The sequence below is a fragment of the Shewanella electrodiphila genome, from assembly GCF_023283985.1.
GTDB lineage: Bacteria > Pseudomonadota > Gammaproteobacteria > Enterobacterales > Shewanellaceae > Shewanella > Shewanella electrodiphila.
The window spans coordinates 57,672-115,342 of record NZ_JAKIKU010000009.1 but is presented as its reverse complement, the minus strand read 5'-3'; the positions used below and the strand labels follow the sequence as shown (position 1 = coordinate 115,342).

The following is a 57,671-nucleotide window of genomic DNA, read 5'->3' as shown; positions in this document are numbered from 1 at the left end:
CGTTCTAAAGACAATCAGTAGTTATATAAATATGAGAACTAAATTAGAGCGCTAAAAAAGAGCTTTGACACTGGCCAGCTGGCTTTGAAATAATAAGCTATGTTGATGGCTAACAACCGCACTTTCTAACTTCCCTTCTTCAATAACTCGACATGCTTCATCTGCTTCAAAATGATAGCCCAGTGATTGCCTGTTATCAGTAAAACTTTCAACCAATTCATCAAGGTGGAATAAACGACACTCTTTAGTTCTAAATGCATCAGGAATTAAAATATAACCTTCATCACCAATAAGATAGGCATTATTACTTAATCGACATTGAAAAGATGTCGCAAGACTGACCATCACATCATCACTTTTACCTATAATAATGACATCATCCTCAACACCGGTTTCACAGAAATTGGCTTTAACGAATAAGTTATCGATATCTGCTTCAAGAAAGAAATCTGCAATAGCTAACGGGTAAATACCCATATCTAATAAGCATCCTCCCGCTAAATTAGGATTGTACTCTCGGCCATCTAATTTAAAAGGCACAGGATAACCGAAATCAACTTTAATATGTTTCAACTGTCCAATGCGGCCATCATTTAACCACTCTCTAGCTTTTTGCATCGCTGGTAAAAAATAGGTCCATAATGCTTCCATAAGTAGCAAACCTTTATCTTTCGCTAACCTGACTAATATTTCACATTCTTTATGTGAAACTGTCATGGGTTTTTCGCACAGTACGTGTTTTCCTGCTGATAAGGCATCAAAGGCTTGTTGAAAATGAAAATTGTGAGGCGTGGCGACGTAAACAATATCCACCTTGGGATCATCAAATAATGTTTGGTAGCCTTGGTAGGATTTTTCAACATTATATTGTTTAGCAAATTCATCAGCGTCAGCTTGCTTTCTTGCGGCTACTGCATATAAATGGCTGTTCTTTGAAAACACTAAGTCCTGGCAAAATAAACCTGCAATCCTTCCTGCACTCACAATACCCCAATTTAGTTGAGTCATTTCTCATTCCCTTTTGTGTTTAAAGATATATTTTGCAAAAAAACTACATCGCAATTGCTGTGTTATCACCAAGGTTAATTGGCTATAGCAATAATTAACAAGCAGCAGACGTTAACATTAATTACACAAAATACCCTTGATAGATTTAAAACTCAATGCTAATGTTAGCGCTAACAAAATATAACACAATATAACAACGGATTGAATTATGTATCTTGGAATCGACTTAGGAACTTCTTGTGTAAAGGTCATTATTTTAGACAATGATGATCAGTTGTTAGCACAAGCTAGTTCAGCACTAACAATATCTCGACCACAATCACAATGGTCAGAACAAGATCCGAATCAATGGTGGCAAGCGACCTGTTTAGCAATGGCTGAGCTCAAATTAACCAAAGCTGATTTGCTCAAAAAAATTAAATCTATTGGTTTGTCAGGCCAGATGCATGGCGCCACCTTACTCGATAGTAATGACCAAATTATTCGTCCAGCGATATTGTGGAATGACGGCCGTAGCCAACTTCAATGTAAAACCTTAGAAGAAATTGAACCTGAATCACGTGATATTACTGGCAACATCGCGATGCCAGGCTTCACTGCCCCTAAATTATTATGGGTAAAGGAGAATGAACCAGAGAACTTTAATAAAGTTGCTAAGGTTCTATTACCTAAGGACTTCTTACGTTTACAAATGACCGGAGACTATGCCTCTGACATGTCTGATTCTGCCGGTACTCTCTGGCTAGACGTAAAGAACCGTTGCTGGTCTGAAGCAATGTTAACAGCAACATCAATGACGATTGACCAAATGCCGTTGTTATATGAAGGCACTGACATTACCGGAACATTAAGCGCGAACATCGCCAGTTTATGGGGGATGAACACGGTGCCTGTTGTCGCAGGTGCAGGTGACAATGCGGCTGGAGCTATAGGAATTGGTGTAATAAAACCAAATCAAGCATTTTTATCACTGGGCACCTCTGGGGTATATTTTGTGGCAAATGAGCAATATTTACCCAATCCGGATAATGCGGTACATACATTTTGCCATTGCTTGAGTAATACATGGCACCAAATGTCTGTGGTGTTAAGTGCAGCAAGTTGCTTGAACTGGGTGACTAAACTAACGGGCTACGACAACGAATCGGCTTTATTAGCTCAAATAGCTAAATGTGATTTTAGCCAACCAAACTCAGTATTGTTTTTACCCTATCTATCAGGTGAGCGTACACCTCACAATAATCCGACGGCTAAAGGGGTTTTCTTTGGTTTAGACCATAACACTGATGCCGCCACCATGGGTCGAGCGGTATTAGAAGGCGTTGCCTTTGCTTTTGCCGATGGGCAACAGGTTTTATTAGATGCTGGTGCAACTATTGAAGAAATAACGGTTATCGGTGGTGGCTCAAAAAGCCGATTATGGGGAGATATTCTTGCTAGCGTATTAAACCGTCCATTGTCCTATCGTGAAGGCGGCGAAGTTGGCCCTGCCTATGGTGCAGCTAGATTAGCAAGAATAGCCATTGAGCAAAGTCCCACAGAAAAAGTCTGTACCTCTGGCAAACTTAAACACCTTGTATTACCTAACCCTGAAATGCAGGGATATTACGCCACGCAATATCAACAATTCAAAAGTTTATATCAAGCCACTAAACACCTCTTTATCTAATTAGCACCTTATAAAAAAGATAGAAATCTAACACAAATCATATACAAACTAACCGAAAAAATATGGAGTCATCATGAGCGAACAATTTTTTAAGAACGTAGAAAAAATCAAATTCGAAGGCGAATCGAGTAAAAACCCTTTTGCATTTCGTTACTACGACGAAAACCGCGTAGTAATGGGTAAAACAATGAAAGAACATTTACGTTTTGCTGCATGTTACTGGCATAACTTCTGTTCTACAGGTTTTGATATATTTGGTGAAGGCACCTTTGATAGACCTTGGATTCAACCTGTCGGTGATCAACTTGCATTAGCAGAACAAAAAGCTAAAGTCGCTTTTGAATTTTTTGAAAAACTCGGTGTACCTTACTTTTGCTTTCATGATACGGACATAGCACCTGAAGGAGCTACGTTAAAAGAAAGCCATGCTAACGTAAATCATATTGCTGATGTACTAGAAAAAGAAATGCAACGCACTGGGGTTAAATTACTTTGGGGTACAGCCAATTTATTTTCAAATAAACGTTTTTGTGCCGGTGGTGCAACAAACCCGAACCCTGAAGTTTTTGCCTATGGCGCTGCACAAGTTAAACATGCCATGGAAGTCACTCACCGTTTAGGTGGCGAGAACTATGTTTTATGGGGCGGCCGTGAAGGTTATGACTCACTACTTAATACTAATTTAAAACAAGAAAGTGAACAGTATGCTCGCTTTTTAAAAATGGTCGTAGAACACAAACATAAAATCGGTTTTAAAGGCACATTATTAATTGAGCCAAAGCCACAGGAGCCGACTAAGCATCAATATGACTATGACACCGCAACAGTTGCAGGTTTCTTACACAAGCACGGTTTACAGAATGAAATCAAAGTCAACATTGAAGCGAATCACGCTACTTTGGCTGGTCATAGTTTTCATCATGAAGTAGCTGTAGCATGTGCTGAAGGCATTATGGGCAGTATTGATGCTAACCGTGGCGATATGCAAAATGGTTGGGATACAGACCAATACCCGAACGACGTAGCTGAGTGTACGTTAGTCATGTATGAAATTTTAAAATCAGGTGGCTTTACCACTGGCGGGTTAAATTTCGATACAAAACTTCGTCGTCAGTCATGTGAAAATGACGATTTATTTCATGGCCACATTGGCGGTATGGATACCATGGCTAAATCATTACTCAACGCAGCCCAACTTATTGAAGATGCACCGTTATCTTCATTTGTAGAGCAACGTTATGCAGGGTGGAATAAAGGCCTAGGTAAAGATATTTTTGATGGACAACATAGCTTAGAAAGCCTATCAAAAGTCGTTCATGAACAAAATATCAATCCTACATCGACTTCAGGGCGACAAGAACTACTCGAAAACGTCGTCAATCGTTATATCTAAGGACTGTTCCCCCATCTAATAAATGGGGGATTTTTTTATCATGAATATGTTGGAACAATTAAAAAAAATCACAACTGTAGTTGCTGATAGCGGTGATATTGATGCGATTAAGCTTCACAAACCTATAGATGCAACGACTAACCCTTCTCTGATCTTACAAGCATCAAAACTACCACAATACCAATACCTTGTTATTAAATCGATATCTCAAGGTAAAGACAACATCGATGATATTTGTGATCATTTAACCGTTAATTTTGGCTGTGAAATCTTAAAGTGTATTTCAGGACGTATATCCAGTGAAATTGATGCTAGGTTGTCATTTGACACGGTAGCAAGCATTGAGAAAGCAAAAAAGATAATTGCTTTATATGCCGCCAATGGCATAGATAAAAGCCGAGTACTAATTAAATTAGCCGCGACATGGCAAGGTATTAAGGCAGCTGAAGAGCTTGAAAAACAGGGTATTCATTGTAACCTCACCTTGCTTTTTTCAATGACTCAAGCCATAGCCTGTGCTGAAGCAAAAGTCACCTTAATTTCCCCCTTTGTGGGACGAATTTTAGACTGGCATGTACAACAATCGGGTAAACAATTTGAGGCTTTTGAAGATCCTGGCGTATTGTCTGTCAAAGCTATTTTTGACTATTACAAAACATATAACTATCAAACAGAAATTATGGCAGCAAGCTTCAGAAATATTGATGAAATTATAGCGTTAGCCGGTTGCGATTTACTTACTATCGCACCTAGTTTACTGACTGTATTAAACAATACTCAAGGCGAGTTAGTCCATAAATTAAATGCTAAAGAAATATGTAAAGTTAAGCCTAACACACTTAAAACGTTGAGTTTTGAACAATTCTCGTGGCAGCTAAACGAAGATGAAATGGCTTGTGATAAATTATCAGAAGGGATCCGTAATTTTGCTAAAGATCAGACTATCTTAGTTGAAATGATCCAACAGCTTGGCCAATCAAAAGGTTAACTGAGATTTAAGTTATTATTAAGGCCATCATAATTTTTATGATGGCCTTAATGTTAATTCCAAATGTTTGTTTATCGATCGATGAAGAATGTACTAATGTCTTTCGCTATAGGTAAAATAATCAAACTCAGCAGCAATATTCGCTCCCGTTAGATCTTGGCAACACATACCCACAAATGCCCCTGTAAAGTTAGCACCTTCACCCTTACCTGCTTCATCAGAAATGAGACTGTAATCTAATTCACATATCGGCAGCCACGCATTACCATCTACAGAGTAGCTAAAAGTTAACCGTCCATAATCAATATCAGCTCTTAAGCCTATGTGTTCACTTTGCTGACTGGTAATAGGTATACGTTGTTGATAAATAGGAAAGTCAACCTTTAAAGACTCATCACCTAAACAGCTCATGACATCGATATGTATCCCATTTTCATCATATGATACATATAGATAATGAAATTTATGGGCATTGTAATAGCAAATTAATCCTGCTTGTTGTTGAAAACTCGTAGGTTTGAAGCGCAATTGTGTTTGTGCAACGAATGAATGATGTTGCTGTCTTCTGGCAATTAATGCCTGTTTAAACGTACTGCCAACTGAATGTTTTCCGTATAGCGTTAGCGCACCTTTGTTATCAGTTAAACTATAAAAGCATTCAGGATTGGGGATTCTTAACCATTGATAATGATCAGGTAATACAGGGCTAGAGAAATCATCATGATGTGAATAATCTCGCAGCGGTTTACCTGTTAGTCCTATAGGATTAACTTCTCCGTAAACTTGGCCCGATGCTAAGCTAAACCAGCCATCATCTTTTAAAATTAAGGTTTGAATACCTGTTTCTCGACCAAGTGGACTGCGCTTGTCTCCGTTTTCTAATGTAATCGGCCTAGACATAAGATGTGTTAAAAACCATCGTCCATCTGGAGATTGCACTAATCCACCGTGTCCAGTTCGTTGCAAAGGCTTATCCAAATTATCTTTAGACGTTAGCACATGAACATTAGGATCAATTTCATAAGGACCGGTGATACTTTTAGAGCGTGCAAACGTGCAAGCATGTTCGTAGCTCGTCCCGCCTTCTGCAGTTAATAAGTAATAGTAATCATTAATCTTATATAAATGCGGGCCTTCGGTCAGCTGATGTTTACTGCCAGAAAATATATTGACTGCGGTGCCAATGAGTTTTTGCTGCTGTTGGCAATATTGTTGTAGCACAATACCTGCAAAAGGATGCTTACCAGGACGGTGATCCCACAACATATTCACTAGCCATTTACTGCCATTATCATCATGAAATAATGATGGATCGAAACCACTACTGTTTAAGTAAACTGGATCGCTCCATTCACCATCAATTGTGGAGCAAGTCGTAAGGTAATTGGGACAATCTTTAAAGTTACCATCAAATCGTTGGACGTTAGTATAAATGAGATAAAACAAACCATCTGCATAACTCAAACAAGGTGCCCAAATGCCACAAGAGTCGGGGCAACCTGTCATGTCCAATAATGAAGCTCTGTTTAATGGCCTGCTGATTAATGTCCAGTTTACCAAATCCACTGAGTGATAAATTTGTACCCCTGGATACCATTCAAAAGTGGATACGGCAATGTAATAGTCAATGTCCACTCTCACAATACTGGGATCTGGGTGAAAACCTGGCAAAATTGGATTTATTTGGTGACTCATAATTAACCTGCAGTGTGACTAAAATGTTATTCATTGATTGTTTTTATATCACAACACCAGTGTTAGCGCTAACAACACTTTAAATGAATTTACATTCACCATTACTAAACTGATTGCTAATTAATCATGAGAAAACAGCACAAAAGTTAAATCGTGGGAGCATTTAATCGTGTTTTTACTATTGAAAAGGACGCTATACTTTTCGAATTTCTGTATTGGTTTGCGGGGTAAATTAAAACATAGTTTTAAAATGAAGATTAATGCTTAGTATCAAGTTGAACTATTTTTAAACTAAGATTTATCAGAAAATTAATATGGTGTTAAACAGCTAAAAAATGTCACTCTGTTATGAGTGACATTAAGATTCAAAATTAGCTTATCGTTTTTTAAACCAGTAATATGTAACTGCGACTTCATGTCTAAACCTTGAATAAGGAACAAAAACACTGTTTAGACTTTCATTCAATTATTAATCTTCATCATAGCCATTAGGGTTGGCTGATTGCCAGCGCCAAGTATCGACCATCATTTGATCTAAAGAGCGATTGGCTTGCCAGTTTAAGGCATCATTAGCTTTAGTTGCATTTGCCCAAAAAGCGGGTAAATCACCTGCTCTTCGTGGACTAACTTCATAGGGTATCTTCTTATCTACTGCTTGCTCAAACGCAGTAACAATTTCAAAAACAGACACACCATTGCCTGTTCCTAAATTAAACGATTCAACTCCAGCAAAATCTTGATTGTCGTTCAACCATTTCATTGCTGCGACATGACCTTCAGCAAGATCCATCACATGTAAATAATCTCGTTCACAAGTCCCATCTTTTGTTGGGTAGTCTGAGCCGAATATGCTGAGTTTTTCGCGCTTACCCACCATCACTTGCGCTACATAAGGTAATAAATTATTTGGGATACCTTTTGGTGATTCACCAATTTTGCCGCTTTCATGTGCTCCAATAGGATTAAAATAGCGCAGTGACACACCTCTAAAATGCGGATTTGAAGCTGCAGTATCTGCCATTATACGTTCAACCATTACTTTGGTTGCCCCATAAGGACTTGATGGCGTACCTAATTTCATGGTCTCTACATAAGGCACTTCATTTTCTTCACCATAAACGGTTGCTGATGAACTAAAAATAAAATTATTGACCTTGTGTTCTGCCATCGCTTCTAGCAAACAAACCGAGCCATGAACATTATTTTGATAATACTCTAATGGAATTTGTGCAGATTCACCTACAGCTTTAAGCGCTGCAAAGTGGATTACTGTATCAATATTATGCGAACTAAATACGTTGGACAGCTGATGCTTGTTTCTTATATCGCCTTCAATAAAGGTAACACTTTTACCTGTTAATGATTCAACACGTTTAATAGATTCAATACTTGAATTAAATAAATTATCGAAAACGACTACATTGCAGTTATTTTCTAATAATGACAAAACAGTGTGCGAACCGATATACCCTGCACCACCTGTAACTAAAACGTTCATTTATCTTCCTTAATGAATTCATACTATTTAATGGTCATTAACCATTTCTGCTCACATCATGTTTACATTTACTGATTTTGAACTTTTATTACAAAAAAAGCTAATAAAAAAAGCGGGGTTCAACAAAAACCACTGTAAACAATACGTTTATGTTCTTTTATTACAGTTAAATTAAAAAGTTGAGATATGATTTTTGGCTTACTCCTGAATATATTATATCTAAATTTGACTCAGTAATTTAATTATTTACGCTCATCCTATTGATATTTTTACGGTTATTAAAAATTAAAACCAGTTTGAAACATCTGACACATAAAATTACACATTCAAACAGTAAGGGTTTAACAAACTCTGTAACATGCACTTATAATACTGTTAACGAATTTGTCATAGGCACAAGTCTATGATTTAGCTTTAAGCAAGAGGAAGTGCCGTGGCTACTGCAAAGCAAATTATTCTCCCTATTGGCATAATAGGTGTAGGCGTAATCATTACTGGTTTGTTGGTTTCTATGCAAAAACCACCCGAAGAGAAACCGCCAGTTGATAATACCCCGCTTGTATCTGTCGAAACCATTAATTATAAACCAATGACATTTACCGTTAGCTCTTATGGTGTCGTCAATGCCAAATATCATACTGAATTGGTGGCACAAGTCAGTGGTGAAATCACTTATTTATCTGACGCATTTGTTAAAGGTGGTTTCATTAAAAAAGGCGATGTCCTGGCAAGAATTGATCCTAGCGACTATGAGTCAGCGCTGTTAGATGCACAAGCTAATTTGGCTTCTGCCAAAGCAACGTTAGTTCAAGAAAAAGCTAACGCACAAGTAGCTGAACGTGAATGGGCTGAGATTACTGACAGTAAGCCAAGTGATTTAAGCTTGCGTAAACCACAATTAGCCCAAGAAATTGCCAAACTAAAAAGTGCTGAAGCTGGATTGTTACGTGCAAAAAGGAATCTTGAACGAGCAATAATTAAAGCGCCCTATGATGCATTAATTGGCAGTCGTAATATCGGTTTAGGCACATACGTAGGTAACGGATCGCCTATCGGTTTAGTTTATAGCACTGATAAAGCTGAAGTTCGATTACCACTTGCAGACAAAGAAATGCAATATTTAGATCGTAAAGGTGCAAATGCAGAAGTCACTTTGGTGGGTAACTTTGCAGGTGAAAAACAAGAATGGATTGGCACTATCGTTCGTAGCGAAGGGGTGATTGACAGTAAAAGTCGGATGACATACTTAGTTGCTGAGATTGATGACCCATATGGGCTTAATAGTAACCATAAAGAATTAAGATACGGTACTTATGTTACTGCTCACATTGGCGGTACTCATGCAGGTCAAGTGGCCGTTGTCCCGCGCCATTTAATCGTGAATGGCCTCGTTGCGACAATGGATAAAGACAAAAAATTACGTTATCTGCCCGTTAATATTATCAGACAAGATGGCAGCAACGTCATTATCTCAAGTGGTTTAGCAGAAGGTATGAGCATCATTACTTCTGCACTTGATTACCCTGTTGAAGGAATGACGGTGGCCTTACCGACCGATAAAATTCTTCAAGTAGAGCCTAAGGTTGGTGTTGATTCTGACACTGCTATCGCCATGGACGATAAGGAATAAATTCATGGAAGATACTCATAAAGGCATAATTGCTTGGTTTGCCCGTAACAGCGTTGCGGCAAACTTATTAATGATCATTATTTTATTAGGCGGCTTGTTAACGGCTAATACGATTCGTAAACAATTTTTCCCCGCTGTTGAAATCAACTGGATTGAATTCAGTGCTGTATATCCAGGCGCTGCTCCGCAAGAAGTAGAAGAAGGCATTACCGTAAAAATTGAACAGGCACTTGAAACCGTTCAGGGATTACAACGTGTCATCACCTACTCTAATCGAAATCAAGCTAATGGCTACTTTCGAATTGAAGATTCTTATGATCCGCAAATCGTACTTGATGAAGTTAAATCTGAAATTGGTTCAGTATCTACCTTCCCTGCTGGAATGGAGTTTCCAAAAGTAGAACGTATCAAAATTCGTCAAGAAGTCATGTACTTAAGTCTTTATGGAGATTTATCACAGCGACAACTTAAAGATTTAGGTGAAAAAATCCATAAAGAAATCATGCAGCTGCCTAACGTTAACATTGCAGACTTCTATGGTGGGTTAAATTATGAAATTAGTGTTGAAGTCAGTAAAGATAGATTACGTGAGTTTGGGCTTAATTTTAATGATGTTGCTGAAGCAGTCCGAGGTTATTCTCGCAACATGTCTGCGGGTCAAATTAAAGCAGAAAATGGATATATTAATTTACGTGTAGAAAACCAAGCTTATGTCGGTTATGAATTCGAAGATTTGCCCTTACTCACTTTAGATGATGGGACAAACCTCTTATTAGGCGATGTTGCGACTGTCAATGACGGCTTTGAAGAAGGGATTCAGTATTCTAAATTCAATGGCCAAAATGCAGTCACTTTCTTTGTCGGTGCGGCTAAAAATCAGAGTATCACCGATGTCGCTGATACCATGAAAGCCTACATTGCCAAGAAGCAGGCCTTACTACCAGAAGGAGTCACGCTAGAGCCTTGGGTAGATATGACCTACTATCTTGATGGTCGCCTTGATTTAATGCTAGACAGCATGAAAACAGGTGCTGTGTTGGTCTTTTTCATGCTGGCATTATTTTTACGTGTACGTTTAGCTTTTTGGGTGATGATGGGCTTACCCGTCTGTTTCCTCGGTACCTTATTATTCATGCCGATGGCGTTTATTGATGTAACCATTAACGTAATTAGCTTATTCGCGTTTATTTTAGTACTGGGTATTGTCGTTGATGACGCCATTGTAATGGGTGAAAGTGCCCATACTGAGTGCCAAGAAAATGGTCAGAATATTGATAGCGTGATCCGTGGTGTAAAGCGTGTCGCAATGCCGGCAACATTTGGTGTATTAACCACCATAGCCGCATTCTTGCCAATCACACTTGATGATGGTCCTTCTTCTGCCTTTGGTCAGGCAATCGGTTTTGTAGTCATACTCTGTTTACTGTTCTCATTAGTAGAATCTAAACTGATCCTCCCTTCTCATTTAGCCCACATGAATAAACCTAAGGTTGTTCAACCAGGCTCTAAAAATCCTTTAGATTGGTTACGAAATGGGGTTAATTTTGTTCAGGGTAAAATTGAGAAGTACTTAACCCTATTTATCAGCAATATCTACAAACCAAGTCTTACATTAGCCGTTAAATACCGTTATGCGGTTATTTCAACCTTTATTATGCTCATTGTGATTTGTGCTGCGTTATATATTAGTGGTTTAGTCCGCTTTATTGGGCAACCCAAAATTCCACATGATTTTCCAAGGATCAGCTTGGAAATGAATGTTGATGCAGCAGAGACTGCAACACTTGATGCAGCGCATTCTATCGAAGCCGCATTAAGACAAGTTGAAACTGAGCTTGAAGATAAATACGGGCAAGGCATGATTGCTGAATTACAAGTTGAATTACAAGGCCGAACTCGTGCTGAAGTAAGAACCAAACTTGTTGACCCAGAATTAAGGCCGATTAATACCTTTGAAGTCGCTGAAATGTGGCGTCAAGCAATGCCGAAAATACCCGGCGTTAAGTCTTTTGAAGTCCAAGATAGCTTGTTTGGTGGTGGACGCGATGATGGTGATATTAGCTTTAGATTAGAAGGCAACGATGACGTACAGCTGATCGCTGCTTCTCAAGCACTAAAAGATAAGCTTAATACCTTAAAAGGGGTTAGTGACGTTAATGACAGCCGTCAGTCTTCAGCGAAAGAAGTGCAGTTTAACTTAAAACCATTAGCCCATAGTCTTGGGCTAACCCTGGCGAATATTGCTTCGCAGGTAGGTAATAGTTTTTACGGTCTTGAAGCACAACGTATCATTCGTAATGGTGAAGAAATTAAAGTAATGCTTCGCTACCCTGAAGCACAACGAAACTCCATCGCCTTGGTACAAGAGGTATTAATTAAAACACCTCAAGGTGCAGAACTTCCCTTATCTGAAGTCGCTAACATCGAAGTAGTACAAGGGGTTAATAGTATTCGCCGCGAAAACGGTAATCGAACCATTAACGTATGGGCATCTGTAGATGCTGAGCAAGCTGAGCCGTTTAAACTTGCAAAAGATATTCGTGATAACTTCATGCCAGAACTATTAACCAAATATCCACGGGTTAAAAGTGAAGTGTCAGGTAATATTCAAGAGCAATTGGACAGTGCTGACACGCAACTACGAGATTTTATAATCTCAATGTTAGTGATTTACAGTTTACTTGCTATCCCGCTTAAATCTTACGTACAGCCATTTATGATTATGTCTGTGATCCCATTCGGTGTTATTGGTTCGATGTTAGGCCATATCATTTTAGGTATTGATTTAAGTGCCCTTTCTGTATTCGGTATTATTGCAGCTGCAGGTGTGGTGGTGAATGACTCTCTGGTAATGGTCGATTACGTTAATAACTCTCGTAAGCGAGGTATACCGTTAAATGAAGCGGTTATTAATGCGGGTTGTCGTCGATTCAGAGCGATCATGTTGACTTCGTTAACTACATTTATTGGTTTGATGCCGATTATGACAGAAACCAGTATGCAAGCGCAGATGGTTATTCCTATGGCTGTATCACTAGCCTTTGGTGTTTTGTTTGCAACGGTTGTGACGCTTTGTTTAATCCCTTGTCTTTATATCGCCATTGAAGATATGCGCGGTATTGCTCAAAGAATTTGGAGATTATATGTTCCGGAACCAGCCGAAACAAATTCAGGCTTAGAGCAACAACCTAGTCATCGTGCTAGTTAAATAACTCAGTATGTATTAATCGGTTTATCGTTAAACGATTACCTTAATTAAAAAAGCGAAACGTCAGTTTCGCTTTTTTTGTAATAGCTCATAAATTTAGTATCGATGCCTAGACGTTTTGTTAAATCAGCTACAACTACAAAAGAATGTCATAAAGTGTCGCTATGATAAGAATGAACATAACAATAATTAGTAAGGATCAATTGTGTCAAAGATTCCCTTAGTTTCGAAATTCATATTTACATTAGGCAGTATTATATTATCGATATCTGTCACAGCTACCGATATACAACAGCCGTTTAATGATGCTTCAGAATCTACACAAGAGCACGTATTGTTGATATCAATTGATGGTTACCGCTATGACTATAATGAACTACACCAACCACAACATATCAAAGAGTTTGCCAACAATGCAGCCACTGTTAAGCAGTTTGTGCCCTCCTTTCCAACAGTCACTTTCCCGAATCATTTGACACTCGTTACCGGCCTGTATCCTGCGAATCACGGCATTATTTCAAACCGTTTTTATAATCCTGAATTAGAACGTGATTATGCGATGAACATTAGTGAAGCCGTAACGGATGGTCAATTTTATCAAGGTGTACCGTTATGGTCATTAGCGCGTCAGCAAGGGTTAAAGTCTGCTACTTATTTTTGGCCTGGTTCAGAAGCTGAAATAGCGGGTTTTAGACCGAATTACTGGCTCAAATATGATGGACGTACTCCTAATGAAGAAAGAGTCCAGCAAGTGATAGATTGGTTTTCGTTACCTGAAGATAAAAGACCACAATTCGTGACATTATACTTTTCAGATGTTGATAGCGCAGGACATCACCATGGTCCAGAAGCATCACAAACGCGAGATGCAGTACTATATATAGACACTATGATCGGTAATTTGCTTACTGAATTAAAAGATTTACCTTTTGAAGTTAACGTGATTATCACTTCAGATCATGGTATGGCAAAAGTGGATGAATTTGATCGGGTATATACAGATCAGTTAATCGCCAATAATCAAAAACTAATTAAAAAGTTTATTTTTAACAATGACGCGGCATTTTCGTTAGTCACAGCAACGGGTAAAGATAAACAACAGGATCTTAAGCAACTTAAAGAGTTGGTTTCTCAGGTTGAAGGACTCGAGTTTTACTTACAAGCAGATGTGCCAAGCCACCTGCACTTTACCGGTAATGCTTCAATTGGGGATGCTGTCATTGTGAGTAATAATTACTATATTACTAGTACTGATGCTAAACCAGGCGTTATCGGCAAGCATGGTTATGATCCTGAAGTAATCACAGATATGAATACCGTACTCTATGCTCAAGGGCCAATGTTTAAACAAGGCGCTACGATACAACAAGCTAAAAACATTCACCTGTATCCTCTCATCGCTCATATTTTAGGTTTAACAGTAACAGAAAAGATTGATGGTGAATTGTCAGTATTAAGTCCGCTTTTAAAACATTAAAACAACTAAATGGATAAAACCAATCTAAAGCCTTTTATGACGAGTTAACTGAGTAAGCTAAACGGTTAAATTGGTTTGTTACCGCATTGAATGCGTAAATGTAAGGAACATTATGAATCACATGATTGCTGAGGCAAAACGCCTTCGTGGTAACCTGTTTGCTTAGGTAAAGAGATGCACAAACTAGATATAAAATTATTGATAACGGGTGAATAGCCTATCAGGTACTTTTTGTGTAAAAAAAATCAATTATGCAAATCCAACTTAAAAGGCCAATTACGTAAATCTAATTGGCCTTTGTTGTATTGAATTTCACTAACTTTTCTCGGCCGCCATGATTTGTTGATATAACTTGTCTTTCATCTCAACGCGATGTTGCTTTAAGTCATGAATAGAATCATCAGATATGGGTGAATCTTTTAATTCTAATTCACGAATTTGTTTGTCCAACTTATCGTATTGCTGTAATACAGTTGCAAATTCAGCATCAGATTTATTTAGCGCTGCAATGGTGTCTAAGTGATCAGGAAATTCATTTCGAAGAGAGTGATTTTCACCTAACATATAAGCCTCATTTATTTATCTTAATATTACATGTTCATTGGTTCTATTTTCGAGTTTTGAAGGTAACGATTTTCAACTTTAAATCTCATATAAAATGTAGAGCACTTAGCATAAAATACAAGCATATTTTCTCAATATAGAATTTCTGACACAAAATAAGTGCTCAAAAAACATTCAACCCTTTATAAATACAAGGTGTTTGATCTAATCTATTCAAAACTTTGAATAAAAGTATTGAATCACTGCTAAAATATATGCCTATAAAAAAGAGTACGAATCGAATTCAATATGACATCTAAAGCACAACCCCAATTTGGCAAAGTCACTATTATTGGTAATGCCAATGGTGATTGGCAAGCTGCTACTCACGGTTATACCATTATATTTAATGGCACTATTGCTAGTGGCGATAACATTATCAATATTTGTAATGGTCCTTATGCAGGTTCAACTGAAGATTTTGTCGTTACTGGACCTCATAGTGATTGGTTAACAACCAATTTATCAATAGTCGCTCGCGAATTAGAATTGAAGCTCAAATGCTGGCCTTCATCTGGGTTAGTCAGTTTTGTGTTATTTAGTCGATTAAACTGTGAGTTAGCACTTGAAAGAATGTCATTACTACCTAGCCTTAAACGCAGTGAAGATATGTCGTTAAAACAACATTTACCCTGTGTTGTTCATAATTGGCTTGGTGAACGTAGGATTGCAATAGAAGTTCATCAACAAAGTAATGCACAACAAGCTATGTGGCCTGCTCTATTATTGAATGAAACGGCAGCACGGAAAACTGATTTCCAGACTCAAAAATCTAGCCGTGTTACACAAGTTATACCTATAACTGATTCTATTCAGCATCAAATACATGACCCATATCAGTTAATGATTGAGTTAACGTTACAAAATCAAAGCTCCCATGCTGCCCTCAATAATTTACGATATCTTAACCAACTTCCGCAGTCTGCTTGGTTGGCTGCAGTGACACAACAAAAACTGCTTGATGTTGAACAAGTGTTTTTCGACCAATACCCTGAAAAATTATCAGGCTTTTGGTATTTATCTGATAATGAAGCTTCAACATGGTTAGATAAAATTCGTTTTAATTTAGCACTGTGTCAGCAACATTTATCTGGCTATCAGTAGATTTAAGAATTTACTTTAACAATACCCTTTTCTTTGCTTATCAACACCAAAGCATTATTTATCATTGCCTATTTCTCTGCTAATACTATTCATACAAGGATTTGTTATCAAATAGTACTAATAGAAGGAATAGTTGATGAAATGGCTTCCAGCAATATCAATCGTCTCGATAAGCTTAATTACACTAGTCACCCCATTCAAAGATGCTCAGGCAAAACAACCAAAATTGATTTTACAAATCACTGTAGATCAACTCAGGGGGGATTTATTGCAACGTTATCAGCAGCATTTCTCTGACGATGGCTTTGAATATTTAATCAATGAAGGGATTTATTACAAAGAAGCTCATCATCAACATGCGATTACTGAAACGGTTGTAGGGCATACAACGCTAGCCACAGGAGCACATCCTTCAACACACGGCATGGTGAGTAATTTATGGTTTGATAAGCAAATGCAGCAACCAATTTACAATGTACAAGATGAACAACACCCACTTTTAAGTGCAAATGCTGCTGTCGATGCAAAAAATGAAATCGATCCCACACAAAAAGCCAGTAAAGTTGAAGGCCGTTCACCAAAAAATATTATGGCGACCACGTTTAGTGATGAGCTTACTGCCAGTAACAATGGCCAATCTAAAGTCTTTGCAGTATCAGTTAAGGACCGCGGAGCTATCACATTAGCAGGTCATACTGGAAAAGCATTTTGGTTTTCTAAATCAGCCGGTGAATTTGTTAGTAGCGATTATTATTACAAACAATATCCACAATGGGTAACAAACTGGAATAAAGCGAATCCAATATCGACATATGCCAACACCCAATGGCAATTATCAAAACCTGCTCAGCAATATTTATTCGGTGATAATCAGAATCACGATTGGAAAACAAAATTACCAGGTTACGGAATTACATTCCCACATGAATTTGGCCCTAGTGATAACCCCTACTTTAGTACTTTTTTAACCGTAAGCCCTATCGGTGATGAAATGACTGCTGATTTCGCTAAAACAGTCATTACTAACAATAATCTTGGTAACAATAGTCATGATAACCAAATCGTGACTGATTATTTATCGATAAGCTTTTCATCAACCGATTATGTTGGCCATATCTTTGGCCCATCCAGCTTAGAAGCAGAAGATAATCTACTTAGACTCGATAGGACATTGGCCTCTTTATTTGGTTTTATTGATGACAACATTGGTTTAGAAAACACACTGATCGTGTTATCAGCTGATCATGGTGCTCCTGAGGCGCCGGGATACTTAACGCAATTTGGTATCAAAGCTAAACATTTCGACTTAGCAAGTTTAGAAAAAAATGCTGCCATTCAGTCTTTAAAAAGCAAATGGAAAATTACAGGGGATTTGTTTGTTAATGCGTGGCAACCCTATATTAATTTGGATCATGACAAGCTAGCTGAACAAAAAGTGCCATTAGCGGAAGCAACAACACAAGTCGCAAATATACTCAATAGTGTTTCAGGTATTCATCGAGCATATAGCTTTAATCATTTATTAAATGGCAATGTGCCTAACGATGAAATTACTCAAAAAGTGCAAAACAGTTTTTACCCTAGCCGCTCAGGAGATATTTACTTAGTTTTTGAGCCAAATGTGTTTGTGGCAGATTTTGACGGTCTCAATGTTGCCTCTGTACATGGCTCTCCGTGGCGCTATGACACCCATGTTCCTATTATATTTGCTGGCATGAAACTTAAAGGACAAACTATAAACAGGCCTGTTGCAACTGTCGACTTAGCACCGACACTCAGTGCATTGATGAATATCAACGCTCCTTCAAGTGCTGTCGGATACCCACTAAAAGAGGTTTTGGTAAAGTAGCGACAAGCTTCTCAACGTAAATCCACCTCAATTTATAGATGTTGGTGTAAAGGCTGCTGTAGGCAGCCTTTCTCATTATAAAAATGATTAACTCATAGTGAGATTGAATTTTACAAATAGTCACAGGTTTGGTGTTGGTGATTTGTTAATTAGACCTTAAGATAGGGTTAATTAATCTTAGGTACAGTTTTAATATGAAATTCAATCAGCTAGTTGTTTTTATTCGTTTAGTCATCATTTTTGTTATACATCAAACTCACTCTGTCGCTGCTGATTATGTTGGTGCTGAACAATGTGTTGACTGCCACCAGCAACAATATTCAGACTGGCAAGCTTCTCATCACGATATGTCCATGCGCCATGCAGGTGATGATTCCGTTCTCGGTGATTTTGATAATCAAACGCTTCAAGAAAACAATCAATCACACAGGTTTTATCGTAAAAACAGTCAATATTGGGTCAATACCAAAGGACCTGACGGTAAAAGCCATGACTATGAAATTAGCTATACATTTGGCTATGAGCCATTACAACAATATATGGTTAAATTTCCGGATGGTAGAGTGCAACTTATTCCACTAGCTTGGGATAGCAGAGATAAAAGCCAAGGTGGCCAGCGTTGGTTTAATCTTTATCCTGACATGGATGTACATGATGAGTTTTTTTGGACTAATAATGGCCAAAACTGGAACTATATGTGCGCAGATTGCCACTCTACAAACATCGACAAAAACTATGATAGTAAAACAAACACCTATAACACCACTTGGTCTGAAATCAACGTTGGCTGCGAGGCGTGTCATGGACCGGCAAGCGAGCACATCATATGGGCTCAAACTCCTAATAATACGAATCCCTTAATTGGCTTTGATCGTAACTTGAAACCTAAAGTTGGCTCATGGGAATTTACGAAAGGACAAAAGATACTTCAACCAAAACAACTGACAGACTCAGAACAATTAGATACTTGTGCCCAATGTCATAGTAGAAGAGCGCAACTCAACAACAGTCATGACCCTATTAAAGGTGATTTTTTCGATAAATATAATCTAAATGCAATCACACCAAGTTTATATTATCCCGACGGACAAATTTACGAGGAAGTCTTTGTCATGGGGTCGTTCAAACAATCTAAAATGCACGCTGCTGGCGTTGTATGTAGCGATTGTCATAATCCGCACAGTACTAAACTCAAAGCGCCAATTGAATCAATTTGTTTTCAATGCCATTTACCTAGCGAATATACTTCAGCCAAACATAGTCAACACCAAGATGGAACTGAAGCTGCTCAATGTGTAACCTGCCACATGCCAAAAACAATCTATATGGAAGTAGACCCTAGAGCAGATCATAGTTTTCAAATTCCTAGACCCGATATTAGTAAAAAAATCGGCACACCAAACGTATGTACCTCTTGTCACAATGAAAAATCTAATCAATGGGCTGTTAATGCCCTTGAAAAGCAATTTCCAGACTCCAGTTATCAAAACAGTGACAGTTTTTCGTTAGCATTCGCACAAGCATCTGCCGGTGTGCAAACAAGTGGAGATAAGCTTTCATATATTGCTCAAAACCACCTAGAATCCAACATTATTCGGGCTTCGGCGCTTAGTAGAATGGATAGATTCCCAAGCCAAAATACTATGGTCGCAGTGATGAGAGGTATAAAGCATAAAGACCCTCAAATGAGATTAGGTGCATTAACCGGTTCTGCTCCTTATCCGTTTAATGACCGCTGGCAAATAGTCAGTCCATTACTCAGTGATCCTGTATATGCTGTCAGAACTGAAACTGCCAGCACTTTGGTGAGTGAATGGCAAAATATGAATGATGATCAAAGAGCACTATTGACCCCTGCTTTGAATGAATATATTGAAATTCAACAATTCAATTCTGACCGAGGTTTCGGATTGATGAACCTCGGTAATATTCACAACGCTAAAGGCAACATAAGGCAAGCAGAAAAGCTTTACTTAAAAGCCATCGAGATAGAACCAATATTTGCAACAAGCTATGCAAACCTTGCAGACTTATACCGTCAACGGGGTGATGATAAGAAATCATTAGAGACCTTAAAAAAAGGGATTGCGAATCAACCAAAGGCAGCATTGTTGAGGTACAGCGCTGGCTTAAATCTTTACAGACAGCAACAACTAACAGGTGCGATTGATTATTTAGAGCAAGCAACTGAAATTGAAGCGACTAACCCACAATACTGGTATGTACTAGGTCTTGCGCAAGAAAAAGTCAGTGTTACCCAAGCAATGAAGTCGCTTACCAAGGCTTATGAAGTTGGTGGCAATCCTCAACATCTATATGCGCTTTGTGAGTTTAAAATTAGGCATCGAGATCCAACGACACAAGCTTGTATCAATCAACTTGCTAAGATAGTCCCCCCGCAAGTTGTACAACAATTGATAGGACAATAATTGATAAGACAATCATTCTTTAAATAATGGCTTCCTCTCTTTTGAACGAGTGAGGAAGCAATTATATGAATGCATGTTGAGTATTTGAGTGCTGCAATATTTTCGTAGCAAAATCGAAAGGATTGCTGAGTATAATTCATCGTTATAACTGTATTTCCAACTAAAGTTGGCGTTATTAATCCACCATCTCACTATAATATTGAGTACTACTTTATTTAAAAGTTAAAGATGAATTTTACGCTAAGGGATAAATTGAATATGGATATTACTTCTATACGGTGTATCACATTAGTTGTGGCTATATTGTCAATAACATCTTGTTTAGCAGAACAAGTCAAAATTTGTCCAACAAACCAACACCAATTAGACTGGTCTGGTGGCGGTGCTTACCCTAAAATTTTAAGCCACAACGATAAAGTTTACTTAATATCGGATGTTTCAGGGATCTGGAATGCAGGTTATGCTGAAGCTGAATGGCAACAAACTAATTCAGGTCTTGCTAACCTGAGTGTATCGAATATTGTCTTTTCTACATCTCAACCACTCATTGGTTACGCAACAACAAAATCAGGTATTTCTAAAACTATTGATGGGGGTGAAACATGGCAAGACCTCAACAACCTCCCCGATAACGTAAATTTCAAACGATGGGAAACGTTCAATAACATCGCGATCGATGAGTCAATACCAACTGAATTCATTTTTGGTGACAGAAAAGGCAATATCTATCGTTATGAATCTGAACATGCTCAACTACTGATCACAACCCCATCAGAAGAAGTAATTTCAAGTCTTATTGTTAGTGATAAAGGCACTATAGTGGCAGGCACATCAACTAGCCGTTATATTTTTCGTCAGCTAGACGATCAATGGCAACTGACGAAACAACATCCGAGTACGACACTGGATCTCACAGTAGCTGGATTAAATGACCAGCAATCTCTATTTGCTACCAGCAACAATCAGGTATTAATTTCTGTTGATGACGGTGTGCATTGGGAGTCTCTTAATCTTGAAGCACACATCTCTGATACGAGTGTGGCACATAGACTCGCGGTCAAGAGTAATAGCTTAGGAGAGTTCAGTCTTATAGTTGCTTGGTATGAAGATTGGAAGTCGGGGATCTTGGTCAGCCATGATTCAGGGAAAACCTGGCAAAACAGTTTAAAAGAAATTGATTATTCAAATACAAACCCAACCCGAAGTTGGAACCATAACGATATCAGTAAAATCATGTCGGTAAACTTTGATTACAAAGATGAAAACATACTCTACTTCACGACTTATTGGGGCATATGGAGAAGTATTGATGCTGGCGAGACTTGGACTGAAAACTTCAAAACTGGCGCCTCTAACACTGTGGGTTCAGGTATTGCTATTACTGAAAATGGAGATGTTGTTACCGCTTCAATGGACGTTGGCCTCATCCGGTACCCAACAAATGGACAACCCACGTCACTTTTACCAATCGCTACAGACCAATATTTTGATAACGATATGGCGGGACATTTCTGGAATGTTATTGTTCAATCTAAAAAAATAATCGCCACCAGTAGCGCCTGGCAATCTGAAGCAAACCAAATTGTCATCAGCGAAGATAGTGGCGTGACTTGGCAGCGTGTCAGTCAGGGACTTCCTTCTTATTATTCTACAGACTGGCCTATTTGGAGCAAAGGTTATGCTAGAGCTTTAATCGCTGATAAAAATGACCCAAACAAGTTCTATTTAGGCATTGATGGCCATGGTTTATATATTTCAACAAATGGTGGATATGAATGGCAACGCTCGCTTACTAAGCCTCCAAGTAAACGAATTTATAATGCTTTAGATCAAGATAAATTAAACAATATTTTATACTGGGGTACAGCATCCAATGGGGTTTATAGTACCAACAATGATGGTGAGACATGGGTTCATACTGGTCTTAAAAAGAAGTATATATATGACCTTGTAGTTAGTCAGGATGGCGCTGTTTATGCTGGTTCTGCTAATTCTGAACAGGACGGACATGGAGCTGCAGTCTTCAAAAAGCAAAATCCAGAAAGTGAATGGGAACTGGTTAAAGACTTTAACGTCGTAGGTGCTGTTGATGCCATGGTAGTCGATCCACTTAATCCAGAACGAATTGTCGTGAGTTTAACCAATTGGATTCACAAAAACGAAGGTGAATTACATATCAGTAATGATGCTGGTATCAATTGGCAAAAAATTAATGCTGATGTCGGAATTGGTATTGCTGATTTAGTCTTTTCAACATGTTCTCAGCAATTATTTGTAGCTGGATATTCCCAAGGGATCAGCCAAATAGATATAAGTGATTATTCAGCAATCCAGGATTTAAACGTTAACATTAACAATTTTTATAAATTACAAGATAGTTGGGCTTGGTCTTATTACGAAGATGAACAAGCCAGATCCGTATGGAAAAGTGATGCTGCTATAAGCTGGAAAGTTACCGTAGAAAACACTAAAGATATTGCTATCAATTTTGAATCGATAAATAAACCTGGAGAAAGAAAACTACCTGACAACTACCCTGGCTTTATAATAGAAGTTATCGTTAATGGTGAGTCAAAGGCTCAGTTAACTGTGCCCGCCTCAGACACAGAGTGGCAACAATCGTCAATTCTAATTCCTATAGACACTACAGGTGAAAAAATCATACAGCTTAAATGGTTAAATAACATATCCAGCCCTGCAACTGACACCAATTGGGGCTTACGCAAGATTTCAATGAGTCAGTAAGTTGAACACTATCAATCCAAAAATGCGCTAATCTAAAAATGGGCTAATCTAGAAAGAGTAATAGCTCAACAAAATTTATTGAGTGTTTTTTGTGATAAAAAACATCATGTCAAGCCTGCAGTATATGTAAACCTCAAGTCGTTATGGAGTCATACAGATTGTTCCCATTAGCAAATTGTAACGTCATTTCCGTTTGCGTTTGTCTTAATTCACTTTTCATTATGTAACATTCACATTTCCACTTTTCGGAATCCAAATTGCAAAAAATGAAATAGCCCTAAGTAATAACTGCTCAACATCAACCTTTTATCAAAAATTATGCTCAGTTGAAACTGTCCTTAATTAGCATTAATTGATTAAAAACAAATCAACAACGATTGTTTCATAAAAAGTTCAATCAAGTGTTTCAACTTTGATTCAGGTCAATATTTAATCTATCCATCCCGTTATATTGGGATCAGGCAGTTTGTTCCTCCCAAACGGAATAGGTTATAACATGGATACACATTCAGCTTTATATCATCGGTGTAAAAGCCGTTTAGCAGAACTACGTGAAACAGCGCCTCGACAAACCGTAACGTTAGATGAAAAACTAAAAGAAAACGGCATAACAAGACGCGAATTCATGACATGGAGTGCTTCAGTAACCGCATTACTTGCACTTCCCCTTCCTTTTACCAACTTAGTAGCTGAAGCCGCAGAGCTGGCTGACAGAGTTCCACTAATTTGGTTACATATGGCCGAATGTACAGGCTGCTCTGAGTCGCTAATCCGCACTGATACGCCCAACCTCGACAGCTTAATCTTCGATCATATTTCATTGGAATATCACGAAACATTAATGGCAGCTTCTGGCTGGCAAGCTGAAGAAAACCTTGAACATGCCATGGAAGCCTACAAAGGCAACTATTTATTGGCAGTTGAAGGCGCCATTCCAACAGCAAATAACGGTGCATTTCTAACTGTTGGCTGTAAAGGCCACACTGGAATGCAGATTGTCAAAGAGGCAGCTGAAGGTGCTGCGGCGATTATTTCGGTGGGAACTTGCGCAGCGTTCGGTGGGGTTCAAGCGGCAGCGCCAAACCCTACGGGTTCCAAAGGTGTTCAAGACGTTATTGATAAACCTGTTATTAATCTAGGCGGCTGCCCGCCAAGTGAAAAAAATATTGTCGGCACTTTGATGTATTTCATTATGTTTGGAAAACTACCTGCGCTTGACATGTTCAATCGACCTAAATGGGCTTATGGCGCACGCGTACACGATAACTGTGAAAGACGTGGACGTTTTGATGCAGGCGAATTCGTTGAAACATTTGGCGATCAAGGCGCAAAAGATGGCTACTGCTTATATAAAGTGGGCTGTAAAGGACCGTACACATACAACAACTGCCCTACTGAACGTTTTAATCATCATACAAGCTGGCCAGTATTAGCGGGGCACGGCTGTATCGGATGCTCAGAACCTAATTTCTGGGATGACATGGCAGATTTCGAGAAACCATTAGGGAGACAGTTATTGCATGGGGTTGATGCAACAGCTGACACCATTGGCGCAGTAATACTAGGCGCAACCGTTGTTGGTATAGGTGCACATGCTGTCGCAAGTCTATTTGCTAAGCCTTTAGAGGAATAACTCATGAACAAACGTGTTGTAATCGATCCTATTACTCGAATCGAAGGTCACCTACGTGTAGAAGTCGAAGTTGATGAAAATAATGTTATTAAAAAGGCTTGGTCTTCTTCTACTTTATGGCGTGGCATTGAAGTTATTTTAAAAGGTCGTACTCCGATGGATGTGGGCCTTATTGTTCAACGTATATGTGGTGTCTGTACTTATTCTCATTATCGCTGTGGAACAGAAGCAGTAGAAAATGCATTAGGTGTGAAAATTCCTTTAAATGCAAAATACTTGCGCTCACTGATGCAAACCTCTTTGTATATGCATGACCACATTGTTCATTTTTATCATTTACATGGTTTAGATTGGGTTGATGTGGTTTCAGCATTGAGCGCGGATCCCGCATTAGCAGCGCAAGAGGCTGGTAAATACACTGCAAATCCTATCGCTGCCGGTGAAGGTGATTTACGCGCTGCACAGGAGCGCGTTAAAGCTCTCGTGGATACAGGTAAGTTAGGGCCATTTGCCAATGCCTATTGGGGTAATAGAACCTATCGATTTACCCCAGAGCAAAACTTAATCGCTTTATCACATTATTTAGAAGCGTTAGAAGTTCAACGCGTCGCTGCAGAGATGTTAGCCATTTTCGGTGGCAAATCCCCTCACCCACAATCGCTAGTTGTAGGTGGCGTGACTTCTGTTCGAGACATGTTAAGCCCTGCTCGTTTGCAAGAATGGAAGCAAAAACATGCCATAGTGCAAGATTTTATTATTCGCGCATATAAAGCCGATATTGTGATGGCTGCAGCTGCCTTTAGTAATGAGCCAAGTGTGCTAGGGGGCGTGAATGTTAACAACTTCATGGCAACCAATGACTTTGTGCTGGCTGACGGTCAATACATGTTTGATCAAGGCGTGATAATGGCTGGCGATCTTGCTGGTGTGACAGACATTGACCCAGATTCAATCAAAGAAGATGTTACGCACGCATGGTATGAAGCTGACGGCCCACAACATCCCTATGACGGAACGACCGTACCTGATTATACCGGTTTCGTCGAACGAGAAACTGTATACGGAAAATTACCTACAGTAGATGGCGATGGAAAATATAGCTGGGTTAAATCACCTCGATACAAAGACGAACCCGTTGAAGTTGGTCCTCTGGCATCATTATTGGTGAGTTATGCTCGTGGAAACCAAGTCGTCGTTAGTGCAGTAAACGGATTACTTGAGGCAACAGGCTTACCCATTGGAGCCTTATTTACCACGCTTGGTCGAACAGCTGCTCGGATGCTACAAACTGTTATTGTCGCTGAAGAAGGATTAAAGACATTTGATGCGATGCTTATCAACATGCAGTCAGATGAAAGTACTTACGTTACGCCTGAGATTGATTCAACGAAAGAGTACGTTGGTCACGCGATGATAGAAGCACCGCGAGGCATGCTCAGTCATTGGTTAAGGATCAAAGGCGGTAAAATTGAAAACTACCAAGCGATTGTCCCTACTACCTGGAATGCTGGGCCGGTAGACGTCAACGGTAAAGTTGGTCCGTATGAAGCTTCGTTAATAGGCTTAGAGCTTGAAGATCCGAGTAAACCACTTGAAGTCATTCGTATAATTCACTCTTTTGATCCTTGTATGGCATGCGCAGTTCACGTCATGGACTACAAAGGCACAAGTTTGGGTGAGTTCCGTATAGACCCTAATGGTCTTTAATCGTTTCGCAAACCAAAGAGGAATTGATTATGACTCAGGTTGCTACCCATCATAGAGAATTAATTTTCTCGCCTGCCATCCGAATATTTCATTGGATTAGGGCATTATCGATTGTAGTACTCATAGCTACTGGATTTTACATTTCTTGGCCATTTTTAGTGGCACCAGAATCATCCGATGTATTAGTGCAAGGATGGATACGTTTTGCCCATGTTATTTTTGGCTTTGCATTAACCAGCGTCACCATAGTGCGTTTTTATTTGTTTTTCTTTGGAAGGAGTTCCATTGAAAGACGTTCAGTTAAAGATGTATTAAGCATTAACAGCTGGATAACCCAAATTAAATCTTACATTTGGATGGGGCACCTTAATAAAGCTGGTGTATATGGTCCACTACAATTCGTCACTTATGTAGGTATTTCATTGGCAGCATTATTCATGTGTATAACGGGTTTAGTGCTTTACGCTAATGTGTATCATGAAGGATTCGGTGGATTAATATGGGAGATTTCAGCTTGGTTTACTGCCCTTATGGGAGGACTGGCACAAGTTAGAATTTGGCACCACATTATCACATGGGCATTTATTGTATTCATGGTTATCCATGTTTACATGGCTGTTTGGTCAGGTATTCGCTTTAAACATAACTCTGTTGACTCAATTGTCTCTGGTTATGATTACCATAAGGATCACTAAGCCTTGTCTACTACTCTACTCATCGGGATAGGAAACGTACTGTACGCTGATGAAGGTATCGGCGTACATTTCGTTAATTATATCCAAGAGAAATATCAGTTTTACCACCCAACAAACAGCATTGATTTACTCGATGGTGGCACACTCGCACAAGGGTTAATCCCTATTCTATGTCGGTACGATAACTTAATTGTTGTTGATACTGTCAACAGTCCAGGAGTTAATCCAGGTGAAGTATATTCTTTTAACTTTGATCAAGCGCCACCGGAAATCGATTGGCAAGGCAGTGCTCATGAAGTTGAGATGCTGCAAACCCTTATCATGATGGAAATGGTTGGCGATAGACCTGATACCCATGTTGTGGGGGTTACACCGACAGTGATAGAACCGATGACGTTGGGACTGACACCTTCTATCCAAGCAGCGGTCCCCACTATGGAAAAAGTATTGCTTAAGCACCTTACTGAACAAGGGTTTACTTATCAGCAAAAAGCTGAAGTCGATATTAACGCACTTATTCCTGATTCATATAAACGCGGAACACTAGCATATGCCTAAAATCAGTTTTAACTTTTTTTGCCATCGCGATATTCCTTTATATGCAGATCTCTGTAATTCATACCTCGCGGATAACCGTTTTGATTTTACTGTTGGCCATAATATTAATAATGGCCAAATCGCTCAACATGCCCAATTCACACCGATACATACTTACTTTATTGAAGTAGAAGCTTCACAGTCTGAATTAGCCCAATTAGCTGATGAAATAGCGGCTAAATTTTTATATTCAATTTGGCTTAAAAGCGCCGAAGTCATTGCTATCGACGTAAGAAAAGGCACTAAAACGTGTTTACAACACCAAGCAGTCCATCAAGGTTATTGCAGAGAATGTGAACCATTGATTTCGAACTTAGATAACAGCTCAGATAAAGACTTATATAAAGGCTTAAATAAAGAAATAGATATAGCCGTTCCTTGCCCCCACTGTTTAGGTGAGCGCAACCTTAAACAGTATGAAATTGGTTTCAATCAGCAAGATATATCAAACCTAGTCAACAGGATACTGCAAGGTGAAGAAGTTTGCATTGGCCAGCAAGATAACTCACTTTGTTTGAGCTTGAATCCCATCATTACTAATCAAACCACAGAATTACATCCTAATCTCTTAGAACTAAGTTCCTTACAGCAAGTGTTGATTACCCACCCAGCTGTTATTTCATCTTCATTTATCATTAAACAGCACCAGTCTCTTGCTTTATCTAGCTTCGAGAAACCTTTTTTAAAGCTTGCCCCGAATAAAAAATCAAACATCGACCGGAGTGAACTGAATCAAGATTTAAATGAAAGCTATTACAATGTGACTTTCGCTGACAGCCGGTTACTCATTCGTGTTGCAGCACTATTAAAAAGACAACAAATTGATTGGTTATATATCAAAAAGCCACAAAATAACCTTAGCGTGTCTTGGGTCAATAATGTGTGGGTTCAAAACCAAACGACAACTGACTTAAACTTTGAAGCCCCCATGCCAAAGCACGATGACAATCGATATCTTCAAGATAATCTTATATATAATGTATCGTGGCAAAAAAATACGTTGAAATGTACCGTTACTGAATCAAATGAAACATTAGCTAGCAGTCTGATTCAACATAAACCATTACAAGGCATAGACGCAGCAACTTGTGTTTTACATGCTGGTTTATTAAATACGGGTTGTGTCACTAGCATTAATAGTTCATTAGAGGCTTCTTCTAGTCTTAAAAAGCTCGCTTGTATTTATTTATCAAATAGTCAATCAAGCTCTGTGATTACTCAAAATCAGCAAGGAGAAATTAGTTCATTTTTACAAATGCCTACACTGCCACAAAGTGGTCAGCAATTAATTAAAGAGTTAGTCGCCTCTGATATGAACACTATATTTAACAAATATTGTGTAGCCTACCCTGAAGTATTCAAGTTATTAACTGATTTTACGTTAACTTCAGGGACTCAAACAGATAGCTTGCAAACCTTTATGGCATACGCAGCGTTAATAGTATTACCTGATGAACAAGTTAGAAAGAATGGTCCTAGTTCACCATTTTCTCACGCCCCTGTTGCTAATGCCCCTGTTTGTAATGCCCAAGAGTTAGCAGACAAATTCCACGCATTGGCTCAAAGTTATCATGGCAATAATGCTCCTAGAGTCGATTTTCCGCTGTGTGCGATTAATAGTGAAGATAACAATGCCCTACATAAACGTTCTATTAATTGGCGTAAAACACTCGCAAGTTTAATGAGCTTTAAATTAGCGGGTGCCAACCCTGCAATTTTAGCCTTTGGTTTTTTTGATTCGTTAACCGACTATTTGAGTAACTGGATAGATCATTTAGAACAAGAGCAAGGCATAGATGCGGTAGTGTTAGCCGGAAACGACTTTAGTTATGAAGTCATGGCAAACAGATTGTGTATCCGACTTGGCAAAAACTATCCTTTAGTTGTGAATCGTCAACTTGATTTAGAAGGAGCCAATATTGCTGTTGGTGGTTTGTACCTTGCTAAACGACGTCGATAGGAGCCATTGATGACAATACATAGTGGTTATCGCCAACAAGTCAGGTTAAATATAAACGGCATCGTACAAGGGGTTGGGTTTAGACCTTTTGTGTACCGGCTTGCAACTCAATCTAATTTAGTGGGTTCAGTGTTAAATAACCAACAAGGTGTGTGTATTCATTTACAAGGTTTAAATACTGATATCAATAAGGTCGTACATCAATTAAAAGTCAATCCCCCACCTCTCGCACGTATCGACAAGTTGTTAATAAAAGAAGAAGCTATAGATAGCTCACTGCAACACTTTGTTATTGAAACAAGTACAAGTAGTGATGATGCTGTCGTGTCTATTTCTGCCGACAAAAGTGTTTGTGGTGACTGTTTACTGGAAATGCGCGATCCCAAAAACCGTCACTATCAATATCCATTTACCAATTGCACCAATTGCGGACCTCGTTATAGCATCATTAACAATCTGCCTTACGATCGCATCAATACATCAATGGCAAACTTCGTGATGTGCGATGAATGCGCGTATGCCTATAACGATCCTTTAAACCGACGATATCACGCCCAGCCGGTCAGTTGCCCCAAATGTGGGCCACAACTGAACTATATCGACTGTACAGCTAATTCAAACAGTTTTAGTGCTCTTACCAACCAACAAATAATCAGCAAAATTGTTAGTGAACTCAATAATGGAAAAGTTATTGCCATAAAAGGACTAGGTGGGTTTCATATCATTTGTGATGCCACTAATGACGTTGCAGTTAAACGTCTTCGTCAGCGCAAACATCGTAAAGCTAAACCTTTAGCCGTTATGGCAACCAATTTACCTAATGCTCGTCAAATGGTTGAAGGTACACATAAAGAATGGCAAATCCTTAGCTCAGCAGAAAATCCTATTACACTGATGAAAAAGCGCAGTGATATGGAGATTAACCTAAGTCCTTCGCTTGCGCCTGATATTGATACTTTAGGTATATTTCTGCCATATACACCACTGCACCATCTATTAGTTGAAGCCTTTAGAAAACCGTTAGTTGCAACCAGTGCTAATATTTCTGGCTTACCTATCATTACCGATGGTAATGAAATCAAACAAAAGCTTGGCGAGGTGGTAGACGGAATTGTTGATCATAACAGGCCAATAGTTAATGCCTGCGATGACAGTGTGGTGCAAGTCATTGACGATAAGATCCAAGTCATTCGACTCGCAAGAGGTTATGCACCACTTAGCATCCCTTTAAGCAATAAATTACAGCATCACCTATTAGCTGTTGGCGCTCAACAGAAAAATACCCAGTGTTTTGCGTTTAACGAAAATGCATTTGTAAGTCCACATATTGGTGACTTACATAATCTAGAAACTAATCAATATTTCGAGCAAACAATCAATACTTTTCGCCGCCTTTATCAATTTACACCAGAACAAATCATCGCTGATAAGCACCCAGAATATACATCGTCACAATGGGCTAAGTCACAGGCCAATGAACAAAAACTCCCGCTTGCCAATGTTCAGCATCACTATGCTCACGTATTGAGTGTTCTAGCTACCAACAATTATGATAAACAAGTCTTAGCATTTAGCTTTGATGGCACAGGGCTTGGAGATGACAACCAATTATGGGGCAGCGAATGTATGCTTGCAGATGCGCATAATTTTGAAGTTAAAGCGCACTTTAGATCATTTAAACTGATAGGCGGTGAGCAAGCGATAAAGCAACCAGTACGTATTCTGTTAGCCTTGTTATTCGACACCATGTCTGTTGATGAAATCATGACATTGCCGATTAATGCCATACAGCAAATGGATAAATCAACAGTCAATAATCTTCACAACATGTGGCTTAATAACAGCGCTTGTATTGAGTGCCGCTCGGTAGGACGTATTTTCGATGCTGTTGCAGTTGCCCTGAACCTTATCATAGAAAATGATTTTGAAGCACAAGCTGGAATGCTGATAAGCACTCACGCAAATATGGCTATTGAAACAGAACTATATAATGACGCTAACAATCTAATCAGTGCCCCATCGACCTCAGGTAAGTTGTCGATAATCTCAAATGAGGATCTTATTAATGATGTAACTCCCCTCACCAGTACCAATACCAATACCAATACCAATATTGAAACAAAAAGTATTCCAATTTTTGAACCTTCACAACTTATCTATCAGTTAATCACACGTTTAATAAACACAAAAAATAGCAACGACCTGCCAGGCGTGACTAACCAATTGTGTTTAGAGTTTATCGAAAGTTTAAGCCAAGTTGTTTGCTACATGGCAAAGCTATACCCGAGTTATAAGCTGATTTTATGTGGCGGTGTTTTTCAAAATAAATTGTTATATGAAATGACCTTACAACATCTAAATCGTCATTTTAATTATTCACTAGATAAGGTGTTACCAAGCAAATTGGTTCCCATAAATGATGCAGGCATTTCATTAGGACAAATTTGGTATGCCTACCAACAACTGAACAAATCACAAACCCAGCATTAGAGTCTAAAGAGTTTCGATTTACTGATGTTAATCAAAGTATCAAATGAATGACGAGTTAATATTGAATAAACAATAACCAGTACGACAATGGTTAATAGGGTTTTTAAAGGAGTTAAAGTATGTGCCAAGATTGCGGATGTTCATTAACGGATCACTCAAACCTTCATACGAATCCACAGCTTAATGACACCAAAACATTATCTGTTATTCATAAAATCTTAGATAAGAACGATCACGAAGCGCAACATAATCGACAGCACTTTGAAGCGAATAAAGTGACAGCTTTCAATCTCATGAGTAGTCCAGGGAGCGGTAAAACAACCCTACTTGAGCACTTACATAAATACTTACCTAAAAAATATGCGGTGATCGAAGGCGATCTTGAAACCTCAAGGGACGCTGACAGATTAATAGCTAAAGGAATTGAGGCATACCAAGTTCAAACGGGTTCGGCATGTCATTTAGACGCTTTCATGGTGCATCAAGCATTACACCATATCGATCTAAAGCCTATCGATGTTTGTTTTGTAGAAAATGTCGGTAATTTGGTGTGTCCCGCCAGTTATGATGTAGGTACCCACCACAACATCGTCTTATTATCTGTACCTGAAGGTGATGACAAAATTGAAAAATACCCCGTCATGTTCCGCCGAGCAGATCTAGTCCTGATAACTAAAATGGATTTAGTAGAGCACTTTAACTTTTCCTTAGTTGAGTGTCGTAAACAACTCGAAAAATTAAACCCTAATGTCACTTTAATGCCTGTTTCAGTAAAAGATCAACAGTCGATTACGGCTGTGGCTCAGTGGATCCTTAAACATCAAGAGGAATTGTAATATGTGCTTATCTGTTCCTTCACAAGTGACTGAATTACATGATGATGCAAGCGTAACCGTTAATACATTAGGTGTTAAGCGACGTGTCAGTGCTCATTTAATGACGGAACCATTAGCAATTGGAGATTTTGTTCTTATCCATATTGGTTTCGTGATGAATAAAATTGATGAAACAGAAGCCAACTTAAGTTTAGCACTCTACAAAGAGATAGTTGAAAAGCTAGCCCTTGAGGAGCAAGCCTAATGAAACTCTCTGATTTATACCAGCAGTTCAGAAACCCTGAAACTATAAGAGCTTTGTCGCAATCGATAAAAAAAATCGCAAGTAAAATCGAAACGGATATTAATATCATGGAAGTTTGTGGGGGGCATACTCATACGATAATGAAATATGGTTTGAACCAACTACTACCTGCAAACATCAAATTTATTCACGGCCCTGGTTGTCCTGTTTGTATTATGCCAAAAGAGCGAATAGACCACGCCGCTGCCCTTGCCCAGTTACCCAATACGATTTTACTGACATTAGGTGACATGATTAGAGTACCAGGGTCTAAGGGGAACCTGGCTAAATTTCGGGCTAAAGGCGCAGATATTAGACCGCTTTATGATCCCTTAGATGCGATCACGATTGCCAAAGAGAATCCGAATAAAAAAGTCATTTTCTTTGCTATTGGTTTTGAAACATCTACCCCTATGACTGCAGTATTAATTGATCAAGCAGAGAAACAAAACATTGAAAACCTTTTGTTTCACATCAACCATGTGCTTGTTCCACCCGCCATTGACACTGTCATGGCTGATACAAAGTGTAAGGTTAATGCTTTTATCGGACCTGCTCATGTCAGTGTCATTAGTGGCGCTAAAGTATATCGACCTGCAGTAAAGCAATATCAAACACCGCTTGTTGTATCAGGGTTTGAACCAGTTGATGTTATGGAATCAATTTTACGTATCGTTAAACAAAAACATGCCCAAATTGCTGAGCTGGATATTCAATATAGCCGAGCAGTGACTGAAGACGGCAATCTTGCAGCTCAACAGTTAATCAACAAATATTTGACCTTACGAGACAGTTTTAGGTGGCGAGGACTAGGCCCCATTCCCAATTCGGCTTTACGTCTTAAAGATGAATTTTCCCATCGCGATGCTGAAATTATTTATTCAACAGTGCTGCCTACAGAAGAAATCAACGATCATAAAGCATGTCAATGTGGTGATATTTTACGGGGCATAGCTAATCCACCTGATTGCAAAGTATTTGGGCGTGGCTGTACTCCTGAAACTCCATTAGGTAGCTGTATGGTGAGCTCTGAAGGCGCTTGTAATGCTTATTATCGATATGCTGGGGTATCTCATGCTTAATAAAAAGTTCGAACAAATACAACTTAGTCATGGCGGTGGTGGCAAAGAAATGAATGCATTGATTAACGATATGTTCTTTACTGCGTTTGCGAATCCAATTCTGACATCTCAAGAAGACTCAGCTCAGTTACAACTATCAGGCACAACGGCTTTTACTACTGATTCTTTTACTGTCGACCCTTTATTTTTTGCTGGTGGCAATATTGGAAAACTAGCCATAGCTGGAACAGTGAATGATCTTGCCATGATGGGCGCACTGCCTGAATATTTAAGTTGTAGTTTTATTATTGAAGAAGGTTTTGCCATAAAGGATCTGCAAACCATTGTGACCAGCATGGCTGAAGAAATGCAGCAAAGTGGCGCTCATATTGTTTGCGGTGACACCAAAGTCGTCCCTAAAGGCTGCGCCGATGGCATATTCATCAATACCTCTGGTGTCGGCAAAATTATCAAACAAGGCATATCAGTCAACAATCTTCAAAATGATGATGTGATCATTGTTTCAAGGGATATTGGACGCCACGGTGCTGCAATACTCATGGCCCGTGACAGCTTGTCTTTAGAATCAGATTTAACCAGTGATTGTGCAAGTCTGTGGCCTATTGTTGAGCAACTTATCACAGCAAATATTGACATTCATGCAATGAGAGATGCAACCCGTGGTGGCTTATCTGCAGTATTAAATGAATGGGCAATGGCATCTAATGTTGGCATTAGTGTCGATGAAAAATTGATTCCTGTTTCGACCGAAGTGCAAGGTTTATGTGAGCTATATGGTTTTGAACCCTATGATTTAGCCAATGAGGGGACGTTCATCATGGCATTGCCACGAGCCGCAGCAGATAAAGCATTAGAAGTCATGACCCAGTATTGTCATTGCGATCAGGCCAGTATTATTGGTTATGTCACAGACGCGCACAATGGCAAAGTCATTTTAAACACCCCATGGGGAAGCAGTCGATACTTAGACATTCCTCAAGGTGAATTATTGCCAAGGATTTGCTAATGCATGAATACTCCATCGTCATGTCACTATTGGAACAAATTGAGCAGTTAGCCAAAGATAACCAGGCCACCAGTATTGTGAGGGTTGATATTAAAGTGGGCGTTCTTAGTGGTGTTGAGCCTGATTTACTTCAGCGTGCATTTGATACTTTTAAACTGGAAACAATTTGTAAGTCAGCCTTTCTTAACATCAAGCTACAGCCCTTAATAATTAAATGTAGGCAATGTGATAAAGAAACAACGCTTGAACAACGAAATGTTATCTGCCCTTTATGTATGAGTCATAACACTCAAGTGGTTGAAGGTGAAGAAATGATGTTGATGCAATTAGAGATGAATACGTAATAAAACAAACTAGGTACTTAGAATCAATTCTTACAAAAGGAAATTAATAATGAACACTAAATTAATTGCTCTATTATTCGCGACTGCACCGACGGCTGTTTTTGCCCATGAAGGTCATGGTGGTATGGGCTTATTTCATCATTTATATGAACTAGCACCTGCCATTACACTGGTTGCAATCGTAGCATTTGTTATTTATCAAAAAACTAAATAAATAACGATAGATATCTCTCGAAGAGCTCTAGATACAGGGCTCTCTCGTTTTAAAGTAGGTTATTTTTTTGCCCCATCTTTGAAGCAAACTTGTGTTTATTACATTGTAAAATTGAGATACACACAAACTGCAAACGCTTATGTCGAATCGTATTAATCTCCTATCGCTTTTTTTATTCCAACTTTGAACATAAAACAATCAGAGTCATGTCCATTTATGCAAAGCAATGTAAAGCTATGTCACTTTTTACTAATTAATAAAATAATGGGTTATGTTTAATCATGAAGTTTATACAGTTTAATCGAAGCTAATTAAGACATATTCAAGGAAGCGTGATGCCAGAAGAATTTCTAGATGAACCTTTTACTGTAAGTGAAGCTGCAGACTTCATTTCAACTAAAAATGCCATTTCACAAAATAATGCCGTGATTGCAGTAAATCGTTTTGGTCTCGGCGCAAAACCTAACGAATTAACGCATGCGGAAAAAGATCCGCAAGCCTTTTTGATTAATCAATTAGTCATACCTAAGTTTTTACCCACTCAATATAGTTCTGATTCTATAATGCAGCTTTTAGCAGACTATCAAAAACAGAAACAACGAGATAGAAAAGCGGTTGAAACGAGCACTGTAGGTATAAATATACCCATAGAAACTGCTAACAGTATGTCTATTGATACAAGTATGGCTAACTCAGATGCGACAGACAATGTCAAGGCTGCTCCTCTAAAGCCGAAAAACAAACCGCCATTTAGAAAAGCTTTTATTGAATTAACCACCAGTAGTTTACAGAGCGCAATTGACTCACCGAACTCCCTGAATTGGCGGCTATTACAATTCTTTTCTAATCACTTCAGCGTTACAGCTCAAGGGCCTTTCATGACAGGACTAGCACCGACGCTAGAACGTGAGGCTATCGCGCCTAATCTATTAGGCTCGTTTGAAGATATGTTGCTTGCTGTTACAGCCCATCCTGCAATGATTAAATATTTAAATAATGAAAAGTCTTTTGGCGCTAATTCAAAATTAGGTAGAAGAGGCAAAGGTTTAAATGAAAATCTCGCCCGTGAAATCCTTGAATTACATTCCTTAGGGGTAAATAGCGGCTATTCACAAACTGATGTGATTGAACTAGCAAAAGGCATTAGTGGATGGAGTATTGCTAACCCAAAACGAGACAAACAAACCGGGTTTATGTTTCGCTCAAATGGCCATGAATCAGGCACAAGAAAGTTACTTGGCAAACAGTACCCTCAATCCGGTATTGAACAAGGGCAAACCATGCTGGTAGATATAGCAAGGCATCCTCAAACTGCAAAACATCTTTGCTATAAGTTAGCCAAACACTTTATTGCAGATAAACCTTCCGCGTCATTACAAAATCAATTAGTGAAAACCTGGATTCGCACTAACGGGAATATCAAACAAGTGATGATCACCATGATTAGCTCAACAGAGGCATGGCAACCTATACGGCAGAAGTTTAAAACACCCACAGAGTTTGTTATCTCAGCTTATCGAGCATTTGATATTTCTGTGCCTAAAGGTCGAAAAATGATTCAGTTACTCACGGAGTTAGGTCAGCAGCCTTTTAAAGCTAATTCTCCAGCAGGCTTTAGTGACGATGAGAAAGATTGGAATGGAGCCAATGCGCTTATGACCAAAATTAACTGGTCGGTGAGATTAGCGGAGAGACAACGTAAACAAATGGCAGCAGATTTGATTGTAAATACTTTTGGTCAAACCATGACAGAGTCATCTTATAAGACCATTACCCGAGCTGAAAGTCGCGATCAAGCACTTGCATTACTGCTATTGAGTCCTGAATTTTTAAGGAGATAACATGGAACGTCGCGAATTTATCAAAGGACTCGGTGCCAGTTTAGTGATGTTAAGTAGTGGAGTATCGACATCAGCACTAGCAACCGATATCAAAACCAATAAAAAGAATCTAGTTTGGGTCATGCTTAGAGGCGCTTTAGACCCATTGCACACTGTAGTTCCGATAAAAGACGACAACTTACTCACGTTACGGCCTACTCTAGCTAAGAGCGTGATGAAAAGTGCCTTAGCATTAGATAACCAGTTTGGGCTTAATCCCGCTTTAACTCATTTACATAAATGGTACTTAGACAAGCAATTACTGCCTATTGTCGCTGTATCATCAGGTTATGAAAGTCGCTCACATTTTGATGGTCAAGATTACCTCGAAAGCGGCGGTAATTTAAATAACTTAGATTCTGGATGGTTAGCGAGATCTTTAAGTGGTCTTTCTAATTCTGCTATAAGTACGAGTAAATATAGTAAACAAACTTCATCAGCGATTGCCATTGCCAATAGTACGCCAATTAGCTTACGTGGAAGCAACGCTGTTAACACCTGGTACCCAGCAAATATCAAAGCTGCAGATGACGATATTTATCGTCAATTAAATAACTTATATCAAGATGATAAAAGTTTACTGCAGAATTTAACCGATGGGTTAGCACTTCAAGACACTGCCATGATTGATGATAGTAAAAAAACCAGTCGCAAATTTATCGAGTTAGCAAAAGCATGTGGTAATTTCTTAGTAAAGAGTGATGACATTGATTGTGCCATGTTGGAAATGGGTGGCTTTGATACTCACAATAATCAGCATAAGCGTTTATTGAAACAGTTAACTGAATTAGACAGTGGCTTAGCAGCCTTAAAGTCCTCTTTGGGTTCTCAATGGGATGACACTGTTGTGATTGTAGCGACAGAGTTCGGTCGCACCGTAAAAGAAAATGGCACTCAAGGAACCGATCACGGTACAGGCAGTGCAATGTTCATTGCTGGTGGCCAGGTAAAAGGCGGTAAAGTATTAGGTGATTGGCCGGGTCTTCAAACTGAGCAACTATTTAAACAACGTGATTTACAGCCAACAACTAATAGTTTTAGTTGGATAGCCAGTATATTGAAGCAACATTGGCAGTTAAGCGATGACGCCATCGCAAAAGTCCTTCCCTTACATAAGCCATATAGTAATCAAATAATGATGTAAAAATATGAGATAAGTTTTCAATCCCTACTTACATACCAAGAGCAAAATACTAAAAAGCCTGACTATCATATTAAATAGTCAGGCTTTTTTACCATTCACTTCAAAGCCAAATCTTTATGAAGTGGCTTTAATGATGTTAACTCTAAGCTTTAAGCGCTGCATCAATCATAACTTGTGCTTGACTGATTATTTCAGCAAGGTGATCTTCACTTATGAAGCTCTCTGCATATATTTTAAATAGCGCTTCGGTGCCAGATGGACGCGCCGCAAACCAACCATTTTCAGTCGTCACTTTAATACCGCCAATTGCCGCATTGTTACCAGGCGCATGTGACAAAATAGCAGTAATAGTTTCACCTGCAAGCTCTTTGTCAGTAAAACTGTCGGAAGATAGTTTTTCAAACTTGGCTTTTTTCTTCAAGCTGATCGGGCTATCGATGCGAGTGTAAAAACTTTCACCAAACTGTTCAGTAAGTTCGACATAACGCTGCGCGGGTGTTTTACCGGTTACGGCCAAAATTTCAGCGGCAAGTAAGGCTAAAATAAAGCCATCTTTATCGGTACACCAAGTGCTACCATCTTTATTTAAAAATGCAGCGCCTGCACTTTCTTCACCACCAAATGCAATTGTGCTATTTGCCAAGCCGTCAACAAACCATTTAAAACCAACTGGCACTTCTAAACATTGACGATTATGAGACTGACAAATTCTGTCAATAATCGCACTTGATACTAATGTTTTACCAATGGCTAAATCTGCAGACCAACCTTGGCGATATGTCAGCAAATAATCAATTGCTACAGCTAAGTAATGATTAGGGTTCATTAATCCAAAACCAGGACACACGATTCCGTGACGGTCGTAATCTGGATCATTACCCACACAAACATCATAACTCTCACTATGAGCTAACAGACCCGCCATCGCATAAGGGGATGAACAATCCATGCGGATTTTGCCATCTTTATCCAATGTCATGAAACCAAATGACGGATCAACTTTTTCATTAACTAAGGTAATATCTAAACCATGTTGCTTAGCAATATGTTCCCAGTAATAAATACCTGAACCACCTAATGGGTCAACACCAATACGTATTTTAGCTTTAGCAATGGCTTCTAAATCAATCACACTAGATAGCGCATTGACGTAAGGCGCAATGAAATCAACCTCATCAATCCAACCTGAATCGAGTGCAACGCCATAATTAACTTTCTGCACACCAGATAGCTGTTTAGCTAAATATTGATTCGCCTTTGCTTCAATTTGTTTGGTGATGTCAGCTTCCGCTGGACCGCCATGGGGAGGATTGTATTTTATACCGCCATCTTGTGGCGGATTATGTGAAGGGGTAATAATTAACCCATCAGTTAATTCCCCACCATTTGCATTAGCTGCAATAATGGCTTGAGATACAACGGGTGTAGGGGTGAATCCATCGTCTTTTTGAACTTTCACAGCAACTTGATTAGCTGTCAATACTTCAAGTACTGACATATAAGCTGCGTAAGACAATGCATGAGTATCAAAACCAACAACCATAGGCCCTTTTATGCCCGCTTGTTGACGGTAATCAACTACGGCTTGAGTGATTGCCCAAATGTGGTTTTGGTTAAAACTCGACTTTAACGCACTGCCGCGATGTCCAGATGTACCGAAAGTGACTTTCTGTTGCACATCTTCAACGTTGGGGGTGATACGATAATAATAACTCATCAATTTTGGCAAATTGATCAAATCCGTTTGTAACGCCACCTTTCCTGCTCTATTGTGAATCGCCACCCATGTTCTCCCTATTTAGATTTTAAATTCTTTCTGAAATCGATTGTGCCAGTTCTTCATTACAACCTAATTGCAATAACACTTCTGATAAAATAGTGCGCTTTTTAGCGGTGTTATTATTGGTTGTCACCCAGTAACCGCTCTCGCCAATTTCTTTTGGATTAGCTGATTGACTTGCTGATAATAACTCAGCCTTAGAACGTGCAAAATAAAGACGGCCGCGTCCTTGGATTTTTAAGATTTGTTCGAATGTCTTAGGTGTTAATGCAGACAATGATTCCAACAAGAACATAAATCGCCCTACTGCACCTTTTTGTTGAGCAAGCATATGTTCATGCACAACATCTTTAAAATCGACATCAACATGTTCACTAGCGTCTATGATGTTTTCAGCTTCAGCAACTGGAACTTTCTCTTCTTTAACTTGAACGTTAGCAACTTGATTGTTTGTAACCGGCTTTATTTCAATGGCGTCATTGGTAGATTCTAAACTAGGGTGACTAATAGCAAGAGGCTCTGCAGGTTCAGATGTTTCAACAGAAAGGTCTAACAATCGGCGTAATATATCTGATGCGCTTTCACCGATACGTTCCGTTTTGCTTGCAATATAACGATAGAGTTCTTCGTCTATCTCAATATATTTCATATTAGTCTGCTTCCTTTGGTCTTAAAAAACGAATGCCGCCTAATGCTGTTAATCTTTTTTGTGCACTTCTTTTAACAAGATGCTGAATAATGGCGGCTAAAGGATCGATTTTGATCGATCAAATTAATCATTACAGTCTACCCATCTGTCGCTGTAGGTTAAAGAGCTAAAGTCACTAAATCGTTCATAATTAGTCAATTTCATTAAATCAATTTGCTGGTGGATTGTTTAATGAACATTTGTTTCAAGAAAAAATCACATCAAGTGTTGAAATTTAAGTTAATTTACAGGCAAAATCACCGCCTAAATGATCGTAACAACGGATAAATACTCAATGCATTTTGTTTCATCAGGCGAAGGCCAAGCAGTAATTTTAATTCATGGCTTATTTGGTAATTCAGACAATCTCAAAAACCTAGCCAGTGCATTAGAACAAAACTACCAAGTCATTCGTGTTGATTTGCCTAATCATGGCAATAGTGAGCATTGGCATTCTATGGATTATCCAAGCCTAGCTCAGGAATGTGTTGATCTTTTACAGCAATTAAAAATATCTGAGGCGCATTTTGTCGGTCATTCCATGGGAGGGAAAGTGGCCATGGCGTTAGCTTTATTGCACCCTGAAATGGTCACGAGTTTGGTCGTTGCTGATATTGCCCCTGTCGCATACAGCCCACGCCATCAAAAAGTATTTGCCGGATTAACAAGTTTACCGTTAGCAAATGTTACTTCACGAAAATTTGCTTTAGATCATCTCACTCACGCAGATATTGATCTTGGTACGGCACAATTTTTACTTAAAAATTTACAGAAAACCGATAATGGTTTTGAATGGAAAATGAACCTAGAAGGTTTAATCGAAAATTACCCACATATTATTGGTTGGGACATGCCTGATGCTGTATATCCAAAACCATGTTTTTTCATTCGGGGTGGTGACTCTGAATATGTATTGGCGGAACATACAAGCGCCATTATGAAACAGTTTCCACAAGTAAGCGCAAAAACAATCAATGGCACAGGCCATTGGTTACATGCACAAAAACCTGAAATATTTAATCGTTTAGTGGTTGAATTTATTGATAAGCATCAAAGTTAACTAGCATAAGGCTCAGATAGGTCGGCATCTGTGTAAATTTAAAAAAATGAACTCTGCAGATATAGCCCACGTATCATCATTGTGGTATATTCCCGCCCTCTTTTAGCCTTAAAGTAAAACTGAAGGTAAAAACATGTTGAATCAATACATGGATCAGATTGAGACTCTCGGTCTAAACTTGTTTTTTGCTTTAATTTTTTTCTTTATCGGCATGGCGATTCACGATGTACTCAAACAAGGCAAAGTGCCTAAGTTTGGTCGATATATCGTTTGGTTAGTATTATTCCTTGGCTGTGCCGGGTTTGTAGCAAAAGGTATTATTCAGATGACCTGGGAAGGCTCAGGCATCGGTTAAACAAAACGATGGCAAAAGAATCAACAGACAGAACAACGATTGACCTGTTTGCTTCTGAAAAACGTCGTGGACGTCCAAGAAGCAATCCCTTAAGTCGGGAACAACAGTTAAAAATCAATAAGCGTAATCAGATCCAACGGGATCGCGCTAATGGATTAAAACGAATAGAGTTAAAGGTGTCACAAGTTTTGTATGACGCCTTGAACGAACAAGCATTGGCCAGTAACATCAGCCGTAGCCAGTTAATCGAATTAATCCTGCAACAACAAATCGACAACTGAACCATATTTTATAATTCGCAAAGCGAACTAGATATTTAAAGGATAGCAAATGGCAACTGTAGGTCTTTTTTTCGGTAGTGACACTGGTAATACCGAGGCTGTAGCCAAAATGATCCAGAAGAAACTGGGTAAGCAAATGGTTGATGTGAAAGACATCGCCAAGAGCACTAAAGAACAAATCGCTGAATTCGATTTAATTTTATTCGGTATTCCAACTTGGTATTACGGTGAAGCACAATGTGATTGGGATGACTTTTTCCCAGAACTTGAGCAAGTAGACTTTACTGACAAGTTAGTCGCGATCTTCGGTTGTGGTGACCAAGAAGATTATGCTGAATACTTCCTTGATGCTATGGGCATGGTTGGTGACATCGTTTCTGCACGTGGTGGCATTATCATTGGTAACTGGCCAACTGAAGGTTATGATTTTGAAGCTTCTAAAGGCTTAGTCGATGATAAGCATTTTATTGGTTTAGGTATCGATGAAGATCGTCAACCTGAATTAACAGAAGAGCGTGTAGACGCTTGGGTTAAACAAATTTACGAAGAAATGTGCTTAGCAGAGTTAGAAGACTAACCACATATCTCATCAGTTATCGGATATCAGTTCGATAGCTTAAATAAAAAAAGCGGCATTAGCCGCTTTTTTTGAATCTAGTTTTTGAATCTAGCTTTTGAATCTAGTTTTTAAATTTAATTGTAGAAGCCGGTTATTTTAAGTTGCTTATTTAAGTTGCTTATTTAAGTCAATTTTTAAATTCGATATTAGAATTAATTTTTACAATCCATAACACCTAATTGCTAGAAAGAGCCAATGGCAGCAAGTTTACAAACTACAACTTCAGTACAAAGGAAACGCTATATGACAAGCTTGAGTGATTCATTTACTCAAAACCAAGCAACACACTGGGATATCTTTTGTGCTGTGGTTGATAACTATGGTGATATTGGTGTTACTTGGCGTCTAGCAAAACAGTTAGCAGCTGAATATCAAATTGACATTAACTTGTGGGTCGATGACTTACAAAGCTTCTCACATATTTTACCAGAGCTAGATTGTGAACTCTCAAAGCAGCGCTTTTTTGGTGTGAATATTTTGCAATGGAACTCCCCTCTAGATATACCTTACATTCCTGGCTCACTATTAATAGAAGCTTTTGCCTGTGAATTGCCCTCATCAGTAATCGACATAATTGAGTCACAACATAAAGCGCATCAGACAATTGAGCCAAATAGTAGTTTAGCAAATAATGTCAGTAAACCACCTGTATGGATAAACCTTGAATACCTTTCGGCTGAAGATTGGGTTGATGGATGCCATGGCCTGCCCTCAATGCAAGCAAGCGGCATTAAAAAATATTTCTATTTCCCAGGATTTAGTCATCACAGTGGTGGATTAATCTGTGAAGAAAATTTATTTAACCAACGTGATAGCTGGCAATCGGATGACAAAAATAAACTAGCCCTGTTTAAGCGGCTTGGTTTAACTGGTATTGATGTAAACGATTACGTTATTAGCGTTTTTAGTTATGAAACTGACGCGCTAACCGCTTTATGCCAGTATTGGATTAATGCAGCTCAGTCTGAAGTTAACACCCAAAAGATACATGCCTTAATTCCCATGGGTAAGAGTCTGCATAGTATTATCAGTTTATTAGGTGTGTCGTTCGACACTATAAAAGCAACCCAGCGATTCTCTATGGGTAATTTAACCATACATATATTGCCCATGACAGATCAGACTGAATTTGATCGCCTTTTATGGAGCTGCGATTTTAATATCGTTCGCGGTGAGGACTCATTTTTAAGGGCGCAATGGGCAGCAAAACCATTTATTTGGCACATATACCCACAAGAAGATGATTATCATCTAGTAAAATTACAGGCTTTTGTTAATATCTACAGCCTGAAACTTGAAAATGATATCGCAAATATTTGGTCTAAAACCAATTTTGCTTTTAATCAGCAAGATACCAATGTCGTTGAACATTGGCAGCAACTCATTTCAGCACAATTGCCACTGCAGCAGCATGCTAAAGATTGGCCGGTTGATGCAAAAAAGGATGCAGATCTCGCTTCACGACTGGTTGAATTTGTGAAAACCAGCTAAGATACTGCGCAATTAAAAATTAATACCTAAAAATAGGAATAAAGTAATGAAAACTGCTCATGAACTCCGTCCTGGTAACGTGATCATGTTAGATGGCAGCCCATGGGTTGTTCAGAAAACTGAAACAACTCGCTCTGGCCGTAACGCTGCAATCGTTAAAATGAAGCTTAAGCATGTTCTACAAGATTCAACCACTGAAACCACCTTCAAAGGTGATGACAAGATGGAAGATATCATCCTAGAACGTTTAGCATGTACTTATTCTTACTACGCTGATCCAATGTACGTATTCATGGATGCTGAGTACAATCAATATGATGTTGAAGCTGATAACTTAGGTGATGCAGCTGCTTATATCGTTGACGGTATGGAAGAAGAGTGTTCAGTAACTTTCTACGAAGGTAAAGCTATCTCTGTTGAGTTACCAGTTACAATCGTACGTGAAGTGACTTACACAGAACCAGCTGCTCGTGGTGATACTTCAGGTAAAGTAATGAAGCCTGCGACTATTACTGGTGGCGGTACTGTTACTGTTGCTGAATTCGTAAAGATTGGCGATATGATTGAAATTGATACTCGTACAAACGAATTCAAAAAGCGCGTTTAATCCACGCTTTTTAGATCTAGATTACGATATGTATAAAAAGCCAGCTCATGCTGGCTTTTTTTATTGTTTTTAATTGGTTAAAGCCAATTTGAGTTCATAAGAGACAATATCTATCCAACAGCCCTTTCGAAGATTAATAAACTACCGAATTACGAACATACAGAATTAAACTTCGTTGCAAGTATTAATAAAACATCACTACAGAATAAAACGCTGATTATTGCAAAAAACCTTATAAAAAAACCTTTAAACTAAAGGTTAAATTCGTTATTGTTCGCAGACTTAAGTCGTAATTAGTAATGTTGAGGCAAGTATGCGCCCTATAATCAAATCCAATAAACTCGATAGCGTATGCTATGACATCCGTGGCCCTGTACATAAAGAAGCGCGTCGTCTTGAAGATGAAGGACATCGAATCTTAAAGCTTAACATTGGTAACCCGGCCCCATTTGGATTTGAAGCCCCTGAAGAAATTGTCCGTGATGTTATTTTAAACTTACCCAGTGCTCAAGGTTACTGCGAATCAAAAGGGTTATTCTCAGCTCGTAAGGCCATTGTGCAACATTATCAAGCTCAAGGTATACACGGTATCGACATTGAAGATGTGTATATCGGCAACGGCGCATCAGAACTTATCTGCATGGCATTACAGGGCTTGCTGAATACTGACGATGAAGTACTTATTCCTTCGCCTGATTATCCATTATGGACAGCTGCTGCAAACCTAGCAGGTGGTAAAGCAGTTCATTATCGCTGTGACGAAGAGTCAGATTGGTTCCCAGACTTAGAAGACATCAAAAGTAAAATCACCTCCCGTACTCGCGGTATTGTGATCATTAATCCAAATAACCCCACTGGTGCGGTATACAGTAAAGAGTTGTTATTAGATGTGATCGAACTTTGTCGCCAACATGACATCATTTTATTTGCCGATGAAATTTACGACAAAATTTTATACGATGACGCAGTACACACCCATGCGGCGTCGCTTTCAGACGATATTTTAACGGTTACTTTTAACGGCCTTTCAAAAGCATATCGCGCCGCAGGTTTCAGAGTTGGCTGGATGGTACTGAGCGGAAATTTAAAGTCTGCTGCTAATTACATTGAAGGGTTAGATATGTTGGCCTCAATGCGTTTATGCTCGAATGTGCCCAATCAACATGCCATTCAAACTGCATTAGGCGGTTATCAGAGTATTAATGAGTTAATACTGCCAAATGGGCGCTTAACAGCACAACGAGATGTATGTTTTGATGCGCTTAATAGTATTCCTGGAGTCAGTGTTAAAAAACCCAAAGGCGCCTTGTATGCATTCCCTAAGTTAGATATGAAAAAATTTAACTTACGCGATGATGAACGATTAGTACTCGATCTATTGAAATCACAAAAGATTTTATTAGTACAAGGAACGGCTTTTAACTGGCCAGAACCAGATCATGTTCGAGTGGTGTTCTTACCACATAAAGAAGACTTATCTAAGGCGCTCACCGACTTTGGGAACTTTTTAGAAGATTATTCCCAGTAAACCACAGATATTAAGTTGGTAGTACAACCCATTAAACCAAAAGCCACTCAGTTCTCTAAGTGGCTTTTTGTTGTCATATGCGCTTAATTTTATTCTTGAGGCGTTATAAACTGCAATCGTTAATCATTACAAAAGCGGACTAAATAGATAAAAGACTTGCTCAATAAAACGTTTATACATAGGACGTTGCTGCCACTCTTCATCGGTTAAAATATCTGAGTCATCCATATAGGCTTGTACAAGTTGCCCTAACCTTGCGGCGAATTTGACATCATCCACAGCTAAGGTTAATTCAAAGTTTAGCCATAAGCTGCGCATGTCCATATTCACAGTACCAATTAAGCAGTGCTCCTCATCTATCAGCACTGACTTGGTATGTAATAAACCACCATTAAATTGGTGAATCGTCACTCCAGCTGCTAATAACTCTGTAAAAAAGGAGCTGCTAGCCCATTTCACCATAGTAGAATCATTTTTACGTGGAATGATGATGTTAACATCCACTCCCCGCAATGAAGCTGTCACTAGCGCATCTAGCAATTGCTCGCTGGGAACAAAGTAAGGAGTAGTAATAATAATTTTATGCTCTGCTTGATACAGACTTTGCAATAATACTTGATGAATAACTTCTTCCGGCATCCCAGGTCCTGACGGAATAGCCTGAACTAAAGAGGATGTATCTGTACAATGTGCCTCTGGCGGCATGTCCGGTAAAATTCGCTCATTAGTTTCAACTTCCCAGTCCCAAGCACTTACGGTATTCATAACCGGCACAACTGGGCCAGTAATTCTAACCATAATGTCAATCCACTCACCTACACCATCAGATTGTTTAAAGCATTTGGGATCAACTAAATTCATAGAGCCGGTATAACCAACCGTGTTATCTATAACCACTATTTTACGGTGCAAGCGTAAATCCATTCTTCTAAAAAACATTCTTAGTGGGCTAACTTTCAATGCGGCAACAACATTAATCCCAGCATTTCTCATTTTTGAAGGCCAAGATGATTTGAAAAACAAACGACTACCCGCAGCATCTAATAGTAGCTTAACTGAAACACCTCTGTTTGATGCATTGATGAGTGCTATAGCGACCTCATCTGCTAGTCCTCCAGGATGCCAAATATAAAACTCCATATCGATAAGAGTTTCGGCATGATTAATATCACTAATAATCGAGTTCAGTATTTGCTCAGGTGTTTGTTGCAGCACTAATTCGTTTGCTGTTAACGAAGGAATATTTAATTGCACATCACATAATTTACTTATCGAACTCGCATAATCACTTTGACGCTCAGGTTGATGTGCGTTGTGCTGATATAAAGCTGAAAACCAATCAGCATAAGGTTTATACATGGCTTTAGAGCGGCTAGAACGCGCTTTACCAAGGTGTAATTCACCAAATAATAAGTAAGCAATAACCCCCACAAAAGGCAGGAAATAAATAATCAATAACCACGAAAAAGAAACCCCAACACTTCTGCGTTTAATCACAATGCGCGTTGCAACACCGCCCAGAATTAACCAATAAAGGAAAACACCAAGCACGGCAATTATTTGGGTTATTTGATCCATAGGTATTTGATTCGCCCTAAGCTTTATAGTGAATTTGTTATAAATTAATAGTAAAGTTTGATTGTACTGAATATTCGATCAAACGTCATAAATAGCGTAGCTTTATAGGTGCTATCCTATTTAAAGTGCTAATAAACATCACAATAATAAGGTCTTTATTATTAAACGTGTCATATATCCTTTATTGTTCATCATCATAACCGGCACCTTGTTGTCTTATATGTATGTAATTTCGACGTTTAATGGTCAACCGGAGATAATGATGAGTGAACAGCCGCCTTTTTTTGTATCTCAGTGCTCTAGTCAGTCTTCTAAATCTGCCCCGATCGATAGACAAGGCAAACTAAACGTTGCTGTTTGGAATATTTATAAACAGCAAAAAATTGATTGGCAGCCTGTACTAACAGAATTAACCCAACAAAACGACTTAGTATTACTTCAAGAAGCGAAGCTAAACAGTACCTTTGTTCAATATCTTGATGACCATCAGTTTCATGTATTGATGGCTAAAGGCTTCAAGTTAATGAATGTGCCAATGGGGGTCATGAATCTATCGACACAACCGGCTAATGAAGCCTGCGCCTATCAAACAACCGAGCCACTCATTCGTTTTGCTAAATCAACCTTAGTCAGCCGTTACCCGCTCTCATCAGGTGAACAGCTATTAGTCATTAATTTACATGGTGTGAATTTTGATGTGCGATTAAGTAGTTTTGAAGCCCAGTTCAAACAAATTCTGCATAAGGTAACAATGCATCGAGGGCCGGTGATTTTAGCTGGGGATTTCAATACATGGCGTGAAGGTCGGATGAATATTGTCACACAGTTAGCACAAGGTTTACGACTAGAAGAAGCCCATTACAAAGTCGACTTTAGAAAACGCGTATTCGGGCTACCTTTAGATCACTTATATTATCGTGGTTTGCATTTAACGGGTGCTAATTCAGATAAAACCACAGCATCTGATCATAATCCGATACAAACTCAGTTCGAATTACGTTAAGCCTCTACTCGCAACTTAAAATACTTTAAAGCAAATCAGCCGCGACTCATCACAGGTAAAACGATAAAAATCCTGTTCACGGTCTTGCTTGCCAGCAAACACCATCATGGCTTTTTTATCTGTACCTTTCACTAACTCTCTTATTTGGGTTAGCCTTTGTGTAAAATTATTAAGGACTGTTTTACTCCATTCTGTAGTATTGATTTCGACAAAATAGGGGCGTAAATTCTTTTTCTTACCATCACTTTCTTGCCACCAACCAGCTGACAGTTTCACAATAATCTGATCATCAATAATTTCTGGTTTCTCCCAGGACAAGCTACTAAAAAAGACCTTTGTCTCCGGTTTCTCAGATTGAAAACGAAATTTTTGTTTACCTATCGGGTTTTGTATTTTCTGAAAAACCTGCTGATATTGATGACCACTAATCCCAACAAACGTTAGCTCACGATCGCGATCGAAGGGAAAATTAAAATATTGGTCCACTAAGGTTTGAAAAGAACTGGTCACATAGTTTTGCTTGCTGTTACCTCGACTGACATTATCAAATTGTTTTTTAATCACACCATGCTGTGCTTGTATATCACTAGCTGAACTTTTGTCCGTTTTAACTGATTTAGCAGCCGTTAAATTGAAACGATTGGGATAGGCTAATGGAAAGCATTCATCAGTTGAAATCCTAGCGGTTTTAGCTTGTTCACGTATTTTAGAGGTTGCTTTAGCATAACAACCAACAAGGTGTTCGCTGTTTTTACCTGTTTTAAAGTAGGGTTTACGCAGATTAACTGCTTTTTTGTATGAACATGGTATTAAACTAACCCCGCACTCGTCACATACAAACTGATAAGATTTAACGTCGTCGATTAAATACAAATCTTCATTTGTGACAGTCTTTTGTAATTCAACACAACGGGCATCATCCATCTTAGTACTCTATATATATTCCAATAACTAAGAGTAAAGCTATGCAGATATGAGATCAAATTATAGTGTTAATTTATTGAATAAAAACAAATTGATTATCTGGCAGTTCGACCGCAACTACAGTAATGTTATAACTATATGAGGATAACCATCTTCCGTATTCAGCGAGTCACACTCTCTAGGGGACGCATATGAAATCAAGTACATTTATGGCATGGATCACCCGTATGCCTTTACTCGAACGCTGGGCTTTAATGCACTGCTTCCAAAAAGAAAACGTGTCAGAGCACTGCCATCAAGTCGCAGTCATTGCACATTTATTGGTTGTCATCAAAAACAAACGGTTTAATGGTAATTTGAACCCTGAAAAAGCCGCCACTATTGCCCTTTATCATGAAGTTTCAGAAACCAAACTCCAAGATATCAATTCAAATACCAAGTATCACAGCCCTGAATTTACTAAAGCCTTTAAAAAGTTAGAAGATTTAGCAGAGAAAGAATGTTTAGCCTCGCTGCCTGAAGATTTAAGAGAAGAGATGGAACCTTTACTGGTCCAGTCTGAGGTTGATCCTGAATACAAAGCCATCGTAAAAGCAGCAGATATATTGCAGGCATACGTTAAAACCATGAATGAGCTTAGGTTTAACAATGACGAATTTCATCACGTCAAAGACAACTTAGATAAAAAACTTAACGAAATACAGCAGCAGCTACCCGAAGTAAAATGCTTTATCGATATCTTTTTAGACAGTTGCACATCAACCTTAGATAAACTGACTGAAAATGATCCACATATTTAAAACCTTGTTACTTTAGCGATAACCCTTCTAACGTAATGAGCTGATGTATTAATTCACTTGATAACAGGAATGACAATGTCAGATACGATTTCATATAAACAACCTGATACCAATGAACCCCATAATCCTTGGCATGATAGACGCTTGGGTGAAGATAAGTTAAGACGCAACGATCATCGCAGCCCTTTTCAACGTGACCGAGCACGAATTTTACATTCAGCTGCATTTAGAAGATTACAAGCAAAAACCCAAGTTCACGGCATCGGCATGAACGATTTCTTCCGAACCAGATTGACTCATTCACTTGAAGTATCGCAAATAGGAACAGGGATCGCTGCGCAACTAAAACGAAAACACCCCCATGTTAACGATTTACTCGATTCAATGAGTTTGATTGAATCCTTGTGTTTAGCCCATGATATTGGCCACCCACCTTTTGGCCACGGTGGAGAAGTCGCGCTCAACTACATGATGCGAAACCATGGAGGCTTTGAAGGAAACGGGCAAACCTTTCGTATCTTGGCAAGGCTTGAGCCCTACACCCAATATTGGGGAATGAACCTCTCTAGACGTACGCTGTTAGGGATCCTTAAATACCCTGCTCTATACAGTCAATTACATGTAGATCTTGGTACTGAAGAAATTAAAAGCCATCGTCAGCTTAAACCGTCACAATGGCCACCGGTTAAAAGTTTATTCGATGATGATAAAGACATTTATGATTGGGTGTTAGCAGGTTTATCTGTTAAAGACAGAAACCGTTTTGTGAGTTCAAAACCCAGTAAAACCGACACTTACCCGCATAATAGAACTCAATATAAATCATTTGATTGTTCCATCATGGAATTAGCTGATGATATCGCTTACGCAGTACACGATCTAGAAGACGCTATCGTCATGGGAATTGTCTCCCCTGCGCAGTGGCAACAAGACGTCGCAAGTCACTTATCTCAAAGTGAAGACGAATGGCTTAGCAACGAATTTAAAACGATTGCAGACAAGCTATTTTCACCGCATCATCACTTAAGAAAAGATGCCATTGGCACGTTAGTGAATGGTTTTGTAACTGATATCATTGTTGTCGAAGATACTCAATTTGAAGAACCTTTATTGAGATACAATGCCAAACTTCAGCCAGCATTCGCAGATGCGTTAAATACATTAAAACAGTTCGTGTTTAAGTATGTTATCCGTAAACCAGAAATACAAATGCTAGAGTACAAAGGCCAACAAATTGTCATGGAGCTGTTTGAAGCATTTGAATCAGATCCTTTAAGGTTATTGCCGCTTAATACCCAGGAGCGTTGGCAACATGCTAAAGATAATAATTTAAATGAAATGCGCGTTATCGCTGATTATATATCCGGTATGACCGATGAATTTGCAGGACGATTACATCAACAACTTTTCGGTCCTAAATCAGCAGGAATTTTTGAAATTAGCCTAGAACGTTGATATTTTTCTGAATACACAACTAAACAGCAAAGTTATCAAAACTCATTTCACTTTTATGATTAGCCTATTCAACCAAGTTAGAAGTTGAATGGGCAGATCGGACTCTATCCATACACACTATCTCTTTCACGCTATTTCTTTCACACTACCTCTTTCACGCTACCTTTTGCACACTTCCTCTTGCTAAATATCATCTACTCACTATGCTAATTTTTCATTCTTAATGTTTGAGCCTTAATTTATAAAGAAACTTATACTTATACTTATACTTATACTTATACTTATATTGAAGCTTAAACAAGCAATTTGGCCAATGCTAATAGCTCTTATCTAATAGCCCTTATCTAATAGCCCTTATCTAATAGCCCTTATCTAATAGCCCTTATCTAATAGCCTTCAAGTAAACTTCAACTTTCAGTTGATTTGACTGTCATTAATCTTTAAACAACAACGTTTAGATTTACTATGTGATCTAGCCTTTATTTACAAACCAAACAACGTAATAAAATTACCAATAAGCATCATTTTGTGGGTTTGATCACGATAACTATGCCCCTAAAGAGGTAATTTTATAACAAGGATTAAGAATTCTTAGCTATAAACAAAATGATTTAAAGATATTTGAGAGTCGTTACCTAAAACTATTTAGTTAACTATTTTTAAAGGAAGTGATTATGACTGTCACCAACACTGAGCAACTTAACCAGTTAGTGGACCGCGTATCAAAAGCGCAAAAAGAGTTTGCTAATTTCAGCCAAGAACAGGTTGATAAAATCTTTAGAGCTGCAGCCCTCGCTGCAACTGATGCCCGTATTTCATTAGCCAAAATGGCAGCCAATGAAACCAATATGGGTTTGTTAGAAGACAAAGTAATTAAAAACCACTTTGCATCAGAGTATATTTATAACAAATATAAAGATGATAAAACCTGTGGCATCATTGCTGAAGACGTGACGTTCGGCACCATTACAATTGCCGAGCCTGTAGGCATTATATGCGGCATCGTACCAACAACCAACCCAACATCTACTGCAATCTTTAAAGCATTAATCAGCCTTAAAACACGTAACGGGATCATCTTCTCACCTCACCCTCGTGCAAAAGAGTCGACGACTACTGCAGCAAGAATCGTGCTTGAAGCTGCTATTGAAGCAGGTGCACCCAAAGATATTATCGGTTGGATTGATGAACCATCAGTGGCTTTATCAAATCAATTAATGACCCACGAGCAAATCAATCTAATTCTCGCAACTGGTGGCCCAGGTATGGTCAAAGCGGCTTATTCATCAGGAAAACCAGCCATTGGAGTTGGCGCTGGTAATACCCCTATCGTTATTGATGAAACAGCCGATATTAAGCGCGCAGTTAGCTCAATTTTAATGTCTAAAACCTTTGATTACGGCGTGGTTTGTGCGTCAGAGCAAGCTGTTGTAGTCGTTGATAGTATTTATGAGCAAGTAAAAGAAAGATTCGCCAGCCACGGCGGTTATATCTTGTCCGTTGCCGAAACAAAAGCGATGCAAGATGTGATCCTGAAAAATGGTAATTTAAATGCAGATATTGTCGGTCAAAGTGCATCAACCATTGCAGATATGGCGGGCATAGATGTACCAAGCTGGACCAAAGTACTTATCGGTGAAGTGACTGACATTAGTAATGCCGAAGCTTTTGCCCATGAAAAACTATCGCCTCTTTTAGGTATGTATCGCGCAACTGACTTTAATGATGCAATGGATAAAGCTGAAGCTTTAGTCACCCTAGGTGGTATTGGCCACACATCAGGTTTGTATACAGACCAAGACGGTCAAACCGAGCGTGTTAAAGCCTTTGGCTTTAGAATGAAAACAGCCCGCATTTTAATTAACACACCTGCGTCGCAAGGGGGTATTGGTGATTTATATAACTTTAAGTTAGCACCATCACTGACCTTAGGTTGTGGCTCTTGGGGTGGTAATTCTATCTCTGAAAATGTCGGACCGAGCCATTTAATTAATAAGAAAACCGTCGCTAAAAGGGCTGAGAATATGTTGTGGCATAAACTTCCTTCATCTATTTATTTTCGTCGCGGCAGCTTACCTATTGCACTGGAAGAGTTGGAAACTAAAAAGCGCGCCTTAATCGTTACCGACAAGTTCCTATTTAATAGTGGTTACTGTGATGAAACAATTAAAATACTTAAAGCACAGGGTTTAGAAACTGAAGTCTTTTACGAAGTCGAAGCAGATCCAACTTTAGCTATCGTCAAACAAGGCGCTAAAGTCGCACAAAGTTTTCAACCAGATGTGATCATTGCTTTGGGCGGTGGTTCGCCAATGGATGCTGCCAAAATCATTTGGGTGTTATATGAGCATCCAGATGTAGATTTTGCGGATTTAGCACTGCGCTTTATGGACATTCGTAAACGTATTTACAAATTCCCTAAGTTAGGTGTAAAAGCGCAAATGGTCGCGATACCAACTACGTCAGGAACAGGCTCAGAAGTAACTCCATTTGCGGTAGTCACAGATGAAGTTTCTGGTATGAAATACCCTATTGCCGATTATCAACTCACGCCTAACATTGCTATTGTCGATCCAAATTTAGTCATGGATATGCCAAAATCACTCACAGCATTTGGTGGTATCGATGCAGTCACACACGCACTTGAAGCTTATGTCAGTGTGATGGCTAATGAGTTTAGTGACGGGCAAGCTTTGCAGGCACTAGACTTACTGGTTGAATATTTACCAGCAGCATATGAACAAGGCGCAAATGCACCAGTGGCACGTGAAAAAGTCCATAATGGCGCAACTATCGCCGGTATTGCATTTGCAAATGCATTCCTTGGAATTTGTCACTCTATGGCACATAAACTAGGGGCAGAATTCCACCTAGCCCATGGTTTAGCAAACGCATTACTGATCAGTAATGTTATTAGATTTAACGCCACAGATATGCCAACAAAACAAGCATCATTTAGCCAATACGATCGCCCTAAAGCACTTTGTCGTTATGCGACCATAGCTGAACATTTAAAAATTGAAGGCGTCGACACTGCTGATACTGACAGTGAAAAAGTTGAGTTATTAATTGCTAAAATTGATCAATTAAAGTCTGTAGTAGGCATTCCTGCCTCTATTCAAGAAGCGGGTGTTAATGAGGCTGATTTCTTAGCAAAATTAGATGAATTAGCAGAACATGCTTTTGATGACCAATGTACTGGTGCTAACCCACGTTACCCATTAATCAAAGAGCTAAAACAGATTTTACTCGATAGCTTTTACGGTACAGAGTATCAAGATAAACAGGCATAGTTATAGTCAAAGTACTCAGTCTGAATAGATTCTGTTTTACTATTCAGCTTTCAATAATGAAACGCTAATCAATTGATTGGCGTTTTTTCATTTTTGACAGTTCATTTTATTAATCTAAACAATCACTGTTTATTGTTAATCCATTGCTGTTTTCTTGCCCTTCTGATTAACTAGTCAGCTAACACAACAATCATGTGGGTCTGAATGGAACGTCGTTTACTTCTAAAATCTGTATTAACTGGCAGTGCTATAATAACGGTTGCAGGCGCAACCACTTGGATTGCCATAGATACCGAAGAAGGTCCGTTAACTATTGAGTATACGTTGAAGCGCATTGCTGAAATGAAAAAGAATTTACTGAATTTACAGACAAACGATTCAAAAATTTTAACGACTGGTAATTGGGAACTTAGCCAGATTTTAAATCATTGTGCTCAAAGTGTTGAATACTCTATCAGTGGATACCCAGAGCATAAATCTGAGTTATTCAAAAAGACCCTCGGTAGCTTCGCGTTTTCAGCATTTGCCGCAAAAGGGAAAATGAGTCATAACCTGAGCGAAGCAATACCAGGCGCACCACTACTCACCCCTAAAGATATTGATGTGGCTTTAAATCGTCTGCAACTGTCATTAACTGACTTCCAGCAACACGCAGGTAAGCTGCAACCACACTTCGCTTATGGCGAATTAACGAAATCAGAATATGAATTAGCACATGTGATGCACTTTAATAACCATTTAAGTTAAATAACACGTCAAATCATATCGTTGTTAACTCGTAAATAAAATCATCAGGTTTATCAAGATTCATATGAATTGAGCAAATATACCCTATAGGCGTTTTTAGTTTTATACAAATATTACAATTTTGTCCATAACTAATCTTTTTAATTTTATTTGATTGGGGTTTAGTCACAAAAGCACGGGATACACTATTTACCAAAGTTAATGGTATGGTTGTAGGATTTGATAAACCATAACGTATGTAAATGTTATCTTTATCAAAAGACACGGTTCTAAAAGATACAGCTTTATATTCTGC

Annotated in this window: 45 protein-coding genes (1 of these 45 only partly in view); 36 read left to right on the top strand and 9 right to left on the bottom strand. The window is 38.8% G+C overall.

All coding sequences use genetic code 11. The annotated features are described in order from the left end of the window. Positions 1 to 51: 51 nt before the first annotated feature. The gene (locus tag L2737_RS16115; protein ID WP_248956385.1) at positions 52 to 1,008 is read right to left on the bottom strand and encodes a Gfo/Idh/MocA family protein; all 957 of its coding nucleotides are present in this window, start codon (positions 1,006 to 1,008) and stop codon (positions 52 to 54) included. Between the two features lie 208 nt (positions 1,009 to 1,216). Between L2737_RS16115 and xylB the strand changes: the two genes are divergently transcribed. From xylB to tal, 3 genes are all read left to right on the top strand, one after another. Then, positions 1,217 to 2,677, top strand: a complete 1,461-nt coding sequence (gene xylB / locus L2737_RS16110; RefSeq protein ID WP_248956384.1) for a xylulokinase — start codon at positions 1,217 to 1,219, stop codon at positions 2,675 to 2,677. Positions 2,678 to 2,750: 73 nt separating this feature from the next. Then, a complete protein-coding gene (gene xylA, locus L2737_RS16105; RefSeq protein ID WP_102527279.1) occupies positions 2,751 to 4,070 on the top strand; it encodes a xylose isomerase in 1,320 nt (439 codons plus the stop codon). A gap of 40 nt (positions 4,071 to 4,110) precedes the next feature. Then, the gene (gene tal, locus L2737_RS16100) at positions 4,111 to 5,058 is read left to right on the top strand and encodes a transaldolase (protein WP_248956383.1); all 948 of its coding nucleotides are present in this window, start codon (positions 4,111 to 4,113) and stop codon (positions 5,056 to 5,058) included. 93 nt (positions 5,059 to 5,151) lie between these two features. On the opposite strand, the gene L2737_RS16095 is transcribed toward tal, so the two are convergent. Together L2737_RS16095 and galE are read right to left on the bottom strand one after the other, a co-directional pair. Then, positions 5,152 to 6,753 carry a glycoside hydrolase family 43 protein gene (locus L2737_RS16095; RefSeq protein WP_248956382.1) on the bottom strand — a complete coding sequence of 534 codons (1,602 nt, stop codon included), beginning with the start codon at positions 6,751 to 6,753 and terminating at the stop codon, positions 5,152 to 5,154. Between the two features lie 469 nt (positions 6,754 to 7,222). Then, positions 7,223 to 8,251, bottom strand: coding sequence for a UDP-glucose 4-epimerase GalE (gene galE, locus L2737_RS16090; RefSeq protein ID WP_102527277.1), 1,029 nt, complete (start codon positions 8,249 to 8,251; stop codon positions 7,223 to 7,225). A gap of 433 nt (positions 8,252 to 8,684) precedes the next feature. Between galE and L2737_RS16085 the strand changes: the two genes are divergently transcribed. From L2737_RS16085 to L2737_RS16075, 3 genes are all read left to right on the top strand, one after another. Beyond that, positions 8,685 to 9,881 (top strand): efflux RND transporter periplasmic adaptor subunit, encoded by a 1,197-nt coding sequence (locus tag L2737_RS16085; RefSeq protein WP_102527276.1) that lies wholly within the window; start codon positions 8,685 to 8,687, stop codon positions 9,879 to 9,881. A 4-nt stretch (positions 9,882 to 9,885) separates the two neighbouring features. After that, positions 9,886 to 13,089 carry an efflux RND transporter permease subunit gene (locus L2737_RS16080; protein WP_102527275.1) on the top strand — a complete coding sequence of 1,068 codons (3,204 nt, stop codon included), beginning with the start codon at positions 9,886 to 9,888 and terminating at the stop codon, positions 13,087 to 13,089. Between the two features lie 205 nt (positions 13,090 to 13,294). Continuing rightward, entirely contained in the window at positions 13,295 to 14,566 is a 1,272-nt protein-coding gene (locus tag L2737_RS16075) for an alkaline phosphatase family protein (protein ID WP_248956380.1), read from the top strand. A gap of 315 nt (positions 14,567 to 14,881) precedes the next feature. Here L2737_RS16075 and L2737_RS16070 read toward each other — a convergent pair whose 3' ends face one another. Then, on the bottom strand, positions 14,882 to 15,130 hold the full coding sequence (locus L2737_RS16070) for an HP1242/YdcH family protein (RefSeq protein ID WP_102527273.1): 249 nt from the start codon (positions 15,128 to 15,130) through the stop codon (positions 14,882 to 14,884). Positions 15,131 to 15,418: 288 nt separating this feature from the next. On the opposite strand from L2737_RS16070, the gene L2737_RS16065 reads away from it, so the two are divergent. The 18 genes from L2737_RS16065 (at position 15,419) to L2737_RS15980 (ending at position 39,167) form a co-directional block, all read left to right on the top strand. Continuing rightward, a complete protein-coding gene (locus tag L2737_RS16065; RefSeq protein WP_248956379.1) occupies positions 15,419 to 16,273 on the top strand; it encodes a hypothetical protein in 855 nt (284 codons plus the stop codon). A 136-nt stretch (positions 16,274 to 16,409) separates the two neighbouring features. Further along, positions 16,410 to 18,122 carry an alkaline phosphatase family protein gene (locus L2737_RS16060; protein WP_248956378.1) on the top strand — a complete coding sequence of 571 codons (1,713 nt, stop codon included), beginning with the start codon at positions 16,410 to 16,412 and terminating at the stop codon, positions 18,120 to 18,122. A 194-nt stretch (positions 18,123 to 18,316) separates the two neighbouring features. Then, a complete protein-coding gene (locus tag L2737_RS16055; RefSeq protein ID WP_248956377.1) occupies positions 18,317 to 20,551 on the top strand; it encodes a multiheme c-type cytochrome in 2,235 nt (744 codons plus the stop codon). Between the two features lie 258 nt (positions 20,552 to 20,809). Next, the gene (locus L2737_RS16050) at positions 20,810 to 23,296 is read left to right on the top strand and encodes a sialidase family protein (RefSeq protein ID WP_248956376.1); all 2,487 of its coding nucleotides are present in this window, start codon (positions 20,810 to 20,812) and stop codon (positions 23,294 to 23,296) included. Between the two features lie 496 nt (positions 23,297 to 23,792). Continuing rightward, positions 23,793 to 24,929 (top strand): nickel-dependent hydrogenase small subunit, encoded by a 1,137-nt coding sequence (hyaA, locus tag L2737_RS16045; protein WP_248956375.1) that lies wholly within the window; start codon positions 23,793 to 23,795, stop codon positions 24,927 to 24,929. 3 nt (positions 24,930 to 24,932) lie between these two features. Beyond that, positions 24,933 to 26,636, top strand: a complete 1,704-nt coding sequence (gene hyaB / locus L2737_RS16040) for a nickel-dependent hydrogenase large subunit (protein WP_248956374.1) — start codon at positions 24,933 to 24,935, stop codon at positions 26,634 to 26,636. A 29-nt stretch (positions 26,637 to 26,665) separates the two neighbouring features. After that, a complete protein-coding gene (gene cybH, locus L2737_RS16035; protein WP_229368617.1) occupies positions 26,666 to 27,331 on the top strand; it encodes a Ni/Fe-hydrogenase, b-type cytochrome subunit in 666 nt (221 codons plus the stop codon). Positions 27,332 to 27,334: 3 nt separating this feature from the next. Next, a complete protein-coding gene (locus tag L2737_RS16030) occupies positions 27,335 to 27,889 on the top strand; it encodes a HyaD/HybD family hydrogenase maturation endopeptidase (protein WP_248956373.1) in 555 nt (184 codons plus the stop codon). Beyond that, positions 27,882 to 29,888 carry a hypothetical protein gene (locus L2737_RS16025; protein ID WP_248956372.1) on the top strand — a complete coding sequence of 669 codons (2,007 nt, stop codon included), beginning with the start codon at positions 27,882 to 27,884 and terminating at the stop codon, positions 29,886 to 29,888. Before L2737_RS16030 ends, L2737_RS16025 begins: the two co-directional genes overlap by 8 nt. 9 nt (positions 29,889 to 29,897) lie before the next feature. Continuing rightward, positions 29,898 to 32,378: a carbamoyltransferase HypF gene (gene hypF, locus L2737_RS16020; protein ID WP_248956371.1), complete on the top strand. Its 2,481-nt coding sequence runs from the start codon at positions 29,898 to 29,900 to the stop codon at positions 32,376 to 32,378. Positions 32,379 to 32,497: 119 nt separating this feature from the next. Then, positions 32,498 to 33,214, top strand: a complete 717-nt coding sequence (gene hypB / locus L2737_RS16015; protein WP_248956370.1) for a hydrogenase nickel incorporation protein HypB — start codon at positions 32,498 to 32,500, stop codon at positions 33,212 to 33,214. Position 33,215: 1 nt separating this feature from the next. Next, the gene (locus tag L2737_RS16010) at positions 33,216 to 33,458 is read left to right on the top strand and encodes a HypC/HybG/HupF family hydrogenase formation chaperone (RefSeq protein ID WP_102527261.1); all 243 of its coding nucleotides are present in this window, start codon (positions 33,216 to 33,218) and stop codon (positions 33,456 to 33,458) included. Then, positions 33,458 to 34,579, top strand: a complete 1,122-nt coding sequence (gene hypD / locus L2737_RS16005; protein ID WP_248956368.1) for a hydrogenase formation protein HypD — start codon at positions 33,458 to 33,460, stop codon at positions 34,577 to 34,579. Before L2737_RS16010 ends, hypD begins: the two co-directional genes overlap by 1 nt. Further along, the gene (gene hypE / locus L2737_RS16000; protein WP_248956444.1) at positions 34,572 to 35,585 is read left to right on the top strand and encodes a hydrogenase expression/formation protein HypE; all 1,014 of its coding nucleotides are present in this window, start codon (positions 34,572 to 34,574) and stop codon (positions 35,583 to 35,585) included. The genes hypD and hypE overlap by 8 nt, the downstream gene beginning before the upstream one ends. Further along, positions 35,585 to 35,929 (top strand): hydrogenase maturation nickel metallochaperone HypA, encoded by a 345-nt coding sequence (hypA, locus tag L2737_RS15995; protein WP_248956367.1) that lies wholly within the window; start codon positions 35,585 to 35,587, stop codon positions 35,927 to 35,929. The genes hypE and hypA overlap by 1 nt, the downstream gene beginning before the upstream one ends. 49 nt (positions 35,930 to 35,978) lie before the next feature. After that, positions 35,979 to 36,143, top strand: coding sequence for a hypothetical protein (locus tag L2737_RS15990; protein WP_198589538.1), 165 nt, complete (start codon positions 35,979 to 35,981; stop codon positions 36,141 to 36,143). A gap of 335 nt (positions 36,144 to 36,478) precedes the next feature. Next, entirely contained in the window at positions 36,479 to 37,984 is a 1,506-nt protein-coding gene (locus L2737_RS15985; RefSeq protein ID WP_248956366.1) for a DUF1800 domain-containing protein, read from the top strand. 1 nt (position 37,985) lies between these two features. Then, a complete protein-coding gene (locus L2737_RS15980) occupies positions 37,986 to 39,167 on the top strand; it encodes a DUF1501 domain-containing protein (RefSeq protein WP_102527257.1) in 1,182 nt (393 codons plus the stop codon). A gap of 142 nt (positions 39,168 to 39,309) precedes the next feature. Here the strand turns inward: L2737_RS15980 and pgm are convergent, their stop codons facing one another. Both pgm and seqA read right to left on the bottom strand, forming a co-directional pair. After that, positions 39,310 to 40,950: a phosphoglucomutase (alpha-D-glucose-1,6-bisphosphate-dependent) gene (pgm, locus tag L2737_RS15975; protein WP_248956365.1), complete on the bottom strand. Its 1,641-nt coding sequence runs from the start codon at positions 40,948 to 40,950 to the stop codon at positions 39,310 to 39,312. Positions 40,951 to 40,972: 22 nt separating this feature from the next. Next, positions 40,973 to 41,596 carry a replication initiation negative regulator SeqA gene (seqA, locus tag L2737_RS15970; RefSeq protein ID WP_248956364.1) on the bottom strand — a complete coding sequence of 208 codons (624 nt, stop codon included), beginning with the start codon at positions 41,594 to 41,596 and terminating at the stop codon, positions 40,973 to 40,975. Positions 41,597 to 41,930: 334 nt separating this feature from the next. On the opposite strand from seqA, the gene L2737_RS15965 reads away from it, so the two are divergent. The 7 genes from L2737_RS15965 to L2737_RS15935 all read left to right on the top strand — a co-directional run bounded on the left by L2737_RS15965 (position 41,931) and on the right by L2737_RS15935 (position 47,576). Beyond that, complete coding sequence (locus tag L2737_RS15965; protein WP_248956442.1) at positions 41,931 to 42,695, top strand: alpha/beta fold hydrolase; 765 nt, start codon at positions 41,931 to 41,933, stop codon at positions 42,693 to 42,695. Positions 42,696 to 42,828: 133 nt separating this feature from the next. Next, a complete protein-coding gene (locus L2737_RS15960) occupies positions 42,829 to 43,050 on the top strand; it encodes a DUF2788 domain-containing protein (RefSeq protein ID WP_102527253.1) in 222 nt (73 codons plus the stop codon). 8 nt (positions 43,051 to 43,058) lie between these two features. Then, the gene (gene ybfE / locus L2737_RS15955; protein ID WP_055023987.1) at positions 43,059 to 43,331 is read left to right on the top strand and encodes a LexA regulated protein; all 273 of its coding nucleotides are present in this window, start codon (positions 43,059 to 43,061) and stop codon (positions 43,329 to 43,331) included. A 49-nt stretch (positions 43,332 to 43,380) separates the two neighbouring features. Beyond that, entirely contained in the window at positions 43,381 to 43,908 is a 528-nt protein-coding gene (gene fldA / locus L2737_RS15950) for a flavodoxin FldA (RefSeq protein WP_102527252.1), read from the top strand. A gap of 285 nt (positions 43,909 to 44,193) precedes the next feature. Beyond that, positions 44,194 to 45,441: an elongation factor P maturation arginine rhamnosyltransferase EarP gene (gene earP, locus L2737_RS15945; RefSeq protein ID WP_248956363.1), complete on the top strand. Its 1,248-nt coding sequence runs from the start codon at positions 44,194 to 44,196 to the stop codon at positions 45,439 to 45,441. Positions 45,442 to 45,487: 46 nt separating this feature from the next. After that, positions 45,488 to 46,048, top strand: a complete 561-nt coding sequence (efp, locus tag L2737_RS15940; protein ID WP_102527250.1) for an elongation factor P — start codon at positions 45,488 to 45,490, stop codon at positions 46,046 to 46,048. 313 nt (positions 46,049 to 46,361) lie between these two features. Continuing rightward, positions 46,362 to 47,576, top strand: coding sequence for a pyridoxal phosphate-dependent aminotransferase (locus L2737_RS15935; protein WP_229368604.1), 1,215 nt, complete (start codon positions 46,362 to 46,364; stop codon positions 47,574 to 47,576). A 126-nt stretch (positions 47,577 to 47,702) separates the two neighbouring features. On the opposite strand, the gene cls is transcribed toward L2737_RS15935, so the two are convergent. Further along, complete coding sequence (gene cls / locus L2737_RS15930) at positions 47,703 to 49,154, bottom strand: cardiolipin synthase (protein ID WP_248956362.1); 1,452 nt, start codon at positions 49,152 to 49,154, stop codon at positions 47,703 to 47,705. Between the two features lie 157 nt (positions 49,155 to 49,311). Between cls and L2737_RS15925 the strand changes: the two genes are divergently transcribed. Beyond that, complete coding sequence (locus tag L2737_RS15925) at positions 49,312 to 50,157, top strand: endonuclease/exonuclease/phosphatase family protein (RefSeq protein WP_346349199.1); 846 nt, start codon at positions 49,312 to 49,314, stop codon at positions 50,155 to 50,157. 15 nt (positions 50,158 to 50,172) lie between these two features. Here the strand turns inward: L2737_RS15925 and L2737_RS15920 are convergent, their stop codons facing one another. Further along, the gene (locus L2737_RS15920; protein ID WP_248956360.1) at positions 50,173 to 51,081 is read right to left on the bottom strand and encodes a hypothetical protein; all 909 of its coding nucleotides are present in this window, start codon (positions 51,079 to 51,081) and stop codon (positions 50,173 to 50,175) included. 191 nt (positions 51,082 to 51,272) lie between these two features. Here L2737_RS15920 and yfbR point away from each other — a divergent pair, with 191 nt between their 5' ends. From yfbR to L2737_RS15900, 4 genes are all read left to right on the top strand, one after another. Next, the gene (gene yfbR / locus L2737_RS15915; protein ID WP_248956359.1) at positions 51,273 to 51,881 is read left to right on the top strand and encodes a 5'-deoxynucleotidase; all 609 of its coding nucleotides are present in this window, start codon (positions 51,273 to 51,275) and stop codon (positions 51,879 to 51,881) included. Between the two features lie 75 nt (positions 51,882 to 51,956). Beyond that, positions 51,957 to 53,336: an anti-phage deoxyguanosine triphosphatase gene (locus tag L2737_RS15910; RefSeq protein WP_248956358.1), complete on the top strand. Its 1,380-nt coding sequence runs from the start codon at positions 51,957 to 51,959 to the stop codon at positions 53,334 to 53,336. A gap of 674 nt (positions 53,337 to 54,010) precedes the next feature. Further along, on the top strand, positions 54,011 to 56,629 hold the full coding sequence (adhE, locus tag L2737_RS15905; RefSeq protein WP_248956357.1) for a bifunctional acetaldehyde-CoA/alcohol dehydrogenase: 2,619 nt from the start codon (positions 54,011 to 54,013) through the stop codon (positions 56,627 to 56,629). 204 nt (positions 56,630 to 56,833) lie between these two features. Further along, on the top strand, positions 56,834 to 57,376 hold the full coding sequence (locus L2737_RS15900; RefSeq protein WP_248956356.1) for a DUF1569 domain-containing protein: 543 nt from the start codon (positions 56,834 to 56,836) through the stop codon (positions 57,374 to 57,376). A 13-nt stretch (positions 57,377 to 57,389) separates the two neighbouring features. Here the strand turns inward: L2737_RS15900 and L2737_RS15895 are convergent, their stop codons facing one another. Continuing rightward, on the bottom strand, positions 57,390 to 57,671 hold the end of the coding sequence (locus tag L2737_RS15895) for a hypothetical protein (RefSeq protein ID WP_248956355.1). Its footprint extends 486 nt past the window's final position; only the last 282 of its 768 coding nucleotides appear in the window; the start codon falls outside the window, past its right edge; its stop codon occupies positions 57,390 to 57,392.

Excerpts from the sequence above, each read along its gene's own strand:
- L2737_RS16070 (WP_102527273.1), bottom strand. The coding sequence starts at position 15,130 with ATGTTAGGTGAAAATCACTCTCTTCGAAATGAATTTCCTGATCACTTA.
- L2737_RS15985 (WP_248956366.1), top strand. The coding sequence starts at position 36,479 with ATGCCAGAAGAATTTCTAGATGAACCTTTTACTGTAAGTGAAGCTGCA.
- efp (WP_102527250.1), top strand. The coding sequence starts at position 45,488 with ATGAAAACTGCTCATGAACTCCGTCCTGGTAACGTGATCATGTTAGAT.
- L2737_RS15900 (WP_248956356.1), top strand. The coding sequence starts at position 56,834 with ATGGAACGTCGTTTACTTCTAAAATCTGTATTAACTGGCAGTGCTATA.
- L2737_RS16095 (WP_248956382.1), bottom strand. The coding sequence starts at position 6,753 with ATGAGTCACCAAATAAATCCAATTTTGCCAGGTTTTCACCCAGATCCC.
- hypD (WP_248956368.1), top strand. The coding sequence starts at position 33,458 with ATGAAACTCTCTGATTTATACCAGCAGTTCAGAAACCCTGAAACTATA.
- cybH (WP_229368617.1), top strand. The coding sequence starts at position 26,666 with ATGACTCAGGTTGCTACCCATCATAGAGAATTAATTTTCTCGCCTGCC.
- L2737_RS16025 (WP_248956372.1), top strand. The coding sequence starts at position 27,882 with ATGCCTAAAATCAGTTTTAACTTTTTTTGCCATCGCGATATTCCTTTA.
- L2737_RS16065 (WP_248956379.1), top strand. The coding sequence starts at position 15,419 with ATGACATCTAAAGCACAACCCCAATTTGGCAAAGTCACTATTATTGGT.
- L2737_RS15990 (WP_198589538.1), top strand. The coding sequence starts at position 35,979 with ATGAACACTAAATTAATTGCTCTATTATTCGCGACTGCACCGACGGCT.
- earP (WP_248956363.1), top strand. The coding sequence starts at position 44,194 with ATGACAAGCTTGAGTGATTCATTTACTCAAAACCAAGCAACACACTGG.
- L2737_RS16115 (WP_248956385.1), bottom strand. The coding sequence starts at position 1,008 with ATGACTCAACTAAATTGGGGTATTGTGAGTGCAGGAAGGATTGCAGGT.
- hyaB (WP_248956374.1), top strand. The coding sequence starts at position 24,933 with ATGAACAAACGTGTTGTAATCGATCCTATTACTCGAATCGAAGGTCAC.
- adhE (WP_248956357.1), top strand. The coding sequence starts at position 54,011 with ATGACTGTCACCAACACTGAGCAACTTAACCAGTTAGTGGACCGCGTA.
- hypB (WP_248956370.1), top strand. The coding sequence starts at position 32,498 with ATGTGCCAAGATTGCGGATGTTCATTAACGGATCACTCAAACCTTCAT.
- L2737_RS16080 (WP_102527275.1), top strand. The coding sequence starts at position 9,886 with ATGGAAGATACTCATAAAGGCATAATTGCTTGGTTTGCCCGTAACAGC.
- hyaA (WP_248956375.1), top strand. The coding sequence starts at position 23,793 with ATGGATACACATTCAGCTTTATATCATCGGTGTAAAAGCCGTTTAGCA.
- L2737_RS15965 (WP_248956442.1), top strand. The coding sequence starts at position 41,931 with ATGCATTTTGTTTCATCAGGCGAAGGCCAAGCAGTAATTTTAATTCAT.
- L2737_RS16055 (WP_248956377.1), top strand. The coding sequence starts at position 18,317 with ATGAAATTCAATCAGCTAGTTGTTTTTATTCGTTTAGTCATCATTTTT.
- fldA (WP_102527252.1), top strand. The coding sequence starts at position 43,381 with ATGGCAACTGTAGGTCTTTTTTTCGGTAGTGACACTGGTAATACCGAG.
- cls (WP_248956362.1), bottom strand. The coding sequence starts at position 49,154 with ATGGATCAAATAACCCAAATAATTGCCGTGCTTGGTGTTTTCCTTTAT.
- hypF (WP_248956371.1), top strand. The coding sequence starts at position 29,898 with ATGACAATACATAGTGGTTATCGCCAACAAGTCAGGTTAAATATAAAC.
- L2737_RS16010 (WP_102527261.1), top strand. The coding sequence starts at position 33,216 with ATGTGCTTATCTGTTCCTTCACAAGTGACTGAATTACATGATGATGCA.
- L2737_RS15935 (WP_229368604.1), top strand. The coding sequence starts at position 46,362 with ATGCGCCCTATAATCAAATCCAATAAACTCGATAGCGTATGCTATGAC.
- ybfE (WP_055023987.1), top strand. The coding sequence starts at position 43,059 with ATGGCAAAAGAATCAACAGACAGAACAACGATTGACCTGTTTGCTTCT.
- L2737_RS15920 (WP_248956360.1), bottom strand. The coding sequence starts at position 51,081 with ATGGATGATGCCCGTTGTGTTGAATTACAAAAGACTGTCACAAATGAA.
- L2737_RS15960 (WP_102527253.1), top strand. The coding sequence starts at position 42,829 with ATGTTGAATCAATACATGGATCAGATTGAGACTCTCGGTCTAAACTTG.
- xylA (WP_102527279.1), top strand. The coding sequence starts at position 2,751 with ATGAGCGAACAATTTTTTAAGAACGTAGAAAAAATCAAATTCGAAGGC.
- tal (WP_248956383.1), top strand. The coding sequence starts at position 4,111 with ATGAATATGTTGGAACAATTAAAAAAAATCACAACTGTAGTTGCTGAT.
- seqA (WP_248956364.1), bottom strand. The coding sequence starts at position 41,596 with ATGAAATATATTGAGATAGACGAAGAACTCTATCGTTATATTGCAAGC.
- L2737_RS16060 (WP_248956378.1), top strand. The coding sequence starts at position 16,410 with ATGAAATGGCTTCCAGCAATATCAATCGTCTCGATAAGCTTAATTACA.
- xylB (WP_248956384.1), top strand. The coding sequence starts at position 1,217 with ATGTATCTTGGAATCGACTTAGGAACTTCTTGTGTAAAGGTCATTATT.
- galE (WP_102527277.1), bottom strand. The coding sequence starts at position 8,251 with ATGAACGTTTTAGTTACAGGTGGTGCAGGGTATATCGGTTCGCACACT.
- yfbR (WP_248956359.1), top strand. The coding sequence starts at position 51,273 with ATGAAATCAAGTACATTTATGGCATGGATCACCCGTATGCCTTTACTC.
- L2737_RS16050 (WP_248956376.1), top strand. The coding sequence starts at position 20,810 with ATGGATATTACTTCTATACGGTGTATCACATTAGTTGTGGCTATATTG.
- L2737_RS15980 (WP_102527257.1), top strand. The coding sequence starts at position 37,986 with ATGGAACGTCGCGAATTTATCAAAGGACTCGGTGCCAGTTTAGTGATG.
- L2737_RS15910 (WP_248956358.1), top strand. The coding sequence starts at position 51,957 with ATGTCAGATACGATTTCATATAAACAACCTGATACCAATGAACCCCAT.
- hypA (WP_248956367.1), top strand. The coding sequence starts at position 35,585 with ATGCATGAATACTCCATCGTCATGTCACTATTGGAACAAATTGAGCAG.
- hypE (WP_248956444.1), top strand. The coding sequence starts at position 34,572 with ATGCTTAATAAAAAGTTCGAACAAATACAACTTAGTCATGGCGGTGGT.